The sequence below is a fragment of the Flagellimonas sp. 2504JD4-2 genome (assembly GCF_053642935.1).
The window spans coordinates 457,057-514,727 of the sequence record NZ_JBSIOV010000003.1 but is presented as its reverse complement, the minus strand read 5'-3'; the positions used below and the strand labels follow the sequence as shown (position 1 = coordinate 514,727).

At 40.6% G+C, this 57,671-nt stretch carries 44 protein-coding genes (2 of these 44 only partly in view); 24 read left to right on the top strand and 20 right to left on the bottom strand.

The annotated features are described in order from the left end of the window. From ACULLH_RS13625 to ACULLH_RS13605, 5 genes are all read left to right on the top strand, one after another. Positions 1-463 carry the 3' portion of a TonB-dependent receptor plug domain-containing protein gene (locus tag ACULLH_RS13625; RefSeq protein ID WP_454089306.1) on the top strand. The gene continues 155 nt to the left of window position 1, outside the view, so 463 of the gene's 618 nt are visible here — the last part of the coding sequence; its start codon lies off the left edge, out of view; its stop codon occupies positions 461-463. A gap of 13 nt (positions 464-476) precedes the next feature. Continuing rightward, on the top strand, positions 477-2,588 hold the full coding sequence (locus tag ACULLH_RS13620) for a YfbK domain-containing protein (RefSeq protein ID WP_454089305.1): 2,112 nt from the start codon (positions 477-479) through the stop codon (positions 2,586-2,588). A 51-nt stretch (positions 2,589-2,639) separates the two neighbouring features. Next, complete coding sequence (locus ACULLH_RS13615) at positions 2,640-3,986, top strand: M24 family metallopeptidase (RefSeq protein WP_454089304.1); 1,347 nt, start codon at positions 2,640-2,642, stop codon at positions 3,984-3,986. Positions 3,987-4,068: 82 nt separating this feature from the next. Continuing rightward, positions 4,069-5,871, top strand: coding sequence for a carboxypeptidase-like regulatory domain-containing protein (locus ACULLH_RS13610; protein WP_454089303.1), 1,803 nt, complete (start codon positions 4,069-4,071; stop codon positions 5,869-5,871). Between the two features lie 39 nt (positions 5,872-5,910). Next, positions 5,911-8,118 (top strand): TonB-dependent receptor plug domain-containing protein, encoded by a 2,208-nt coding sequence (locus tag ACULLH_RS13605; protein ID WP_454089302.1) that lies wholly within the window; start codon positions 5,911-5,913, stop codon positions 8,116-8,118. Here the strand turns inward: ACULLH_RS13605 and ACULLH_RS13600 are convergent, their stop codons facing one another. After that, complete coding sequence (locus ACULLH_RS13600; protein ID WP_454089301.1) at positions 8,119-9,747, bottom strand: acyl-CoA carboxylase subunit beta; 1,629 nt, start codon at positions 9,745-9,747, stop codon at positions 8,119-8,121. 66 nt (positions 9,748-9,813) lie between these two features. On the opposite strand from ACULLH_RS13600, the gene ACULLH_RS13595 reads away from it, so the two are divergent. From ACULLH_RS13595 to ettA, 3 genes are all read left to right on the top strand, one after another. Further along, entirely contained in the window at positions 9,814-10,797 is a 984-nt protein-coding gene (locus ACULLH_RS13595) for a Gfo/Idh/MocA family protein (protein ID WP_454089300.1), read from the top strand. Positions 10,798-10,871: 74 nt separating this feature from the next. Then, complete coding sequence (locus tag ACULLH_RS13590; protein WP_168796318.1) at positions 10,872-11,048, top strand: CAL67264 family membrane protein; 177 nt, start codon at positions 10,872-10,874, stop codon at positions 11,046-11,048. A 31-nt stretch (positions 11,049-11,079) separates the two neighbouring features. Beyond that, entirely contained in the window at positions 11,080-12,771 is a 1,692-nt protein-coding gene (ettA, locus tag ACULLH_RS13585) for an energy-dependent translational throttle protein EttA (RefSeq protein WP_454089299.1), read from the top strand. 6 nt (positions 12,772-12,777) lie between these two features. Here ettA and ACULLH_RS13580 read toward each other — a convergent pair whose 3' ends face one another. Together ACULLH_RS13580 and ACULLH_RS13575 are read right to left on the bottom strand one after the other, a co-directional pair. Then, complete coding sequence (locus ACULLH_RS13580; protein ID WP_454089298.1) at positions 12,778-13,461, bottom strand: hypothetical protein; 684 nt, start codon at positions 13,459-13,461, stop codon at positions 12,778-12,780. Positions 13,462-13,527: 66 nt separating this feature from the next. Then, a complete protein-coding gene (locus ACULLH_RS13575; protein ID WP_454089297.1) occupies positions 13,528-14,283 on the bottom strand; it encodes an MBL fold metallo-hydrolase in 756 nt (251 codons plus the stop codon). A 166-nt stretch (positions 14,284-14,449) separates the two neighbouring features. Here ACULLH_RS13575 and ACULLH_RS13570 point away from each other — a divergent pair, with 166 nt between their 5' ends. Continuing rightward, positions 14,450-15,337, top strand: coding sequence for a hypothetical protein (locus ACULLH_RS13570; RefSeq protein ID WP_454089296.1), 888 nt, complete (start codon positions 14,450-14,452; stop codon positions 15,335-15,337). A gap of 244 nt (positions 15,338-15,581) precedes the next feature. On the opposite strand, the gene fumC is transcribed toward ACULLH_RS13570, so the two are convergent. From fumC to prfB, 4 genes are all read right to left on the bottom strand, one after another. Next, complete coding sequence (gene fumC / locus ACULLH_RS13565; protein WP_454089295.1) at positions 15,582-16,979, bottom strand: class II fumarate hydratase; 1,398 nt, start codon at positions 16,977-16,979, stop codon at positions 15,582-15,584. Between the two features lie 345 nt (positions 16,980-17,324). Next, positions 17,325-17,798: a hypothetical protein gene (locus tag ACULLH_RS13560; protein ID WP_454089294.1), complete on the bottom strand. Its 474-nt coding sequence runs from the start codon at positions 17,796-17,798 to the stop codon at positions 17,325-17,327. A 102-nt stretch (positions 17,799-17,900) separates the two neighbouring features. After that, positions 17,901-18,242 (bottom strand): arsenate reductase (glutaredoxin), encoded by a 342-nt coding sequence (gene arsC / locus ACULLH_RS13555; protein WP_454089293.1) that lies wholly within the window; start codon positions 18,240-18,242, stop codon positions 17,901-17,903. 138 nt (positions 18,243-18,380) lie between these two features. After that, a protein-coding gene (gene prfB, locus ACULLH_RS13550; RefSeq protein ID WP_454089292.1) for a peptide chain release factor 2 occupies positions 18,381-19,476 on the bottom strand; the annotation gives its coding sequence in 2 pieces (ribosomal slippage) (positions 18,381-19,412 and positions 19,414-19,476; 1,095 coding nt in all). Between the two features lie 187 nt (positions 19,477-19,663). Here prfB and ACULLH_RS13545 point away from each other — a divergent pair. From ACULLH_RS13545 to ACULLH_RS13535, 3 genes are read left to right on the top strand one after another with little or no spacing between them, the layout of a single operon-like run. After that, a complete protein-coding gene (locus ACULLH_RS13545) occupies positions 19,664-22,066 on the top strand; it encodes a zinc-dependent metalloprotease (protein ID WP_454089291.1) in 2,403 nt (800 codons plus the stop codon). Positions 22,067-22,100: 34 nt separating this feature from the next. Continuing rightward, a complete protein-coding gene (locus tag ACULLH_RS13540) occupies positions 22,101-22,973 on the top strand; it encodes a glycoside hydrolase family 16 protein (protein ID WP_454089290.1) in 873 nt (290 codons plus the stop codon). 5 nt (positions 22,974-22,978) lie between these two features. Continuing rightward, positions 22,979-24,007, top strand: coding sequence for a threonine aldolase family protein (locus ACULLH_RS13535; RefSeq protein ID WP_454089289.1), 1,029 nt, complete (start codon positions 22,979-22,981; stop codon positions 24,005-24,007). Here the strand turns inward: ACULLH_RS13535 and ACULLH_RS13530 are convergent, their stop codons facing one another. After that, positions 24,008-24,334: a YbaB/EbfC family nucleoid-associated protein gene (locus ACULLH_RS13530; RefSeq protein WP_454089288.1), complete on the bottom strand. Its 327-nt coding sequence runs from the start codon at positions 24,332-24,334 to the stop codon at positions 24,008-24,010. It abuts the gene before it with no gap. A 144-nt stretch (positions 24,335-24,478) separates the two neighbouring features. On the opposite strand from ACULLH_RS13530, the gene ACULLH_RS13525 reads away from it, so the two are divergent. From ACULLH_RS13525 to ACULLH_RS13515, 3 genes are all read left to right on the top strand, one after another. Next, positions 24,479-26,533, top strand: a complete 2,055-nt coding sequence (locus ACULLH_RS13525) for a S9 family peptidase (protein WP_454089287.1) — start codon at positions 24,479-24,481, stop codon at positions 26,531-26,533. 72 nt (positions 26,534-26,605) lie between these two features. Continuing rightward, positions 26,606-27,646, top strand: coding sequence for a PLP-dependent cysteine synthase family protein (locus tag ACULLH_RS13520; protein ID WP_454089286.1), 1,041 nt, complete (start codon positions 26,606-26,608; stop codon positions 27,644-27,646). Positions 27,647-27,771: 125 nt separating this feature from the next. Further along, positions 27,772-29,031: an aminotransferase class I/II-fold pyridoxal phosphate-dependent enzyme gene (locus ACULLH_RS13515; RefSeq protein WP_454089285.1), complete on the top strand. Its 1,260-nt coding sequence runs from the start codon at positions 27,772-27,774 to the stop codon at positions 29,029-29,031. 18 nt (positions 29,032-29,049) lie between these two features. Here ACULLH_RS13515 and ACULLH_RS13510 read toward each other — a convergent pair whose 3' ends face one another. The 4 genes from ACULLH_RS13510 to ACULLH_RS13495 form a co-directional block, all read right to left on the bottom strand. After that, positions 29,050-30,147: a hypothetical protein gene (locus ACULLH_RS13510; protein WP_454089284.1), complete on the bottom strand. Its 1,098-nt coding sequence runs from the start codon at positions 30,145-30,147 to the stop codon at positions 29,050-29,052. A gap of 57 nt (positions 30,148-30,204) precedes the next feature. Beyond that, a complete protein-coding gene (locus ACULLH_RS13505) occupies positions 30,205-31,005 on the bottom strand; it encodes a helix-turn-helix domain-containing protein (protein WP_454089283.1) in 801 nt (266 codons plus the stop codon). A gap of 96 nt (positions 31,006-31,101) precedes the next feature. After that, positions 31,102-32,226, bottom strand: a complete 1,125-nt coding sequence (locus ACULLH_RS13500) for a GTP cyclohydrolase (protein WP_454089628.1) — start codon at positions 32,224-32,226, stop codon at positions 31,102-31,104. A gap of 159 nt (positions 32,227-32,385) precedes the next feature. Further along, positions 32,386-33,369, bottom strand: a complete 984-nt coding sequence (locus ACULLH_RS13495; RefSeq protein WP_454089282.1) for a transporter — start codon at positions 33,367-33,369, stop codon at positions 32,386-32,388. Between the two features lie 85 nt (positions 33,370-33,454). On the opposite strand from ACULLH_RS13495, the gene ACULLH_RS13490 reads away from it, so the two are divergent. The 4 genes from ACULLH_RS13490 to ACULLH_RS13475 are packed head-to-tail and all read left to right on the top strand — an operon-like array spanning position 33,455 to position 38,900. Beyond that, positions 33,455-33,715: a DUF4834 family protein gene (locus ACULLH_RS13490; RefSeq protein WP_454089281.1), complete on the top strand. Its 261-nt coding sequence runs from the start codon at positions 33,455-33,457 to the stop codon at positions 33,713-33,715. A 24-nt stretch (positions 33,716-33,739) separates the two neighbouring features. Further along, a complete protein-coding gene (locus ACULLH_RS13485) occupies positions 33,740-36,172 on the top strand; it encodes a YfhO family protein (protein WP_454089280.1) in 2,433 nt (810 codons plus the stop codon). Next, entirely contained in the window at positions 36,172-37,455 is a 1,284-nt protein-coding gene (locus ACULLH_RS13480) for a glycosyl transferase family 1 (protein ID WP_454089279.1), read from the top strand. Before ACULLH_RS13485 ends, ACULLH_RS13480 begins: the two co-directional genes overlap by 1 nt. After that, the gene (locus ACULLH_RS13475; protein WP_454089278.1) at positions 37,440-38,900 is read left to right on the top strand and encodes a lipopolysaccharide biosynthesis protein; all 1,461 of its coding nucleotides are present in this window, start codon (positions 37,440-37,442) and stop codon (positions 38,898-38,900) included. The genes ACULLH_RS13480 and ACULLH_RS13475 overlap by 16 nt, the downstream gene beginning before the upstream one ends. Positions 38,901-38,991: 91 nt before the next feature. On the opposite strand, the gene ACULLH_RS13470 is transcribed toward ACULLH_RS13475, so the two are convergent. From ACULLH_RS13470 to ACULLH_RS13455, 4 genes are all read right to left on the bottom strand, one after another. Then, positions 38,992-40,263, bottom strand: a complete 1,272-nt coding sequence (locus ACULLH_RS13470; RefSeq protein WP_454089277.1) for a hypothetical protein — start codon at positions 40,261-40,263, stop codon at positions 38,992-38,994. Positions 40,264-40,377: 114 nt separating this feature from the next. Further along, positions 40,378-42,333, bottom strand: coding sequence for an OmpA family protein (locus tag ACULLH_RS13465; RefSeq protein WP_454089276.1), 1,956 nt, complete (start codon positions 42,331-42,333; stop codon positions 40,378-40,380). A gap of 11 nt (positions 42,334-42,344) precedes the next feature. Beyond that, positions 42,345-43,316: a PorP/SprF family type IX secretion system membrane protein gene (locus ACULLH_RS13460; protein ID WP_454089275.1), complete on the bottom strand. Its 972-nt coding sequence runs from the start codon at positions 43,314-43,316 to the stop codon at positions 42,345-42,347. An 18-nt stretch (positions 43,317-43,334) separates the two neighbouring features. Then, positions 43,335-48,278: a gliding motility-associated C-terminal domain-containing protein gene (locus tag ACULLH_RS13455; RefSeq protein ID WP_454089274.1), complete on the bottom strand. Its 4,944-nt coding sequence runs from the start codon at positions 48,276-48,278 to the stop codon at positions 43,335-43,337. A gap of 522 nt (positions 48,279-48,800) precedes the next feature. On the opposite strand from ACULLH_RS13455, the gene ACULLH_RS13450 reads away from it, so the two are divergent. Beyond that, positions 48,801-49,589 (top strand): NIPSNAP family protein, encoded by a 789-nt coding sequence (locus tag ACULLH_RS13450; protein WP_454089273.1) that lies wholly within the window; start codon positions 48,801-48,803, stop codon positions 49,587-49,589. 72 nt (positions 49,590-49,661) lie between these two features. Here the strand turns inward: ACULLH_RS13450 and uvrA are convergent, their stop codons facing one another. Continuing rightward, positions 49,662-52,439: an excinuclease ABC subunit UvrA gene (gene uvrA / locus ACULLH_RS13445; protein WP_454089272.1), complete on the bottom strand. Its 2,778-nt coding sequence runs from the start codon at positions 52,437-52,439 to the stop codon at positions 49,662-49,664. A 247-nt stretch (positions 52,440-52,686) separates the two neighbouring features. Here uvrA and ACULLH_RS13440 point away from each other — a divergent pair, with 247 nt between their 5' ends. Further along, positions 52,687-53,268, top strand: a complete 582-nt coding sequence (locus ACULLH_RS13440) for an RNA polymerase sigma factor (protein WP_454089271.1) — start codon at positions 52,687-52,689, stop codon at positions 53,266-53,268. A 246-nt stretch (positions 53,269-53,514) separates the two neighbouring features. Here the strand turns inward: ACULLH_RS13440 and ACULLH_RS13435 are convergent, their stop codons facing one another. Then, the gene (locus ACULLH_RS13435) at positions 53,515-54,177 is read right to left on the bottom strand and encodes an endonuclease III domain-containing protein (RefSeq protein ID WP_454089270.1); all 663 of its coding nucleotides are present in this window, start codon (positions 54,175-54,177) and stop codon (positions 53,515-53,517) included. Positions 54,178-54,232: 55 nt separating this feature from the next. Here ACULLH_RS13435 and bcp point away from each other — a divergent pair, with 55 nt between their 5' ends. Continuing rightward, complete coding sequence (gene bcp / locus ACULLH_RS13430) at positions 54,233-54,691, top strand: thioredoxin-dependent thiol peroxidase (RefSeq protein WP_454089269.1); 459 nt, start codon at positions 54,233-54,235, stop codon at positions 54,689-54,691. Positions 54,692-54,743: 52 nt separating this feature from the next. On the opposite strand, the gene ACULLH_RS13425 is transcribed toward bcp, so the two are convergent. Further along, on the bottom strand, positions 54,744-56,204 hold the full coding sequence (locus tag ACULLH_RS13425) for a TonB-dependent receptor (protein WP_454089268.1): 1,461 nt from the start codon (positions 56,202-56,204) through the stop codon (positions 54,744-54,746). An 88-nt stretch (positions 56,205-56,292) separates the two neighbouring features. Between ACULLH_RS13425 and ACULLH_RS13420 the strand changes: the two genes are divergently transcribed. Together ACULLH_RS13420 and ACULLH_RS13415 are read left to right on the top strand one after the other, a co-directional pair. Then, positions 56,293-57,057: an MBL fold metallo-hydrolase gene (locus ACULLH_RS13420; RefSeq protein WP_454089627.1), complete on the top strand. Its 765-nt coding sequence runs from the start codon at positions 56,293-56,295 to the stop codon at positions 57,055-57,057. A 5-nt stretch (positions 57,058-57,062) separates the two neighbouring features. Then, entirely contained in the window at positions 57,063-57,557 is a 495-nt protein-coding gene (locus ACULLH_RS13415) for a hydrolase (RefSeq protein ID WP_454089267.1), read from the top strand. On the opposite strand, the gene ACULLH_RS13410 is transcribed toward ACULLH_RS13415, so the two are convergent. Beyond that, positions 57,554-57,671, bottom strand: the final stretch of a protein-coding gene (locus tag ACULLH_RS13410; RefSeq protein WP_454089266.1) for an alpha/beta hydrolase. Its footprint extends 542 nt past the window's final position; only the last 118 of its 660 coding nucleotides appear in the window; the start codon falls outside the window, past its right edge — the gene reads right to left on this strand; its stop codon occupies positions 57,554-57,556. The genes ACULLH_RS13415 and ACULLH_RS13410 overlap by 4 nt on opposite strands.

Here is a 57,671-nt window from a genome sequence, read left to right as displayed (position 1 = left end):
ACCATGGTCAAACAAAGAGGCATTAAAAGACATCAACCTCGATGATATTGTTTCAATCAATGTTTTAAAGAATACAGAGGTTGCATTCGGGTGCTACGGAAGAGCGGGTAAAAATGGAGTGGTCATCATTCAAACAAAAAGAAGTAAAAGTGAAAAATGTAAGGTAAAAACATATCCCTTCAAGGTGTATTGCATACCAAATACCAATTGGGTGTTACAACCTGACATCTATAACGCTTTGGAAGCTGGGGTCCCTTCATTACGTGTACAAAATAAGAATTTACTTTCTGGCATCCCTTCCATACGACTTAGAGGAACTAATGTTGATGAAGTAATTGTCGATGGTGTTCGCTACAACATTTCAATTCTTAACAGTTTGAATCCAAATGACATTGAATCCATCAGGGTCGTTCCTTCAGTAGCTGCAACCAGCTACTTCGCAAATATGAATGCATTTAACTAAAAACCATTCCGTCATGAAAAAATCAATAATAACTTTTATCCTATGCTTATTGGCTTTTGCCTCAAGTGCGCAATTATCTAAAATTAGCGGAAATGTATCTGATGCATCAGGACCTTTGCCTGGTGCCAGTGTGCTGGTTCAAGGAACAGCTAGGGGTATCCAAACCGACTTTGATGGCAATTTTGAGATAAGTGCTCAAAAAGGGGATACACTGATCATATCATACATTGGTTATAAAAATAAGTTTGTGACCATCGAAGATGTTGCGGTTGCTATAAAAATTGTTCTGGAAGAAGATGCTTCAAGTTTTAATGAAGTAGTGGTGGTGGGTTATGGTGCGCGAAGAGTGAAAAAATCCTTGGCATATTCAGTCTCAAGTGTGAGCTCCAATCAACCACAAAACACTCAAAAAATGGACATTGCAAGACTTCTACAAGGAAAAGTGGCCGGTGTCCATATTACTACAACGAATGGTTTACTTACCAAACAGCAACGGCTTTTAGTGAAAGAGGCACAAAAGAAGAAACCAGTTGCCGATATGATTTACATTGTGGATGGCAAGCCTATTGCACAAGCCAACAACAGTATCATTGAAAATTTACATCCTAATACCATACTGAAAAAGCATATTTACAAACCAACACGAGCCAAAAACACTTTTGGTATTACCGGACCGAAAGGCTGTATTGTTATAGAGACCAAAAGTGGGAATTACAAAGTTGAAGATGATGAGAGTTATGCGAGAATCAATGAAAACAAATTTGAACAGGTGCTTTTTAATCCATTGTCCACTTTTTCCATTGACATGGATAAGGCCTCCTATAGTAACATACGAAGGATGATCAACAATGGTCAGGAAGTGAAATCGGGAGCGGTGAAAATAGAAGAATTGGTCAATTACTTTGATTATGCCTATGAACAGCCACGAGGAGAACACCCTTTTAGCATACATGCCGAGGTTGCTACCACTCCTTGGAATACAACCACGAAGCTTGTTCGAATAGGACTTCAAGGCAAGGAATACGCTAGGAATCAATTGCCACCATCAAACCTCACTTTTTTGATTGACGTTTCAGGTTCCATGAGAGATCAAAATAAATTACCGCTTCTTAAAAAGACCTTTAAACTATTAGTGAATCAATTGAGGGCACAAGACAAAGTGGCTATTGTAGTTTATGCCGGTGCAGCGGGTTTGGTACTTGAACCAACCTCGGGAACAAATAAGAAAAAAATACTTGAGGCTTTGAACAATCTGGAAGCAGGTGGCTCCACTGCTGGAGGGGAAGGGATCGAACTCGCCTATCAGATAGCTTTAAAAAACTTTGTTAGAAAAGGAAATAATAGAGTTATCCTAGCTACTGATGGAGATTTTAATGTTGGGGCATCCAGTGATTTTGATATGGAACAACTAATAGAAAGAAAAAGAAAATCAGGCGTGTTTTTATCTGTTCTTGGTTTTGGAATGGGAAATTATAAAGATTCAAAATTGGAGATATTGGCCAATAAAGGTAATGGAAACCATGCCTATATCGATACCATGCAAGAGGCGCAAAAAGTGTTTGGAAAAGAATTTGGCGGCACCTTGCATACCATTGCGAAAGATGTGAAAATTCAAGTAGAATTTAACCCCGCCTTTGTAGGCTCCTATAGGTTGATTGGTTATGAAAACCGGATATTGGAAACAGAAGATTTTATTGATGATACAAAAGATGCTGGAGAGTTGGGAAGCGGCCATAAAGTAACGGCACTTTATGAAATTATTCCGGTCAATATTGAAAACGAGTTTACAAAGGACCATATTCCGTTAAAATACAGCGACTTAAAGATTAGGGACGAATTTTCAGATGAATTATTGACCGTTAAATTAAGATACAAGAAACCAAATGAAAATAAGAGTAATCAGATAGTCCATGTGGTATCAAATAGGGAAAAAATACTCTCGGGAGACTTTAGCTTTGCTAGTGCAGTAGCCCTATTTGGGATGCAGGTTAGAAAGTCAAGATATAGCAATGAAACTGATATCGATGATGTTATCGAACTGGCGGAAAATGGCAAGGGAATAGATATAAATGGATATCGATCTGAGTTTATCCGGCTGGTCAGAGCTTATGAAAGTAGCCAGTAATGATGCCCTGCAACTTGCCCAAATTTTGTACTTTAAGTCAAAATTTGGGTTATGCAAAAAATCATTGTTTTATGTTCTCTAATTTGTGTGCAATTTTCGTTTTCGCAGCAAATCCTTCCTGAAAAAGAACGAGCTAGAGTGGTTGACGAGATTCTGGAAGAACGTTTCAATACCCTATTGCCAAATTTAATGGATGATACGGGAATTGATATGTGGATTCTTATTTCCCGGGAATACAATGAAGACCCAGTTTTAAAGACAATGTTGCCTGCTACATGGCTAAACGCAAGGCGTCGGACTATTCTACTTTTTTATAGGAACAAGAAAGCGGGAAGTATTGATAAATTAGCGGTAGCCCGGTATGATGTAGGGAAAAGTATCAAATCTGCCTGGGACAAGGAGAAAGAACCCAATCAATGGAGACGGCTAATGGAACTTATCGAAGAACGAAATCCAAATAAAATAGGATTGAATTTTTCAAAGGACCACAACATAGCAGATGGACTCGATAAGACGGATTATGACGAGTTTATGGCCAATCTTCCCAAAAAGTATAAATCCAAAGTGGTCTCCGCAGAGCAACTGGCAGTGCGTTGGATAGAAACGCGCACAGAGAGGGAGATGATCATTTATGATCAATTAGTAGATATCACCCATGATATTATTGCTGAAGCCTTTTCTGAACAGGTAATTACTCCGGGAATCACCACAACCACAGAGGTGGAGTGGTGGATGCGCGAAAAAGTGACTAATTTGGGACTGGAAACTTGGTTTCATCCCACGGTCGATGTACAACGAACCAGCGAAGAGTTGGTAGGCCATTTATACTCATTTTCAGGAAGACCGGATGATATGGTAATTCAGCCAGGGGACTTGTTACATTGTGATTTTGGAATTACATATTTACGGTTGAATACTGATTGCCAAGAATTGGCCTATGTGCTAAAGCCTAATGAACTGGGGGCACCAAAATTTTTGGTGGATGCATTGAAAGCAGGGAATCGAGTCCAGGATTTTTTGACTTCCAATATGATAAAGGGACGTACCGGAAACGAAATTTTGGCCAAATCACTTCAAGAAGCGAAAGAAGCGGGACTTCGCCCAGCGATTTATACGCACCCTTTAGGGAGTTATGGGCATTCTGCCGGCACGACCATTGGAATGTGGGACGCTCAAGGCGGGGTAATGAAGGATGATGGGGAAAACTATCCTTTAAACCCAAATACGGTGTACGCCATTGAATTGAATACTACGGTCCATATCCCGGAATGGAAAAGGGATATCAGGGTGATGTTGGAAGAAGCTGGTTTTTATGGCGAAGAAGGATTTCGATATGTAAATGGAAGACAAACCGAACTTTTGCTTATTCCAAGACCAAAAAAGCATCTGGGTCACTGAAAATCTGATGTTTACCACTGATTTTTACATTTTTTAACTTTTAAATTTTCTAACTTATGGATGTTTCTTAAAAGTTATGGTCATGGTTAGAAAATTTTTACCCTATCTGTCTTTATTATTTAGCTCATTACTATTCGCCCAAACTTCTATAAAAAAAGTTAGTGGTTATGTCACTGATGGGACGGGTCCTTTGGAGAATGTCAGTATTCAAGTGAAGCATACAGATAAAGGCGTGAAGACTGAAAAAAATGGGAGATACGAGATTTATGTTGATGAAGGACAAACATTGGTCTACAGTTATCTGGGTAAACGCACCACGGAAATAATTATAGAAGATGTTACCACATTTCTGAATCTTACCATGTATGATGAAGTTGAAAAGTTGAATGAAGTTGTGGTCACTAGAAGGAACAAAAGAACCCAGAAAACACTTTTGGATGAATACCACACTAATAAAAATTTGGTGAAAACAGCATTTGGCATTGTAGACAAAGAGCGTTCAGGGTTTTCCATGAAAGTCATCGACGGTGATGGTCTCAGCTATGCGGGACAGGACTTTATTGATGCCCTTCAGTCATGGGTTCCAGGCATTCAGGTATTCAGACCAAATACTTTTAGACCTGGAGGGGGATCGCTGGGACGTCGAAGCAGAACCCCTACGGATTTAACAATTCCAATGGTGTTTTTGCCAAGATCGCTTCGTTCCATGATAAATCCGGTACCCGTTACTTTTGACGTGGATGGCGTTATTTATACTGATGCCCCAATTTTTATTCCAGTTCAAAATATTGAGCGTATAGCAGTGATTGAATCTCTGGGAGCTACCAATCGTTATGGTAACCTTGGGCTGGGTGGGGTAATTATAGTAAACACAAAATGGAGTGTTCCAAGCAGGAAAGAACCTGGAACAAATAAACCTTTTGACCAAGTAAAGCTGAGGGACAACTTTTTTGACGCCAACACATTGGATAATTGGTCTCAGATGCCCATTCCTAATTATTTGGAGTCATTTTATGGGGCCAAGACTTCGCGTGAGGCGGAAAGCATTTTTGAAGAGCTAGTTAATTCTTATCCGCAATCAGCGTATTTTTATTTGGATGCATATGCCTTTTTCGAAAATAACTTTGACAACAGGCAACTAAGACAAAAGATTGAGGGAATTATTGAAGATCGTTTTGGGACCAATCCAACGATTTTAAAAGCTTTGGCCTATCTGATGGAAGAAAAGGGCGAATTTGAAAAAGCACTCGAAATTTATAAAAAGGTCTTTATCCTGCGCCCCCATTACGTACAATCCTACATGGATTTAGCCAATGCTTATCAAAACTTGGGTAAAGCCGATAATGCGGCCACCCTGTATGCCCGCTATAATTACCTCATTGAAAAATCCCTATTTAGTAAATCAAAAACTTTTACACCTATCATACACAAAGATTTCAGAAGTGTATTAAGACAAAATAGAAATGTATTGGGCAGCAAGTACGCACTTGAGAATGATAATCATGAATTTAGGGGAACTAGGATTGTATTCGAATGGAACGATAGTGAAGCGGAGTTCGAATTAGAGTTTGTAGATCCAAACAATCAGTTTTTTACCACCCATCATTCCCTATTCCACAATCCTGACAGAATACGTGAAGAAAAGGAACAAGGATTTTCTTCTGAAGAATACTTGATTTATGAACCCATAGCAGGGGAATGGAGCGTAAATGTGAAATATTTGGGCAATAAGAGCGCGACCCCTACTTTTTTAAAGGCCACGCTATATCATAATTTTGGTCAACAAGAGTTGAAAAAAGAAATCAAACTCTTTAAATTAACCACCAAGAATGCAAAATTGGCACTTTTTAGAATAGCAAACGGTTCACATTCCGCAACAAACTGATTTTGCCTTTGCTTATATTTTATTTGGAAAACCAACGGTATGACTAGTAAAATTCAAAAAACTAAAGGAGTCCTTGTTATAATTTTTATGCTACTATCCTTAATAGTGGAGGCCCAAAATCAAAAAAAGGTCACTTTGCTGTGGGATGTCTCTTCTTCGATGAAAACCCGCTCAATTGAGAAGGAATTCTATTTTTTGGATGCCTACTTTAAAGATGCCTTGGATGCCGACGTAACCTTATTGACTTTTAGCAATCAAGTATTGTCAAAGGATGAATTCAGAATTAATGGTGGTGATTGGGTGGCCGTTAAGAACAAACTGAAGAATGTTGACTATGACGGAGCAACCTCCTTTGGATTGTTGGAAGATTATGTCCAAGGTGGAGATATCTTGATATTTACAGATGGAAACCAGACGATTGGCTCATCTACGCCTAATTTTGATGGCGAGGTATATGTGATAAACGGCAAAGATGACTTCGATAGGGCAAGCCTTAATTTACTGGCTATTGTGAACAACGGAAATTTGGTGAATCTGACCGAAAATAGAAGTTTGGAAAACAGCCCGAACAGTCAGATTTATTCAGGAAATATTTATAAGGGTACTTCGGGCTTACCAGATGCTGAAGTTTATGTGAAAGGAAATAAGGAAGAGGGTTCAAAATCCGATGAATCAGGCGCTTTCGAAATCAAAGCTGTTGCAGGAGACACTTTGGTTATTACGTATGGTACCACCAAGAAAGAAAAGGTTTTGGGAGAAGACCAATCGATTGATTTTTCATTTGAGGATAGCGGGATTCAGCTTCAGGAAGTTGTGGTTACGGATAATGCAAAAGTGGAAACGAGTGAAGCTACCACGGCTTATGGTAAACAGGGCAAGGAACAACTGGGTTACGCAGTGCAATCCATTTCTGACGAGGACATTTCCGATATCGCTACTTCCGGCAACAATGCAGTGCAAGGCAAATTTTCTGGTGTTCGCCTAGGTCAAAACGATGACCTGAGCCAAATCATCATGAGACCCAGTAACTCAATCCTAGGTAATAATTATGGATTGATTGTGATCGATGGGATTCCAACAAATAGATCTAATTCCGGAGTACCGCTGCGTACTCCAAATGATACTTCTCGATCAAACCCTGTGGGGAATACCGGGTTCATAGACCCAAGGAACATTGCAGAAATAACGGTTTTAAAGGGTTTGGCGGCAACCAACCGTTTTGGAAGCATGGGCGCTAACGGGGTGTTATTGATTACCACAAAGACCGCCCAAGTGAAAAAGGCAAAAGGAGAGAGGAAAGATCTGGCCCGATTGACCAATAATGTTTATGATGGCAAGATAAAAGTGAGTAACAAAGCGCTGGTGACCCCTTACCTTAAGGAACTAAAAAAAGGCAAGAACGTTCAGGAAGCCTATGATATTTATTTAGAGCAAAGGGATAAATATTCCAATACACCCGAGTATTATTTAGATATGTACTCTTTCTTTTATAGCTCAAACAAGGAAATAGCAGAAAGAATACTTACCAATGTTGTGGAGAAGCAACAACCAAGTTACAAGGAACTTAGAGGAATGTATTTGAAAGCTACAGAAAGCGGAAACTTTGGATTGGCCTTGTCCGCTGCCAATCGCATGTTGGAACAGTTTCCAAGTAAGATACAATCCTATTTTGATATAGCTATGTCGAACAAGCGGCTAGGAAACTTTCAGGAAGCACTTGATATGCTTAATAATATTGTGAATGGTTCGGCCAATATGGAATTAAACTTTGAGGGAATAAAAAAAGCTGTCGGAACGGAAATCAGGAATTTGGTCAATAAAGAAAGGAATCGAGTAAGTTTCGATAAAGTGGATGAGAAGTATCGAAACAATGTAACCTACAATGCCCGATTGTTCTTGGATTGGAACAACACCGATGCCGAATTTGTGGTGCAGGTGGTAAACCCACAAAAGCGTTTTTTTAATTGGGAACATACCGAAGCGGGTGACCGAACACGCATCTTGAACGAACTACAACATGGATTTAGCAACGAGCAATTTGAGATTGTTGGTGCCGAGACCATAGGAGATTGGATTTTGAACGTGACTTATTTAGGGAATAGGACCTCTGGGAGCAAGACCCCTACTTTTCTGAAATGCACTGTACAGTACAACTTTGGAAAACCCAACCAAACGAGTGAGGAATTCCTTGTTCGTCTTCAAGAACCCGGTGACGAACAGCAACTGGCAAAGTTTACGGTGCAATAACTACACTTGCAAAACGCCCATGTTGAATTGCTTTTCAATAGGGGAATGATTGGCAGCTTCAATACCCATCGAAATCCATTTTCGGGTCTCCAATGGATTTATGATAGCATCCGTCCATAAACGAGCGGCCGCATAATAAGGGGATATTTGATTGTCGTATCGTTGCTTTATTTTGTCAAATAGGGCCTTTTCCTTTTGTGAATCGAGAACCTCTCCATTTTTCTCCAAGGAAGCTTTTTCTATTTGCAACAACACCTTTGCCGCCGAATTCCCGCTCATCACGGCCAGTTCAGCACTGGGCCATGCCACAATAAGCCTTGGGTCATAAGCTTTGCCGCACATGGCGTAGTTTCCGGCTCCATAACTATTACCTATAACGACTGTAAACTTGGGCACTACTGAATTACTTACCGCATTTACCATTTTGGCACCATCCTTTATAATACCTCCGTGTTCACTTTTACTACCGACCATAAACCCGGTGACATCCTGTAAAAACACCAGTGGAATCTTTTTTTGGTTGCAATTGGCAATAAAACGTGTGGCTTTATCCGCGGAATCGGAATAAATGACGCCACCAAATTGCATTTCACCCTTTTTGGTCTTTACCACCTTTCTTTGATTGGCAACAATCCCAACTGCCCATCCATCAATACGGGCGTAACCTGTGAGAATGGTCTTTCCGTAGCCCTCTTTATATTGATCAAACTCCGAATCGTCGATCAATCGTTTGATGATTTCAAGCATATCATATTGATCTCCTCGAGATGCAGGTAAAATTCCATAGATATCCTCAGGATTTTCAATGGGAGCTTTAGCTTCAATCCTGTTGAAACCAGTTTTTTCAAATGCGCCGATCTTGCCCACAATACGTTTGATCTTATCCAAAGCATCTTTATCGTTCTTTGCCTTGTAATCGGTTACACCACTTATTTCGGAATGGGTGGTAGCTCCTCCTAACGTTTCATTGTCAATGCTTTCGCCAATGGCAGCTTTCACCAAATAACTTCCCGCCAAAAAGATGCTTCCGGTCTTATCTACAATCATAGCTTCATCGCTCATTATTGGTAGATATGCTCCTCCGGCAACGCAGCTTCCCATAACTGCTGAAATTTGGGTAATTCCCATACTGCTCATCACCGCGTTGTTCCTAAAAATCCTTCCAAAATGCTCTTTATCTGGGAAAATCTCATCCTGCATGGGTAGATAGACCCCCGCACTGTCCACCAAATAAATGATAGGCAATCGATTTTCAATGGAAATTTCCTGGGCTCTTAAATTTTTCTTTCCCGTAATTGGAAACCATGCACCTGCCTTTACCGTGGCATCATTGGCCACTACAACGCATTGCTTTCCCTGTATATATCCTACCTTCACCACAACTCCTGCAGACGGGCATCCACCGTGTTCTTCATACATTCCGTCTCCTGCAAAGGCTCCAATTTCAATGCACTGTGCGTCGGAATCCAACAGATAATCTATCCGTTCCCGAGCAGTCATTTTTCCTTTTGCAAGATGCTTTTCAATCCTTTTTTTGCCACCACCCAGCTTAATCTGGGCCAATTTTTTTCTTAAGTCGGCAAGCTTTAATTTATTGTGATCTTCGTTTTTATTGAAGTTGATATCCATAGTGTGTAAAGCAATTTCATCTTGTTGCTAAAGATAAGGAGTTATAATCATTACTTTTGGCTTCGTATGGAAAGTAAAATTAAATGGGGCATCATTGGTCCAGGTAACATTGCCAGAAAATTTGCATCAGACCTGAAATTGGTGGATGGAGCATCGATAATGGCTGTTGCATCTCGAAATTTGGAAAGAGCGCAAAGCTTTGCCAATGAATATGGAATTGCAAACGTATATGATAACTATGACGCTTTGTTCGCATCCGACACTTTGGATATTGTCTATATAGCTACACCCCATAATTTCCATAAGAATCTGGCCATAAGGGCCATGGAACATGGAAAACATGTACTTTGTGAAAAACCATTGGGGATAAATAGGTCGGAGGTTGAGGAAATCATTGAAGTGGCAAAGAAGCATAAGGTATTTATGATGGAAGGACTCTGGTCAAGGTTCAACCCATCCATCAAAAAATTAAAAACACTGGTTGATTCTAGAGAAATAGGCGATGTTTCCTATGTATATGCCGATTTTGCATTTTATGGATTGGACCGTGATGAGAAATCCCGGGTATTAAATCTTGATTTGGCCTCTGGTTCACTGCTCGATATTGGAATTTATCCAATTTTCTTGGCTTATTTGATTTTAGGAATGCCTAAAGAAATTCAGGCATCCTCAAATTTTCACCAGAATGGCACGGAGATACAAACGTCAATGATTTTTGAATACCCCAATGCCCAAGCTGTACTTTATAGCGGTTTGACATCCGATTCAAAAATGGAGGCCAAAATATCAGGAAGTAATGGAGAGATTATTGTTCCTCCACGGTGGCATGAAGCCGATGGGTATACACTGGTCAAGCAAAAAGAACCTCAAGAGGTTGAATTACCAAGAGAGGGCAACGGCTTTGTCCACGAAATACTGGAAGTGCATGAATGCTTGGAAAACAACAGATTGGAAAGTAGTCTTTGGACCCATCAAAACAGTCTAGATCTCGTGGAACTTATGGATACAGTAAGAAGAAAAACAGGAATCAGGTTCCCTTTCGAATCATAAACCTGTAAAGGACTTCTTTGATTATTTCTTTTTTTTACGATATTTGATTTTTACCAAACCAACAACATATGGGAATGAATAAAAACACAGTGCTAGCGTGGGCAACATGGATAATGATTTTTGTGGGATTGGGAATGATTGCCTTGGGTGCATTTAAATATGATGAGGTAGCGGGATACGGATTCGCTGCTGTCGGTATCGGTTTTTTTGCAATTGCATGGGTCTTCAATGCGCTAAAAGGCCGAGTATAAACTTCCATTTTACTTAACTTAAAACAACCAAATGTCAGACGATAAGAAAGTCATCTTTTCAATGGCTGGGGTTACCAAAACGTTTAAAACGGCAAATACCCCGGTTCTAAAAAATATCTACCTAAGCTTTTTCTACGGAGCCAAGATTGGAATCCTTGGTCTCAATGGTTCTGGTAAATCCACACTATTGAAGATTATTGCCGGGGTGGATAAGAACTATCAGGGTGATGTAGTTTTTTCTCCTGGATATACTGTGGGCTATTTGGAACAAGAACCTCAGTTGGATGAAGAAAAAACAGTTTTGGAGATTGTAAAGGAAGGAGTGGCTGAAACGGTTGCCATTTTGGATGAGTACAACAAGATCAACGATATGTTTGGCTTACCTGAGGTTTATGAGGATGCTGATAAGATGCAGAAGTTGATGGACAAGCAAGCTGAGCTTCAAGATAAGATTGATGCATCCAACGCATGGGAATTGGACACGAAGCTCGAAATTGCCATGGACGCTTTGCGCACACCGGAATCCGATAAAAAAATTAGTGTGCTGTCGGGAGGGGAGCGAAGAAGGGTAGCCTTATGCCGTTTATTACTTCAAGAGCCTGATGTATTGCTACTGGATGAACCTACCAACCATTTGGATGCGGAGTCCGTGCATTGGTTGGAACATCATTTGGCCCAGTACAAGGGAACTGTTATTGCGGTAACTCACGATCGCTACTTTTTGGACAATGTGGCTGGTTGGATTTTGGAACTGGATAGGGGAGAAGGCATACCATGGAAAGGAAACTATTCCGGTTGGTTAGATCAAAAGGCAAAGCGACTTGCACAGGAGAGCAAGCAGGCGTCCAAACGTCAAAAAACATTGGAACGTGAGCTGGAATGGGTCAGGCAGGGTGCCAAAGGAAGGCAGACCAAGCAAAAGGCCCGTCTTAAAAACTATGATAAACTCTTAAGCCAAGATCAAAAACAACTCGAAGAAAAGTTGGAAATCTATATTCCCAATGGACCGAGATTGGGTACCAACGTTATCGAAGCCTTGGGGGTAAGCAAAGCTTATGGGGATAAACTATTATATGAGGATTTGAACTTTAATCTCCCTCAAGCAGGAATTGTTGGAATTATAGGTCCTAACGGAGCCGGTAAGACCACCATTTTTAGGATGATTATGGGAGAAGAGAATCCGGACAAAGGAGAATTTTCCGTTGGTGATACAGCCAAACTTGCCTATGTGGATCAAAGTCATTCCAATATCGACCCCAATAAAACCATTTGGGAAAACTTTAGTGATGGACAAGAATTGGTGATGATGGGGGAAAAGCAGGTAAATTCCCGAGCTTATTTGAGCAGATTTAACTTTTCGGGAAGTGAGCAGAACAAACAAGTGAATATGCTCTCTGGGGGAGAGCGTAATAGACTTCACTTGGCCATGACCTTAAAAGAAGAAGGGAATGTGCTTCTGTTGGATGAGCCTACCAATGATTTGGATGTAAATACCCTTCGTGCCTTGGAAGAAGGATTGGAAAATTTCGCGGGCTGCGCTGTGATCATTTCCCACGACCGATGGTTCTTGGATAGGATTTGTACACATATCCTTGCCTTTGAAGGAGATTCCCAGGTGTATTTCTTCGAAGGTTCGTTCTCCGATTATGAGGAAAACAAAAAGAAACGCTTGGGAACCGATATCATGCCCAAGCGTATCAAATACAAGAAATTAATTCGGTAAGGAACGTTAATTCTCTTTTTCAAGTTCGGTAAGACCCTTTTCCAACAATTGTTTGGCCTCTAGTAAATAAGCCCTCTGGTGGGCTGATAAACTGTTGGGGTCATTTTCCTTTCCATCTGAATTCTGGGTGAACGATTTAGAAAACTGGATAAGTTGCTCAATGGCACTTTCGGTGGATTCTAACCTGTCCTTGGCGTGCTTGTCAAAGACTTTGATCATTTCCATTTCCATGGAAACCTGGTCAGTTTCTTCACTATCCACATAAGCCTCATTTTCTATAGTACTTTCAGCGCTGTCTTCAATTACCGTGGTCGATTTACCTAAAGTACATTCATCTAAAATTGTGATCAACTCATTGATTTGCCCTAATGCCTTTTTCGAAAAAAACCTTCCAGCATCCCAATCGTAAGGTTCAATCGCCTTATCTAAAGTCTCCAAGATGTCCAGAGTTTTATCCTCTGTCTTGGCACAACTACATTCGGCCAGGAATGATTTCGATTGCTCAAGAGCCGTCTTTGCCCTTTCAGCATAATACATTTGATGTTCAAAATTGGTAGCGCTCAATGCTTTTTTGGAATGACTTAGGCCGTAAGTGACCTTCGCATAATAATTGTCACATTGATTGGAGAAGGAATTGTTTATTGCAAATGCGAACGCAAGAGCAAACAACACATAGGATTTGGGAACCATGGTTAAGTCTTGATTTAGGTTAAGTCTCTTAGATTAACGCTAATAATGGCCCAATATTTTATACAATCAAAAATCGTCTTCAGGGTACCAATCCAATTGGATCACTTTTATTTCGGAATTTCCTTCATTTACAAGAGTCTTGAATTTTTTTACATCGCTTACGTTTGGACGTCCTCGATAGTGATAGGGATAGATTTCCTTGGGTGCAAATTCCAAAACCGCATCAGCTGCGCTTTCCACGGTCATCGTGTAGGGAAGGTTCATACATACAAAGGCTTTATCAATATTTTGCAAAGCTCTCATCTCAGGAATATCTTCTGTGTCACCTGAAAAATACAACCGTTTTCCACCCATATTTAGCACATAACCATTACCTCTTCCTTTGGTATGGAATTTCAGAGCTTCGGTTCTTAAGTTATACATGGGCACTGCTTCTACGGTAATACCATAGCGTTCTTTGGAATCCTCGTTGTTCAGCACATCAATTTGGGGTGTGAATTCATCAGGCATTTTATCAGCTACAGCCTGCGGGACCATGATTTTGGCTTTTCCGGTATCAAGTTCCTGAACAGTCTCTAAACTAAAATGATCACCATGTACATCCGTAATCAGGATCAAGTCGGGTAATTTCTGATTTTCAAATGCGTTCTTTCCACCAACGGGATCAATGTATATGGTAATATCGTTCCATTCCAAAACTGCCGTTGCATGTTCTATCGGAATGATTTTTAAGATATTGGAATCCTCAACTTGGCTATAGGCATACTCAACGTGGAAGGCAAAAAATAAGATCAAAACCAAGGATATAATTTTTTCTTTCATTTTTTGAAATCTGCTATTCCTACTAAAATTAAGGCATTAACAGGACAATGAATAGTTTTTTTAGCAAATTTTCGGGAATAAAAATCCAAACGAAAGACCTGAGCGTATATAAACCAAACACGATTGATTAAACGCTTTAAACTAAGGATCAATTAATTAAAAAGTTATGACTGAAACAAAAAGTAACAACGGATTAAAGGTAATAGCTGGCTTGCTTGGGGTGGTTCTTTTAGGAACTATAATTTATACAGTGAGCCTTTACCAAGATAAAAAGAAGACTACTACTGCACTTACTCAGGAAAAAGAGTTGGTTGTGGAAGATTTGAACAACCTGAAGTCTGAGTATGACAAGGCTATTTTGGAAAGTAATGCGACCAACGAAGAATTGGTAGCAGCTAGAGATAACATTGCAAAGTACATTGATTCGGTTCAGGCAATGAAAGCCGATATATCTACTTTGTCAAGATATAGAAGACAAGTAAGTGTACTTAAAGCTGAAAGAGAAAAACTATTGAAGCAGGTTGATTCCTTGACCACGTCCAATACTTTGTTGGCCATGGAAAGAGATAGCACATTTGCTGAATTGGAAGCACAAACTGTATTTAACGATTCATTGGTTGTTCAGAACACGCAATTGGCCGATGCTGTTGAAAGAGGTTCTGCACTTAGCCTTTCTAGTTTTACTGTTGATGCGGTAAGAGAGCGTAACAGTGGTAAATTGGTTTCTACTTCAAGAGCTAGATCTACTGACAAGTTCAAAGTTTGTTTTACAGTTGCTGACAATGTAATTGCAGAAGCTGGTGATAGAGAGTTCTTTATCGAAGTTTTGGATCCTCAAGGTAATGTAATGGGAGATAGTTTCTCAAAATCTACTGAAGAAGGTGCTTCAATTACATATAGCAAAGGAACCAACTTCTACTATGAAAACAGCACCTTGGATGTTTGTGATTACATCAACAAGCCTGCTTCAGATTTCCAAAAAGGAAACTACATGGTTAATGTTTATGACAACGGTTTAAAATTGTTGGGAACTTCTAAGTTCACTTTGAAATAGCATACACTATCCATATTTATAAAAAAGCCCGGTTGCATTAGCACCGGGCTTTTTTCTGTTTTTATGTCATGGAAGAGGATCTTGAGCTATACAGTTTTCATATAATTTTTTGATAGGTTTAGGATGATATGAGGTCAAGAATCAAAATCAATTCGTAATTCTTTTTACTTCTTCTGACTTCTGACTTCTGACTTCTGACTTCTGACTTCTGACTTCCGACCTCTGACCTCTGACCTCTGACTTCTTATTTTAAACTCCCTACCATATCTTCTGGTTTTACCCAGTCATCGTATTCTTCAGCTGTTACATAACCAAGATTAATGGCTTCCTCTCTTAGGGTTGTCCCATTCTTATGTGCCGTGTTTGCAATCTCAGCAGCTTTGTAATATCCTATTTTGGTATTCAACGCGGTGACCAGCATCAAGGAATTGTTCAATAAGGTTTTAATGACCTCATGATTCGGCTCAATTCCTGCTGCACAGTTTACATCAAAACTAACGCAGGCATCCCCGATCAGCTGGGCAGATTGAAGAATATTTGCCGCCATCATCGGTTTAAAAACGTTGAGCTCATAATGACCCTGGGTACCTCCAACGGTAACCGCAACGTCATTCCCCATTACTTGGGCGCATACCATGGTCATGGCCTCACATTGGGTCGGATTCACTTTTCCAGGCATAATGGAGCTTCCAGGCTCGTTGGCCGGAATAATAATTTCACCAATTCCTGAACGTGGACCAGAAGCCATCATTCTAATATCGTTGGCAATTTTGTTCAAGGAAACCGCTATTTGCTTCAAGGCGCCATGACTCTCAACGATGGCGTCATGGGCTGCCAATGCTTCAAATTTGTTTTTTGCAGTTACAAAAGGAAGTCCCGTGAACTCTGCAATATATTTGGCCACTAAAACATCGTATCCCTTTGGGGTATTCAATCCGGTTCCTACGGCAGTTCCTCCCAAAGCCAACTCGCTTAAATGATCCAAGGTGTTTTTTAGAGCCTTTAATCCATGGTCAAGTTGGGATACATAACCTGAAAATTCTTGGCCGAGGGTTAGGGGAGTGGCATCCATTAAATGAGTTCGACCAATCTTGACAACATCTTTAAATTCTTTAGATTTTTTGTCCAAGGTGTTTCTCAATTGCTCCACCCCGGGAATGGTTACTTCTACAATTTTTTTGTAGGCTGCGATATGCATTCCCGTAGGAAAGGTGTCATTGGAAGATTGACTTTTATTGACATCATCATTGGGTTGAATGGTTTTTTCGCCCTCTCCAATTTTTTTGCCAGCAATTTCATGAGCTCTATTGGCAATTACCTCGTTGACGTTCATGTTGCTCTGTGTTCCAGAGCCGGTCTGCCAAATCACCAAAGGAAATTGGGTATCATGCTGCCCAGAAAGAACTTCATCGCATACCTGTCCAATTAAATCCCTTTTATCCTGCGGTAAAACACCTAATTCATGGTTGGTATAGGCTGCGGCCTTTTTTAAATAAGCAAAACCGTAAACTACATCGAGAGGCATTGAGGCGGGGGTACCGATTTTAAAATTGTTCCTGGATCGCTCTGTTTGTGCTCCCCAATATTTATCGGCAGGTACTTTGACCTCCCCCATGGTATCTTTTTCTATTCTAAAGCTCATTGTCCGTATTTTTGAATATGCAAATTTAGGTGTTCAAACAGTGATATGCATAAAACATATTTACAATTGAACATTTTTTTAAGACAGATTTGTTTTTTTTATATAAATGAGGGTATCTTTGCTGAACAAAAGGAAAAAACAATGTTCGATTTTGACCAGTACTTAGGCTTTTTAGCTTTTTTAACCATCTTGACCATCGGTTTTTGGCTGATGATTTTCTTGTTGACTTTTGTAGTGCCATACTGGTTGTTTGGCAACCTTATGGAAATGTATAAAGAAAGACGCGACGCGAAACGCGCCAAGCGAAACGAATAAAATAAAAAAGAGGCTTAAAGCCTCTTTTTTTTATTCCTTTGATTTCTTCTTTTTCTTCTTCTTTTTCTTTCTTTTGGCCTTGAATTGATTTTCTTGAAGCTCGACAAAGGCTAGATATTTGTCTTCTGGGAGACCGGCTTTTAATTCCGCGTCCTGGGTATCCCTGATTTTCTCAATTTCTTCCTTTATTTTGTTGGGTTCCAACTTTAATATGCTCAATTCAATCCGTTGTTGTACCGATTTCACCAAGGTAGTACGTACAACTGCTTCCTCAAAAGGGTTCAACTCCAATGCCTCTGTTATGGAAGGCATCTGTTGGTCCACAATTTCCTCTGCGGTAAGGGGTTCCTCTTCTTTTGGTGGATTTGGAGTCTGGGGAACTGCGCTAACTCGACGTCCATATCTGTTTCCATATGGGTTGCCATATCCATATTGCGCAATTAAGGAATCCGAGAATAAAATTCCCAGTAATGTAAAAAGGATGAGAGCCTGTTTATTTCTCATAATGTTTCAATTCAGTGTCCCATACAAATGGGGTAAAAGTCTATTAAATAGCTTGTTACCGTAACAAAGATGTCTAAAATCTTTTAAAAATGCGATAATTCGCTATAATAATGTATCTATTTTATCAGCAGGGCGACCTATAACAGCCTTTTTTCCTTTGATAATGATTGGACGCTCTATCAACTTTGGGTTTTCAATCATCGCATCGACAATAGCCTCATCAGATAACGTTTTTCCCTTAAAACTTTCCTTCCAAACCGCCTCATTCTTTCGAACAAGCTCTTCCGGAGAAATGCCCAGATAGCTGATAACTTCTTTGAGTTCTTCTTTCGTGGGAACATTTTCCAAATATCGTACCACTTCGAAGTTTTCTCCGGTTTTTTCTAAATATTCCAATCCCTCTCTCGATTTTCTACATCTCGGATTGTGGTAAATCTTTATCATTTCTTTAATCAATTAACAATGTTTAGCAAGCAATTTTCAATCAATGCCCATTCTTAAGCTTATATATTTCTAACCTCTAACCTCTAACCTCTAACCTCTAACCTCTGACCTCTGACCTCTGACCTCTGACCTCTGATTCTATTCCTCCTTTTGCCCCATCATCATCAAAAAGGCTTTTAAGAATGCATTGATCTCACCATCCATTACGGCATCAACATTACCGGTTTCTTCAGCTGTTCTAACATCTTTAACCAGTTTATAAGGATGCATCACATAATTTCTGATCTGGGAACCCCACTCAATTTTCATTTTGGAAGATTCAATCTCCTCCCTTGCCTCTTGTTTTTTCCGAAGCTCAATTTCGTACAATTGGGACTTGAGCATTTTCATTGCCGTGGCCCTGTTATCATGCTGGGATCTCGAATCTGAACATGAAATCTGGATTCCAGTAGGCTTATGGACTAGCTGTACCTTGGTCTCTACCTTGTTCACATTTTGTCCACCCGCACCGCTAGAACGGGCTGTAGATATTTCGATATCGGCCGGATTGACCTCAATTTCAATGGTATCATCAACAAGAGGATACACATAGACCGAAGCAAAAGAAGTATGACGCTTGGCGTTGCTGTCAAAGGGAGAAATACGAACCAATCTGTGGACCCCATTTTCACCCTTTAGCCATCCAAAAGCAAACTCTCCATCAATTTGGAGTGTTACAGTCTTGATTCCCGCAACATCACCTTCTTGGTAATTGAGTTCTTTGACCTTATAGCCATTTTTTTCACTCCACATCAAGTACATGCGCATAAGCATGGAAGCCCAGTCACAGCTTTCCGTACCACCAGCGCCAGCCGTGATTTGAAGGACTGCGTTAAGTTCATCGCCCTCATCGGACAGCATATTTTTGAACTCCAAGTTTTCTATGGCCAGCTTGGAATGCTCAAAATGGGTATTCACTTCGGCCTCTGGGACTTCACCAGCCTGCTGAAATTCCAACAAAACCTCCAGATCCCCAATAAGGGCCTCAGCAGCGTTGAAATCCTCAACCCATTTTTTCTTGGATTTTAGAGCTTGCATTTGAACTTGGGCCTTTTGGGGATCGTCCCAAAAACCTGGAGCAGCGGTTTTCTCCTCTTCGTTCTCTATTTCAATAAGTTTGGCATCAATGTCAAAGATACCTCCTTAACGCACCAAGGCGTTCAATAAGATCTTTATGCTGATCTGTGCTAACCATACAAATTATTTCAGGCAAAAATAGTATTTCGACATAGTCAAGCAACGAAATTTATATAATTTTAGCAAGAACTCTTTTTGATATGAAACCGACATGAATAAAATAATCCTTATATCCCGATAATTAAGGATTATTTTATTCATCAAAGGTTACATGTGACCATCAAAGGAACAATAAAAAGGAACACATGAAAAAATACTTCGTCTGCCTGCTTGTGGTATTATTTGCCAACAATTTTATGAACAGCCAGAATTTTGAAAAAACCAAGGACTACCAAAAATTCAATGGATACTTTAATTTCTACTATGACGACGCTTCCGACAAGATTTTTTTGCAGGTCGGCGAACTGGAAAAGGAGTTTTTATATGTGTATTCCCTGAGCAGTGGAATAGGTAGTAACGATATTGGATTGGACCGGGGACAGCTTGGGAACGAACAGGTGGTATTTTTCAGAAAAGCGGGGAACAAATTATTACTGGTGCAACCCAATATGACGTTTAGGGCGATTACGCAAAATGAACTCGAAAGGAAGTCTGTGGAACAAGCCTTTGCCAAATCCGTTTTGCATGGCTTTAGTATTGAAGAGGAATCCAAAGGAAGCTATCTTATCGATATTACGGATTTTTTGATGCGCGATGCCCACGGAGTCTCCTCTAGACTTAAAAATACCAAACAGGGATCTTACAGTCTGGATGCGTCCAAGAGTGCATTGGCTTTTGAACGTACCAAAGCCTTTCCAAAGAATGTTGAATTTGATGTGACCCTTACTTTTAAAGGTAACCCCGAAGGAGCTTGGATACGTTCTGTTACCCCAAATCCTTCGCTGGTCACCGTGGCACAACACCACTCCCTAATTGAATTGCCAGATGATAATTATGAAAAGCGTGTTTTTGACCCTCGATGCGGTTCGTACCCATTTTCGTATTACGATTATGCCACACCCGTTCAAGAACCTATTTTGAAGCGTTATGTGACGCGACATCGTTTAAAAAAGAAAAACCCGAATGCAGAAGTAAGCGAAGCTGTAGAGCCCATTGTTTACTATTTGGATAACGGAACACCAGAACCTGTCCGTTCTGCCCTGTTGGATGGTGGTAGATGGTGGAACCAAGCCTTTGAGGCCATTGGTTACAAAGATGCATTTCAATTGAAGATTTTACCGGATGATGCAGATCCCTTGGATGTACGGTACAATGTGATCCAATGGGTGCATCGGTCCACTAGGGGTTGGAGTTATGGTAGCAGTGTTACCGATCCAAGAACAGGAGAAATCATAAAGGGTCATGTAAGTTTGGGCAGCTTGCGCATACGACAGGATTTTTTGATTGCCCAGGCACTGATGAACAAACCGTTTGCGGAACGTGACGATAATTATCAACCCATGTTGGAAATGGCATTGGCCAGAATCCGACAGTTGTCCGCCCATGAAATTGGACATACCCTTGGATTTGCGCACAATTTCGCGGCAAGCACCAACAACAGGGCTTCCGTTATGGACTATCCACACCCGCAATTTACTTTGGATGGAGATAATATCGATTTCAGCAATGCCTATGATACTAAAATAGGAGCATGGGATAAAGTAACTGTGGCCTATTCTTATTCAGATTTTCCAAACAGCGCTAACGAGAAGGGTGAATTGAATGCTATTTTGCAGAAAGCACAGAATGATGGACTTAGATATATTTCTGACCAAGATGCAAGACCAAGGGGAGGAGCCCATGCTTTGGCGCACCTTTGGGACAATGGGAGAAATGCTTCCCAAGAATTGGAAAACGTGTTGAAAATCAGAAAAGCGGCAATTGCTAATTTCTCTATGGACAATATTCGCTTGGGAGAACCTAATTCCGTGCTTGAAGACGTATTTGCACCACTATACTTTTTTCATCGATACCAAACAGAAGCAGTTTCCAAATTGATAGGAGGATTGGACTATAATTATGCCGTAAAAGGAGATGGTCAACGTACCGTGTATCCAATTAGCCAGACTAGCCAAGAAAATGCACTAAAAATTATCCTGAAAACCCTTGATGCTTCGGAAATTGCAATTCCCAAAGAAAAATTGGAACTTTTCCCACCCAGAGCTATCGGCTATGGAAGATCGAGGGAATCATTTAACGGGAGAATCGGAGTGGCTTTTGATGCATTATCGGCTGCGGAAACGGCTTCAGACATGACCCTGGGACTTTTACTTCATCCTGAGCGGGCCTCCAGATTGGTGCAACAAAAGAGTTTGGACAAGGACCAACTCGACCTGACCCAGCTATTGGAAGCACTGATAGAAAATACTATCGAAGAAGGCCATAAGGACACCTATTTGAATGAAGTGCAACAAACCGTCAATTTTAGGATATTGTACCATATCATGAATCTTGCTGCCCACAAAGAGGTTCACCCGCAGGTAAATGCCATTGCTTACGAAACTTTGAGAGCGCTTAAGGTTTCACTTTTGAATAATGGCAGAAATCCAATTGCTGTGGAAATGGTCAGAAGAATAGATGCGTTCACCAAAGCTCCTCACAACTTTAAGATTATATCTGTCCCTAAAATTCCAGATGGATCCCCGATTGGAATGGATTGTATGCACTAAACGATTTTAGATTCTAGCTTTTAACCCATAAACAATGATACGTAAAGTAGTTTATTCGATATTGACCATTGGTTTGATTTTGCTTGTCTATGTGGTTTTCAAAGGAAAAACGACATTGGATGAAAACGCACAAAATGAAACTGCTAAAGCTCAAGATCTAGACTTCGATAAACTGATTTGGTCCGATGAGTTTGATGGACAGGGAGCGATTGATTCAAAAAAGTGGTTTCTCCAAACCCAACTTCCTCCTGGGGGAAGCTGGTGGGGTGGCTTGGTGCAACATTACACCAATCGTGAGGATAACACTTTTTTGGAGGATGGATTTCTAAATCTTGTTGCCAAAAAAGAAGAATTTGAAGATCAAGGGGAGATCAAACAATATACCGCCGCCAGACTTAATTCCAAATTCGCTTTCACTTACGGAAAGGTTGAGGTTAGGGCCAAACTACCCAAGGGAACAGGCACTTGGCCTGCGATTTGGATGCTTAGCAAGAAAATAAATGAAGATGGTGCTTATTGGGACAATGAGGGTTATGGCGTTATAAACTGGCCAAACTGCGGTGAAATCGATATTCTTGAACATTGGGGGAAGAATCAAGACTATGTGTCCAGTGCGGTCCATAATGGATCCAGTTACGGTTACAATGTTAAAAATGTAGGGGGTCAACAAATAAAGAATGCTTCAGATGAATTTCATATCTATACTTTGGAATGGACGAATGAGAAAATGATCTTTAGTGTTGATGGAGTCGAACATTTCAGATATAATCCACCTGAAAAAAATGATGATACCTGGCCATACGATTCCGATTATTATTTCATTTTCAATATTGCAATCGAACCCGATATTGATTCTGAATTTACTGAAAGTGCAATGATTGTCGATTACATTAGAGTGTACCAATAAAACCTATGGAAATAAACTTGATCAGCGATACCGTTACCAAACCTACTCCTGGAATGATGGAGGCTATAATGACGGCGAAGGTAGGTGACGATGTATTTAAAAATGACCCGAGCGTAAATGCCCTGGAAGAAAAGGCGGCCAATTATTTTGGAATGGAGGCGGCCTTATTTTTCCCAAGCGGTACTATGGCAAACCAAACAGCTATAAAATTACATACCCACCCTGGCGAGCAATTAATATGTGACAAATATGCCCATGTGTACAATTATGAAGGGGGAGGAGTCAGTTTCAATAGTGGGGTGTCTTGTAAATTGGTGGATGGACAGAGAGGTATGATGACCGCCGAACAGGTAGAGCAATCCATAAATCCACCAGATTTTTATCATAGCCCCTTGACTTCTTTGGTTTGTATAGAAAACACCACCAACAAAGGGGGTGGAGCCTGTTGGGATTTTGGGGAACTCAAAAAAATCAAAAAGATTTGTGCCGAGAATAGCCTAAACTATCACTTGGATGGGGCGCGACTATGGAATGCCTTGGTCGCAAAGCAAGAGGACCCAAAGGATTACGGAAATTTATTTGATTCGATAAGCGTATGTCTGAGCAAAGGATTGGGTTGTCCCGTGGGTTCTGTTTTAGTGGGGAGTAAAAGATTGATTGATGATGCACTCCGAGTACGCAAAGTATTGGGTGGTGGAATGCGTCAATCCGGATTTCTTGCCGCTGCTGGAATCTATGCCATGGACCATCATATCGATCGACTTGCAGAAGACCACCAACGTGCCAAAGAGATTGGGGATGTATTGACGGGGATGGAAATCATCCAAAAAGTTGAACCCATTGAGACCAACATTATCATTTTTGAATTGGACGAGTCCAAAATATCTTCGGAAAACTTCTTGGCTAAACTTGAAGTAAATAACATTTCCATTATCGGCATGGGCCAAGGAAAATTGCGCATTGTCACCCATTTGGACTATACACAAGAAATGCATTCACATTTTTTAAAGGTGCTGAAAGAAATCGGCAGCTAATTACTTGAACAACGAGTCCATCCCAGGGATGTTGGGCATGCCTTCCTTGGCTACCGCAGCCAATTCGGTTTCGTTTACATGGGTTGCCTTTTCAATCGCCTTGTTCAAGGTTAGGATCAAGTAGTCTTCCAATTGCTCTTTGTCTTGTAAAAGACCATCATCAATACTAACGGATTTTATCTCTCTATTTGCTGTAAGCGTAATTTTTAAGAGTCCGTCAGAAGAACTCTCATCTATAAGAACGGTATTCAAACGTTCTTTGGTGGCCTTTACTTTTTCTTGGGTTTCTTTGAGTTTACCCATCATTCCCATAAAATCTCCAAACATAATCTTGAATTTGGTGTAAAATTGAACCCAAAAGTAATAATTTGGCACAAATCAAAATCCATGAAACATCGCGTTCTGAAATGCAGTTTTTTCATATTAAGCCTTATTTTTGCAGGCTCTTGTAAGAATACTAAAGAAAAATCAATGCAGGTAACACCTCCAATTGCCAAGAAGAAGCCTACAAAACTCGAAAAACATGGCGATGTTAGGATAGATGATTACTATTGGATGAACGATAGGGAAGACCAGGAGGTTTTGGATTATTTGAATGCTGAGAACGCCTATTACGGTGAAATGACCTCGCATACAAAGCAGTTTCAAGAGGACCTCTTCCAAGAAATGAAATCCCGGATTAAGGAAGATGATACCTCTGTCCCCTATAAATACAATGGTTTCTGGTATATCACCAAATATGAGATGGGGCAAGAATATCCCATCTATCTGAGACGTGAAAACAGCATGGAATCGGCTGACGAATTAATGTTCGATTGCAATGAGATGGCAAAAGATCATGAATTCTTCAATTTAAGGGGGATTTCCATCAGTCCGGACAATAAGTTGGCATCTTTTGCCACGGATACAGTTTCCCGAAGACAGTATACCATCCAAATAAAAAATCTGGAGACAGGTGATATCTATAAGGACAAAGTGGAAAATACCACCGGAAGCTCTGTTTGGGGCAATGATGGAAAAACTTTGTTTTATGCCAAAAAGGACCCGGTCACTTTGCGCTCAGATAAGATTTACAGACATACTTTAGGAACATCGGAAGCCGATGATGTTTTGGTCTTTCATGAACAGGATTCAACCTTCAATACTTTTGTATACAAGACCAAATCCAGAAAATATTTAGTAATCGGTTCTGTAAGCACCTTGACATCGGAGTATCGCATTTTGGATGCTGACAATCCTGAAGGTGATTTTAAGGTGTTCTCCGCAAGGAAGCGGGGAGTAGAATATTCGATTTCCCACTACAATGGTAACTTTTTTGTGCTTACAAATAAAGATGGTGCCACCAACTTTAAACTGATGAAGGCCACGGATGAGCAAACAGCATCTGAATTTTGGGAAGAGTTTATTCCACATCGTGAAAATGTACTTTTAGAGGATGTTGACATCTTTAAGGACTATTATGTGCTTTCTGAACGTGAAAATGGCTTGAATAAGCTCAAAATAGTTCGTTGGGATGGTGCTAAAAGCTATTATTTGCCATTTGAGAGTGAAACTTATGTAGCCGGGACTTCTGTTAATCTTGATTTTGATACCCAAGAACTTCGCTATTATTATAATGAAATGGGTTCTCCATATGCGATTGTTGACTTCCATATGGAGAAGAAAACCAAAAATGTACTCAAAGAACAGCAAGTGTTGGGCGGGAAGTTCGATAAATCAAACTATAGAACAGAGCGTTTATGGGCAACAGCCCGGGATGGTGTAAAGGTTCCTATTTCCTTGGTCTATCATAAAGATGTAAAGTTTGATGGAACCAGTCCATTACTGCAATACGCGTATGGTTCATACGGAAGCACCATAGATCCCTATTTCTCATCAGTTCGATTGAGTTTGTTGGACAGAGGTTTTATTTATGCGATTGCCCATATACGGGGAGGGGAATATTTGGGAAGATCTTGGTACGAAGATGGTAAGCTTTTCCAAAAGAAAAACACATTTACCGATTTTGTTGACTGCTCCAAGTATCTAATTGCCGAAAAATATACTTCTCCAGACCATTTATTCGCTAGCGGGGGGTCTGCAGGTGGACTTTTAATGGGTGCGGTGGTCAATATGGCTCCAGAACTCTATAAAGGGGTGATTGCCGCTGTTCCTTTTGTCGATGTGGTCACCACTATGCTGGACTCCTCCATACCGCTGACCACAGGAGAATATGATGAATGGGGAGACCCCAATAAAAAAGAATATTACGAGTACATGAAATCTTATTCACCTTATGACAATGTGGAGTCCAAAAACTATCCAAATATGTATGTTTCCACAGGTTTGCACGATTCCCAAGTACAATATTGGGAGCCCGCTAAATGGGTGGCAAAGCTTAGGGAGTATAAAACAGATGAAAACCTCTTATTTTTGGATACAAACATGGATGCCGGGCATGGTGGGGCCTCAGGCCGATTTGAATCTTTAAAGGAAACCGCGAAGGAATATGCTTTTATCCTTGATTTGGAGGGAAAAACGCCTTAAAATAAAAAATACTATTTTTGTCCCTGATAAATCGGGACGAAGTTCAAATTTATCCCTTACCTAAACCCAGTTATGAGAAAACAGATAAATGCGCATAGCAATATCCTTGATTTAATTGGAAATACACCCCTAGTAAAGCTTAACCAGATTGCCGAGCCCCTTACAGGAAACTTTTATGCCAAGGTTGAAGCCTTTAACCCTGGTCATTCCTCAAAAGACAGGATAGCCGTTTACATTATTGAGGAGGCGGAACGCAAAGGAATACTTAAACCTGGAAGTACCATTATTGAGACAACTTCTGGAAATACAGGTTTTAGCTTGGCTATGGTGAGTATTGTAAAAGGATACAAATGCATTTTGGCGGTAAGCTCAAAATCATCTCCAGATAAAATCGATATGCTTCGTTCCATGGGTGCCAAGGTATATGTATGCCCGGCACACGTAAGTGCGGACGACCCAAGGTCCTATTACGAGGTCGCAAAGCGCTTGCATAAGGAAACGAAGAACTCCATTTATATCAACCAATATTTTAACGAGTTAAATATTGAGGCTCATTACAGTACTACTGGTCCGGAAATATGGAAACAGACCAACGGTGCTATAACGCATTTGGTAGCTTGTAGCGGAACTGGTGGCACTATTTCTGGTATTGCAAGATATTTGAAGGAGCAAAACCCTGATGTTAAGGTTTTGGGAGTGGATGCTTATGGCTCTGTGCTTAAAAAATACCATGAAACCGGGGAATTTGACCATAATGAAGTGTATCCGTACAGAATTGAAGGTTTAGGAAAGAATCTAATTCCGGATGCGACTGATTTTAACTGTATTGACCGCTATATCAAGGTTACAGATGGTGAGAGTGCTCATATGGCACGAAAAATAGCGCATACTGAGGGTATGTTTGTAGGTTATACTAGTGGTGCGGCCATGCAGGCGTTATATCAATTGAACACCGAAGGGGAATTTTCTGAAGATAGCAATGTAGTTGTTATTTTCCCGGATCACGGATCTAGGTATATGAGTAAAGTTTACAGCAATGAATGGATGGAAAATCAAGGATTTTTTGATATTCAAAACGCTGAAAGCCCTGAAAAGATAGAATACATCAAGTAAACTACTAGCTTATCATATATATTGGAACGACAATGTAAATCATTGTCGTTTTTTTATATAGAAATATTAGTTATGTGAGCTTGGTAAAAATATATATTTTTGCAGTTGAATCAATTTTAAGGTAGATGAGAGATTTATTTGATAGAATCATTGAGAATAAGGGGCCTTTGGGAAAATGGGCGTCTCAGGCGGAAGGATATTTTGTGTTCCCAAAATTGGAAGGACCTATCTCTAACAGGATGAAATTCCAAGGAAAGGATGTCATTACATGGAGTATCAATGATTATTTGGGGTTGGCAAATCTACCTGAAATCAAAAAAGTTGATGGAGATGCTGCGTACGAGCACGGAGCAGCCTTTCCTATGGGAGCTCGAATGATGAGTGGCCATACCGACTATCATGAGCAACTGGAGCAAGAACTGGCAGCTTTTGTAAACAAAGAAGCCTCGTATTTATTGAATTTTGGCTATCAAGGATTTATGTCCGTAATAGATGCCTTGGTATCAAAAGATGACATTATTGTTTATGATGTGGATTGCCACGCCTGTATTATCGACGGGGTTCGCTTGCATATGGGGAAACGTTTCACATTTAAGCACAATGATCCAAAAAGTTTGGAAAAAAACTTGGAGAGAGCTACCAAGTTGGCAACAGAGAACGGAGGCGGAATTTTGGTCATTTCTGAAGGAGTGTTCGGAATGCGCGGTGAACAAGGTATCCTAAAGGAAATCGTTGCGTTAAAGCAAAAATATAAGTTCAGATTACTGGTTGATGATGCCCATGGCTTTGGTACTTTAGGTAAAACCGGTGCTGGAGCTGGAGAGGAGCAAGGCGTGCAGGATGAGATTGATGTGTACTTGGCCACATTTGCCAAGTCCATGGCGAGTATTGGTGCTTTCGTAGCGGCAGATCAAGAAATCATAGAGTATTTAAAGTACAACCTGAGATCTCAGATGTTTGCCAAGTCGCTACCAATGGTCTATGTAAAGGGAGCATTGAAGCGTTTGGACATGCTTCGCACCATGCCAGAACTCAAAGCTAAACTTTGGGAGAACGTAAATGCGCTTCAGAACGGACTTAAAGAAAGAGGGTTCGACATTGGAACCACTTCAAGTTGTGTTACTCCTGTTTATTTGAATGGAAGTATTCCAGAAGCGATGGCGTTGGTCAAAGACCTTCGTGAAAATTACGGAATCTTCTGCTCCATAGTTGTTTATCCTGTTATACCCAAAGGATTAATTCTACTTCGAATGATTCCAACGGCTACGCATACAATGCAGGATATTGAGGAAACATTGGACGCGTTCTCCGCAATTAGGGAACGTTTGGAAAATGGGACCTACAAAAGACTATCTGCAGCGGTTGCCGCAGCCATGGGCGAATAGTCAAATTTCCTTATAAACTTAATTGGATTTACCACGGATACTAGTGTCTGCGGAAACACCATGCTTTTGCAACATTCTGGTGTTGTGCTTAAGAAGCCTATAAGCGGCTTTGCTAAGCTTTTTCAGTGGCATTTGTTTCCATTGGGTGATATCCTTCTCGAAATTGTTATCAAATAGGGAGTCGGAAAGATTCTTTATGACATGGTAATTTGCCAAGGGATGCGGATTTTCACTTTGATCATTGGCGTTGGAGATAAATCCTTCAATGATATCGTAAAGCGTCGTTTTTGCTAAACTCAATTCGGAAAGCTTAGCACGATATTCCAAATCTGCGTTATCCAAACCGGGAAAAGCAGCGTTGTCCAAAAAATGTCTTCCTTCATGGGCCAAATAACTGATTTGAAAGTTCTCACTTTCGAGATCATAAGCATCCTCAACACAGAAAATGGTTCCATTTGCCGTCCATCCCCCTGGGTAATATTTACCTAAGGTGGCATATTCTTCCCAACCCAGCGTCACAAAATCCGTCATAAAAACCACCTTGGTTTGGATCTTTTCCTTTTTTAGGGAAAAAGCATAGGTGGTATCTCTCTGGGAGCGCCATACCAAAAGATCGTATAGCCCACCTGTCTTATTTACGGATGATGTAGTCATATACCCTTTACCCTTGATATATTGACTCAAGAAATAACCAAGACTATCACGGGTAATATTCTTATCCCTTACCTCAGCGAAATGGGTTTTCAGAAAACCAATAGTGTTCATTCCGAGGCTGCGTTCGTGTTTGGGATTCGGATCTAACAAGTATTGCCTCCAATAATCCCTGAAGATTAGGTGTAATTCATGAATTTTTGATTTTCCATCTTTCAAATATTTTGATGCATCAACAGTTCCCTTAAACCTTTCCTCAAAATCTGTTTTGAATTTGAGGTCTTTTTCGCTAAGACCGGAAACTGGAACATCGAGAAGGGGCAGGGCCGCTTTTACATCCCCATCGAGGCAATGTGCATATATTTTGGCATAGTCAAGATTGGATTGCTGCTGGCTCCATAGCCCACTTGAAGGAGCTAACAAAATCAATAGAACTAGATAACCTTTGTGGAAAATCTTTAGCATAGGTCTGTTTTTAAAATTCAAAAATAGACCCTCAAAACCAGATAAAATTGTACCGGATTAACCTTTTAAGGTATTACGAAACCTGTGTGGAGAGACCCCATAAACCGACTTAAAGGACCTAATAAAGTGGGGGTCATCGTAAAATCCGGTTTCAAAAGAGATTGTACTTATACATTTAGAAGAATTCAAAAGTAGATATAACGCTCTATCTATTTTGAGTCGTATTTGAAATTCACTTAGGGTACAGCCTCGAAATTTTTTAAATGCCCTGGACAAATAAACCGGATGAACCTTTACTCGACTGGCCAAATTTTCTAGCGAGTGGAATTGATCTAATTCATCATTTAGCAGGGCGACCACCTCCTTGATCCATTGCTTGTCCTGTTTGACAGCTTTTGGCGCAATAAAATCTAAATACCAATCATACACCTGTTCAAAGACCAAATCAGTTTCCTCGCCATTTTTCAGACCCAATATCAATTGATATAATGAAGGGTAATTGGAGGCTTTGAACTTTTGCAAGTTTTGGTTTTGGCGCTGCATTTGAGCATGCTCTAGCTCATACCAACCAGATTTGAACTCCACATTAAAACAACTGCCCTCGGTTTCCTGAAAATAGTTTTGGTGCTCATAACCCCTTGGTCTTAAGAGCGCTTCTCCCGCCGTTATATGTTGGGTGATCCCGTTCCCTTCTTCAATATAGCTACCTGAAAACAGTATACTCAAATAGGTATTCTCGTGGTGGTGCTTTTCAATGGTGGTTTCCTTGCCATGTTTGGTGATACAAAGCTTCAGCAGGTCGTTTTCCACCATATTGAAGCTGCTTCCGAAGTATTGTCCAGATGGTAAATTGACCATAACTTGTTTAAACCTTTTATTGTTTAGTCTTGCAAAAAGGGTTTTGTTACAAGATGAACGGATAATGCAACGACGAACAAGTTGCTCACTTAAGCATTAACTGCTCAAATTTCTGCGATACGTTCTTCTCCTTTTATGGGTAACAGGGTCAAAATGTTTCCACATTTGTCGTATGGCCACGTTCTCTTCCAGTTCTGGAGTTCTAATACAGTTGACGATACCCTTCTCCTGAAAAGTCTTATAGTATTCGTTAAAAATAATAGCGGTAACACCCTTGTTCTGATATTCCGGGTGGATGCCTATCAAGTAAAATATTACATCCTTGCTGTGCTTTTTTGCCTTCAAAAGATGAAACACACCTGTGGGGAACAGCTTGCCATTGGCTTTTTGCAGCGCTTTGGAAAAGGAGGGCATTACTATAGCAAAGGCTACTAAGTCATTTTCGGAATCGACAACAAACTTGATATACTCAGGATTAATAAAACTGATGTACTTCTTTTTAAAATATTCCTTTTGTACATCCGTAATCTTCACAAAGGAAGAAAGTACCGAATAAGTGTTGTTGAACAAATCGAACATTTTGTCCACCCACGGCATTATCTCCTTGCTGTTGGTAAAGTTGAGTTCTTTGAGCCCGTATCTCTTTTTAATGAGAATATTGGCTTTATAGAAGATTTTCGGGTCGGCATTGGCAAACAAAAATTTGTTTTCCAGATATTCCTTTTCCTTTACAAACCCTAACTGCTCATAGTGCGATTGGTAATATGGATGGTTGTACCAAGTAATCATGTTGCCAATATGGTCAAAACCTTCGGTAAGCACCCCCACCTTGTCCAGATTGGAAAAGCCCACTGGACCTTCCATATATTCCAAATTATTGTTGCGTCCAATTTCGGCTACTTTATCAAGCAAGGCCTTTGAAACATTATCATCATCCACAAAATCAAACCATCCAAATCGCATTTTTTTGATTCGCTGCTCATTTACCTCCAGCCAATTGATGATGGCAGCAACCCTTCCAACAAGTTTCCCATCTTTGAAGGCCAAAAAGAAAGTGGCTTCCGCATTTTTAAAGACAGGGTTCTTATCAGGATTGAAAGATTCGAGCTCATCCTTTACAATAGGAGGGACCCAATAGGGAGAACCTTTATATATTTTGAAAGGAAATTTTACGAATTTTTTTAAATCGTTTTTAGAAGCTACCTGCTTTATGGTGACCATACCCATAACTTTTGGGGATGTCTGGTCGAGCGCAGTCGAGACCTGATTCTGTTGCAAAAAAATTAGTGTCATTCTCGACTGCGCTCGAATTGACACTTAATGTTACTTCTTACAATATTAGGAATATTATCAGCAGAAGAAAAATGATACCGTCAAAACTTAAAAATCAAGTTTGTTCTTTTTCTTTTTAGTTTTCTTGCGACGATTCTTTTTGACATCCTTTTTGCGAATTTTTCCGCTTTGTCTGGATTTTTGGCTATCTATAGGTACCAAGGAATCCTTATGGAAGTCTAATCGATACGAGAAACCAAGAACCGCAAAAATTCTGGACGGTGAATTTTGGAAACCAGAGCCCATATGCAGATCAGCCTGAAAATTCTCGTTGATCAAATAAGCCACACCTGTTCGCAGTAGAATGTCTTTATAGCGATCACTTGTAATACCTTGGTTTTCCAGAAAGGCACTCCATTTTGGGTTTCTAAATGCATGTGTAATCGAAACCGCATAACTCAATTCAGGAAAATCAGTTCCAATACGGTCGTAAGCAAAATTGGAAATCAACACAAATCGCGGTGAAAGTCGACTTTGGGTAGCTATGGCTCCTCGGTATGAAATATTGGGGTCACCAGGATAAAATGGATTGTCACCCAAAGTAAAAGTTGCTCCACCATATAGAGATACAGCCGGGATAAGATTTTTCCACTGGAAAACATTATTCGCTCTCCAACTGTATAAATTCGGTTTGTTGCTTTCAGGATCTTTATAAGGATCGAAAATCAAGAACTTGAGACCTAATCTATTTCTGGAAAAATCGGTTAAACGATCACTGGTGTTTGCATTGATATCAGTTAAATTTTGGGATATGAAAGATCCCTCATAATTGATTTCTAGGGATTCAAATAGTAACCCATAACGAAGCGAAACATCGGTTCCCAATATGTTGGAGTCCGTTCCCAAGGATGCATTGTCCTGTTGCTCGTAGACCAAACCCATTTCAAACTGGACCACATTTTTCCCAACAGCGTAGGCACTAACTGCCCTACCAGGCCTATTGGAATTGATCACATCCGTGTATTGCGCGTTCAAAATAAACGGAATTGTACAAAGAAATAATGGGGTCTTTTTTAAAAGGGAGAGATCCATATAACTGATTTTAATACTATTTTATGATACTTTCAAGTAATTTAAAGGACTAACAATGTAATTTTGATCCAATAGTTATTGTTATATGGTTTTACTACAAACGATTTTAGTAGTCATATTAGTATACTACGCAGTTAAATTGCTGGCAAAATGGTTGGCTCCGAAACTGCTCAATTATGCTGTAAAGAAAACCCAACAGCGGTTTGGGGAGCAATTTGGCAATTACCAAGATTTTGGAAACAATACGCCAAATGAAGGAGAAACGACCGTTTCCAAAAAACCTTTTAAAAAATCCAATCCTTCAAAAAAAGTTGGAGAATATATAGATTTTGAAGAAATTGACTAATATTTGTCCATTCAAAATCCATCCATGAATCTTTCTCCAAAAGCCATTATCACCAGTGTTTGTGTTATAGCTTTCTTTATACTGGCCTCCTTGCTCTACTTTTATCCTGTGCTTCAGGGTAAGGCTATTTTTCAATCCGATATTGCCCAATACAAGGGCATGGCCAAGGAGCGAAATGATTATAAAGAACTTACTGGAGACGAATCCTATTGGACCAATAGTGCATTCGGTGGAATGCCCACATACCAGCTAGGGGCAAATTATCCCCACGATTATGTAAAGAAATTGGACCGATTGATTCGGTTTTTACCCAGACCGGCAGATTATCTTTTCCTGTATTTTATCGGGTTTTATATTTTGATGTTATGCCTCAAGGTGGAATATCGTTTGGCAATTCTGGGATCACTGGCCTTTGGTTTTTCCACCTACCTTATCATAATTCTTGGGGTGGGGCATAACGCTAAAGCACATGCGTTAGGTTATATTCCGATGGTCTTGGGTGGGATTGTCCTGGTATTCCGGAAAAAATACCTGCTTGGGTTTATTCTGACCGCCTTGGCGATGGCACTGGAAATTAGTGCCAACCACTATCAGATGACCTATTACTTTATGCTCTTGGTGCTCATTTTGGGATTGGTGCGCTTTATTTATGCCATAAAGGACAAAGAGCTAAAGCATTTTTTTACTGGTGTTGGAATTTTGATTTTGGCCGTAGCGCTTTCCATTGCAACCAATGCAACGGGACTTCTTGCGACCAAGCAATATGCCGATTGGAGTACTAGGGGTAAATCGGAATTGACCATAAATCCGGATGGAAGTCCAAAGATTGCCACAAGTGGTTTGGATTATGACTACATAACCCAGTACAGTTACGGTATAGCAGAGTCCCTTAACTTATTTGCTCCTCGATTGTTCGGTGGTTCAGGTAATGAGGATTTGGGAAAAGATTCTGAGGTTTATGAATACCTTACAGGCCAAGGACTGTCTCCGACCAGAGCATTGGAGCTATCAACCGGCTTGCCTTTGTATTGGGGAAATCAACCTATTGTAGCGGCTCCAGCCTACGTCGGTGCTATTATTGTCTTTCTGTTTTTTCTGGGCATGTTTGTAGTGAATGGGAAAAAGAAATGGTGGTTGTTTACAGGTGCATTGTTGGCCCTGTTATTGTCATGGGGTAAAAATTTTCCTGCCCTGACGAATTTTATGATTGATTATTTCCCGCTTTACAACAAGTTTCGTGCAGTATCATCAATCCAAGTCGTGCTAGAACTTTGCCTGCCAGTTTTGGGTATTTTAGGGATACGAGAACTTTTTAGAACCAAACTGAAACAAGCTCAAAAGTTACAGGCGCTTAAATTAAGTTTCTTTGTGACACTTGGCCTTGGTGTTTTTATCTTTTTGATGAAGGCCTTTTTCGATTTCGAAGGATTGCGCGATGAAACATATAGAGGTTATTTTGGAGACGAGCTCATGACGATGATTCAACGCGACCGTGAGGCGGTTTACATAAGTGATACGATTCGTTCTTTAATTTATGTTGCCTTGGCCGCAACGGCGCTTTGGTTTTTTATCAAAGATAAAATTGGGAAAAACCTGCTTGCCTTGGCCTTGGGAGCGTTGATTTTGTTTGATTTGGTAGGGGTAGACCGGAGGTATGTGAACAAAGATGATTTTGTTCGTCAACGAAACGTGAATTCTCCGTTTCAGGCCAGTCAACTGGATAATTTAATTCAGAAGGACGATGCCAATTACAGGGTATTCGATCCGCAAGAAGGGTTGAACGGAGCAAGAACGTCCTATTTTCATAAATCCATTGGCGGGTATCACGCCGCCAAACCTAGGCAGCTTCAGGACTTGTTCGAACATCATCTATATCAGAACAATTTAGAGGTGTTGAACATGTTAAATGTGAAATACATCATTCAACAAGATGAAGATGGCAATAGCATTCCTGCCGTAAACGACAATGCCAATGGAAGTGCTTGGTTTGTAGACAAGATAATACCGGTAAAATTGGCAAATGAGGAGATTCAGTCTTTAAAAGAATTTGATTCGAAATCTGAAGCCGTAGTAAACACCAAAGTTTATCCAACGGTAACCAAGCTGGGTTATGAAGTGGATTCTTTGGCTTCCATTAGTTTGGTTGACCATAGGCCCAATTACATAAAGTATCAATCCGAGAACAATAGTGCTGGATTCGCGGTATTTTCGGAAATGCACTACCCCTTTGACTGGCAAGCTTATGTAGATGGAAAACCTACCCCGCATTACAAGGTCAATTATGCACTTAGGGGAATGAAGGTTCCAGCCGGAAGCCATGAAATCGAATTCAAGTTTGAACCGGAAATCGTAAAAACCGGCAGCCAGATTACCTTGGGCAGTTGCATTCTATTGGGATTGATCATACTTGGAGGCGTGGGATATTCGTTGCGCCCTAAAAAGTCCAAAAAGGAATAATGAACAAAGTTTTGGTCATAGCGTACTATTGGCCTCCAGCTGGAGGACCTGGTGTGCAGCGATGGTTAAAATTTGTAAAGTATTTGCCAGCTTTTGACATTCAACCGACTGTTTACGTTCCTGAAAATCCTACCTATCCCATCATTGATGAGGATTTAATCAAAGAGGTACCCACCGGAATCACAATTTTAAGACAACCCATCAAGGAACCTTATGTCTGGGCAGGCCTCCTGTCCAAAAAAAGGACAAAGACCATCAGTTCTGGTATTATCAAAGAAAAGAATCCTTCGATTTTGGAGAAATTGCTACTGTGGATTAGAGGCAATCTTTTTATCCCCGATGCTCGAAAATTATGGGTTAAACCGTCCATAAAATTTTTATCCAAATATATTGCGGACAATGCTATAGAAACCATAATTACCACTGGTCCTCCCCATAGTGTACACCTTATTGGCTTGGGATTGAAGGCGCAACATTCCGTACAATGGATTGCCGATTTTCGCGATCCATGGACGTCAATTGGGTATCATAAAAAATTACGGCTGACTTCTACCTCCCAGAAAAAACACAAAGCTTTGGAGAGTGAAGTGTTGAACAGAGCTGATAAGATTGTTGTGACTAGCAAGACAACCCAGGAAGAGTTTAAAAGCCTGACACAAAAACCCATTAGGGTCATAACCAATGGATATGAGGACCAAGCGAATGTAAATCATTTGGATTCTGATTTCACCATTTCCCATATAGGATCTTTACTTACTGGTAGAAACCCAATTGATTTGTGGGAAACATTGAAAGAGTTGTGCACTGAGAACGATGCTTTTGGTAAGGCGTTGAAAATCCAGTTGGCCGGAGTAGTGGGGGAAGAGGTGTTGGAATCGATTAGTGCAAATGGGTTAGGGGATTATGTCTCGAAGTTGGGATATCTTTCCCATGACGAAGTGGTTAAGACCCAGCAGAAATCACAAGTATTACTGTTATTGGAAATTGATGCAAAGGAGACCAAGGGGATTATACCAGGAAAATTGTTTGAATATTTGAATGCCAAAAGACCGATTCTGGCTTTGGGTCCGGAAGGATGGGAGGCAGGTGATATTGTAAAATCTATCAATGCCGGAGTTTTTTATGGAAAAAAACAGAAGGAGGAACTAAAAACTGTACTTTTAAACTGGTTTGAAGCCTATCAGAGCGGTGAGTTGCACTGTGATTCCAAAGGAATTGAGCAATATCATCGTAAAGCGCTGACCGACCAACTGGCAAATTTCATTCAATGGGAATCGTCTTAAAGCAGTCCTTCAAAAATACCATAGTCACTTTTATTGGGTTTGCATTTGGCGCAGTCAACACCTTATTTCTATACACCAATATACTTGAATCCAAATACTATGGATTGGTCACCTTTATTTTGGCCACTGGAGCTATTTTAATGCCGATTATGGCATCTGGAGCACACAATGGGTTGGTGAAATATTATAGTGTACAGACAGAGCAATCACGGAACGGTTTTTTAACCCTGATCGTATTGTCACCTTTATTGATTATTCTACCGCTTACAGTGCTGATTTGGTTGGGATACGACACCATTGGTGATTTTTTATCGGTAAAAAATGCCTTGGTAAAGGATTATTTATGGTATTTATTTTTGGTCGGACTTGCCATGGCCTACTTTGAGGTGTTCTACGCTTGGAGCAAAGTCCATCTAAAATCCGTTTTTGGTAATTTTCTAAAAGAGGTCTTTGCCAGAATATGTGTATCGGTTTTACTGGTATTATTGTATTCAGATATTATTTCGTTGGATTTCTTTTTGAAGGGAATCGTAGGCATCTACCTGTTGCGGACCCTTTTGATGAAGTTGTATGCTTATAGCTTACGGAGACCTGCTCTGGATTTTAAATTTCCGAAGGAAACAAAAACCATCATTGGTTATGGTTTGTTAATGGTTGTTGGAGGTTCGGTTGCACTCATACTTTTGGAGATAGATAAATTTATGATCAACCAATTTAAGGCGCTGGAAAATGTGGCTTATTATGGAGTAGCAGTGTATATCGCCACCAGTATTATTGTTCCCGCAAGAGCGATGAATCAAATCACCTATCCTCTTACCGCCAATTATTTGAACGAGGGCAATTTCTTTGAGCTTGAAAATCTATATCGGAAAACATCACTAACCTCTTTTATAGCCGCTGGGATATTGTTCGTGTTGATTGTATTGAACATAAACGACTTATTTCTGATGTTACCTGAGGAATATCGCGGGGGTTTTGTCATCATCACCTTGATAGGAGTGGCCAAGGTGCTTGATTCCCTATTGGGGAACGTAAACGCGATTTTATATTATTCGGAATACTACAAATGGGTATTGGTCATGGGCGCATGTTTTGCCGCAATTACCATCCTGCTCAACCTTTGGTTGATTCCAATCTACGGTATAGAAGGTGCAGCATTGGCCAGCTTTATCTCCATTTTTATGTTTAACCTGTCCAAACTGGTTTTTGTAAAACTTAAGTTCGGATTTCTACCTTTCTCAAAAGCTACCTTTAAGGTATTTGCAACATTGTTATTGTTACTGGTTTTGTTTTACATGCTGCAATTTCCATTTCACCCCATTGTAAATATCATTTTAAAATCAGCCTTTGTTGTTGCAATGTATTTGGGAATATTATTTCGTTTTGAGATTTCTGAGGATGTTTCTGGAATCTTATCTAATTGGTTGAAGAGGAGGGAAGATTAAGAAACCTATTTTGGCTTGTACCAAAATAAAGAACCCCGTAGCGGATAAATCCAACTACGGGGTAAACAACTAACCAACCTAAAAACTATCTTTATTGCACGCTTCTTGTACTTCTTGATCGTGTACCTGTGGTGCTGTTTCTTTTATAATTTGTGTTTCCAGAACTTCTCTTTACTGTTGTCTTCGTACTTCTAGAAACCGTTTTTCTCGGAAGACTGCTTTTCTTCGTTACCGATCTACTCGTACTTTTTCTGCTCTGTGGCTTTCTGTACGTATTTGTAGTACTTCGGGTAACTGTTCTTTTTCGCGGGGTAGTAGTAACCTCTCTTTTGGTGACCGTTCTACTATTTGGCTTCCTTGTTACCTGTCTTTGGGTAACCGTTCTTCCATTGTTGTTTCGCGATACAGTATTTCCTCTTCTATAATCACTCTGTTTTACACTTCTGTTCGAACCAGAACTTCTTGTTACTTTGTTATTTGAACGACTTACAGTATTGTTTCCTCTTCTATAATCACTCTGTCTTACACTTCTGTTCGAATCAGAACTTCTTGTTACTTTGTTATTTGAACGACTTACAGCATTTCCTTTTCTATAATCATAGTCATTACGACCAACTCTTTGATTACTTCTTCCATAATCAGCACCATCTCTTCTAATATGATTACCACGACGGGTCACTCTTTTGTCATTTCTGTAAATTCTATCTCTTCTATAATGTCTATCATTTCTATAGGTCTTTCCAATTGAAGCATAAGCTCTTCTGTGGTTGTACCTATAAGGTCTGTAGTACGTATATCGTACTGGTCTATAGTACCTTCTGTACGGTCTGTAATACACGTTACAAAAGTTTACCGCAGGACGTGCAAAATATCTATGGAATGGTCTATATACATAGTGTCTATTGTATATGTTGATGAAACCGGTATAGTGACTGAACACTCCTCCATTGTAGAATACATTCAATCCTCCAACCCTACGTACGCGACCATTTCGGTACCATACATCCACATTTCCAATTTGGGAAACACGCCCATAATAATCATAATAAATTGGAACGTTCTCCACTTGGATCACCGCGCCATAGTCATCATACTGAACAAATGGGTTGTAATTGAATCCTGAGTTGAATGTGACACCAACATTACCTATTCTGGCACCAACACCTACATTTACTTGATTACCGATATAAAAATCGAACTCTCCATCTGGGTATACTGAAAAAGTTACCCCATCTTCGACAAAGATGAATGAGTTCCCGTATCGGTAAGTACTTGCAATTAACGTCTTACCTTCCATTGTGGCTGCTGAAGAGCTTGGAACTCCCAGCAAGACCGCTGCTATAGTGAGTACTAACTTTTTCATACTATTCGATTTTAAATTCTGAATGCAACTATTTACATTCGAAATGTAGATACCAAACAGCGTGCCAAAAAAAGTTATAAGATTGTAACTATCTGAAAATTAATGTATTAAAACCTAATTTTGAATAACAAAAACTGATCTTCGATTAAGCTGATGTTTTTGTTCGGAACATTTCACCCCATTCGAACACTCGTTCAACAATTGGGTTTCCCCATATCCTTTGGAAGAAAGTCTATTCCTTTCAATTCCATGTTTTACCAGCCATTCCATGGTGTACCAGGCACGTCTTGAAGATAGTCGCTTGTTGAACTCTGAGCTAGATCTGGAATCGGTATGGGATTCTATATGGATTTTTAATTGTGGATACTCCTTCATTGCCTGGAGAATCTTGGCTAACTCCACCTCGGCATCCTTTCGTATGGTGTATTTGCCGTAATCAAAGTATATCGGCTGAAGGTTTAATCGACATCCTAGATCATGAGCAGGACAGTCAGCGGAGGTAAGCGCTATGTTCATGTCCAGGGTATGGGTTCCCCTTGGCGTGACAATACTTTTTTCCATCGGATTATAGGCTCTGGTATCATGCTCCGCCCGTATGGCATATCTTTTACCACATTCTATTAAATCTTTAAATGCATAAAAACCGTTGTCATCCGAGGTGATTTTGGATACTTGGTCGTTATTTTCATCTAGCAAAACAACAACCGATGAAGCCAAAGGCTTATTGTTCCTGGCATCGGAAACAGTGCCTTGGATGGTGATTACCCCACATTTTTCCCAAACCCTATAGATATCGTCAGAAACACTACCCGCATTTCCGTCGCGGTTGGAGGAAAGGTAACCGATTTGAGTTTTTTCATCCATAATGAACCCAAAATCATCCTTATTGGTATTTATGGGCTGTTTGAGGTTTGTGACCTTGGAAAAAGGGCCATCATCATACAGGGAAACGGCAAAAATGTCAAGTCCACCCAGACCGAGATGCCCATCACTTGAAAAATAAAGGTTTTGGTTTGCGCTTATGTAAGGAAAGGTTTCCCGTGCCTCTGTATTTATTTGTGGTCCAAGGTTGATTGGTTTGGAGTAGGAATTGGAAGCGTTGTAGATTTCTACATACCAAATATCGGATTCCCCATATGTTCCCTCCATATCTGAGGAAAAATACAATCTGGTCTCCTCAGGATTCAATGCCGGATGGGCAACAGAATAGGAATCATTATTGAAGGGCAACTCTTTTACATTTTTCCAAGACCCATCAGAACTCCGCTGTGCGGTGTAAATTTTTAGGGTTACAAGTTTTTCCGAATTGGTTTTCTTCTTTCCATCGATATAGTTGTTTCGGGTAAAATAGATGGTGTTTCCGTCTTTGGTAATTATCGCGGAGGATTCATGATAAGGGGTGTTGATATCACCCTTAAGGGGTACAGGTTTTGATAATTTCCAATCTTCACCAATTCTAGCTTCGTATAAATCCAAGTAGGGGAGGCCATTCCAATCATGAATTTTATTTCCTTTGGGATTGCCCGAGGAAGAAGCATAGATGATTTTATTTTCAAACAACGATGGACCGAAATCGGAACCAGATTGTTTGTTCGTAATGTTTTCTACAACAAACTTATTGGATCGAAAGTCGACAAGACTGTCCAAGTAGGGATAACTTTCCACAAAGTTCTTGGCGATGTTGGAGCTTGCGGTCAACGAAGTATACGTGCCCATCATCTTTTTGGATTCATGGTACAGTCCTACACTTTTGTAGGTCTGGGCGGCCCGGTAATAGTATTCGGGTTCAAGTCCAGTTGGATATTTCTGAATCAGTTTTTGATACCATTTAATGGCTTCCACATATTCGCTATTAAAGTAATAGGTGTCGCCAAGCTTTTTATATAGCTGTGGAGATTCATACCCAGATTCAGCCACCTTCAAATAGATTTTTCTAGCGTCGATGTATGCGTGCTGGTCGAATTCCTCATTGGCCCTTTTTAGTTTTGATTTTTGGGCGAGCATGCTGTGCCCAGTCAATAAGAGAATTGAAAGAATGAAAATGTTGAGTATGGGAAATCTTTTTTTCATGAAATCTATGCTTAGAAAAATCTGGGAATCAAAACCTTATCGGATCTATTAAAAATGTCAAACCTTAAAAACACTTCGTAGGAACCATCACTATAGGCTTCCAAACTGGTCGATTGGTAATCGTACGCTATTCCTGCGAAGAATGATCGTGAAACATGAAAACCGGCCAGTGCACTGATGGAGGCATCCCATCTGTATGAAGCGCCCAACACAAATTTTTCATTGAACATGAAATTCGCCGATAGATCCAATTGTAAGGGTGAACCGCTTACCGTCTTTAGCAAAGTGGCTGGTTTGAACTTTATGTTTCTTTTCAAATCGAAAACATACCCCAAAATCAAAAAATAGTGCAAACGCTCCATGGCTATACTTGCTGCATCGGCATTATCGAGCGAATTCTCATCAAAGTGTTCAGTATTCAAGAAATTGGGTACTGATAATCCAGCATAAAATCTATCATTGGTGAAGTAAAGACCTGCACCGGCCTGGGGCTGAAGCTTTTGGTCAATATTATTCTGAAAATTAGGATCATTGGGGTTAATCAGGTTCAAGGTGTTGAAATTGACATCCAAAAGGTCCACACCTCCCTTGAGTCCAAAGGACAATCGACTCGTTTTGGATACATCAATGGTATAGGAATAGTCGATGGTGATATTGGATTCCGTTGCAGGACCAATTTGGTCATGCACAATTGATAACCCAAGCCCCATACTGTTGTACAATCCCACCGGTGCATTTGCGGTGAATGTTAAGGTCTGGGGGGATCCGTCGAAACCCACCCACTGGGTGCGGCCCAGCAAACCAAAACTTAGTGTTTCCCTCGAACCAGCATAAGCCGGATTGATTACTTGGGTGTTGTACATATATTGGGTGTACTGGGCATCTTGTTGACCTATACTCCTGAAAAAACAAATCATCAGTAGGGTAGTGGTTAAAAATTTGGCCTTGTTTTTTATCCTGTTTAAGGTTAGTAGGTGGTTCATGGTTTTGATTGGATAACTTTATTCACGGTTGATATACAAGTAACCGGTATAACTTTCTTGACCTGGGTTTTCTTCTGGAAAGGATAGGATATAGAAATAGGTACCGCTTGGTAATTCCTTTTCAAAAGCAATAGTAGCTCTACCGGATGAAGAACCGTCAAATAGATTTCCATCCATTCCATAGGGTTCAGCATCATAAACTAATACACCCCATCTGTTGAAAACTTGTAAGCGGTTATTGGGATAATTTTCAATATCGTCGATTCTGAAGTAATCGTTAAAGCCATCCCCATTTGGAGTCAGCCCATTGTAAATTTGAAAGTCACCAGAAGGTGTTGGGGTTATGGGTGGTTCTGTTGGATTGAAACAATCATTATCCAGCAATGTTATGGTAGGTCTGTCCTCATCCCTGGATTGAAAATCAGAAAGATCGGAAACACTGTTGGTTGTCCCTAGTTCAAATGCTGTTACCGTTGCTTGGTTCTCAACTTGTCCTTGGTTTATATCCTCCTGGGAAATGGGATAGAACAGTACATAAACCCAATATTCACCATTGGCGGAAAGAATGTTGTCATCGTTTTCATCCACCGCTGGTACAGGCCCATCGATAGCTACATTTCCTGATACAACTGCGTCCAGAATTTCGATGCTGTCCAAATCCCTGGTTCCCGTATTGGTCACTACGAAGGTATATTGAATGGTATCTGGACAGTTATCATCATCCAGATCTACCAATTCACTTCCTTTCACAAGACTTATGGAAGGTCCAGCATCGCATGCTCCAGCAGTTGATGTTATGGTAAAGTCATCCTCTGTAAAGGAATTGTCATCAGATAAATCGAAGATGATATTGTTTGTTGAACTATCAACAGCCCTAACTTCTGCACGGTTTTGAACTTGCCCGGCATCAATGTCCACTTGGGAAATGGGATAGAAAGCTTCATACCTCCACGTCTCTCCCACGGATAGCGTACCAATTTCATTAATATCATCTCCTGGGATGGGACCATTGATGGGCTGGCCTCCAAACAATGCCGCATCCGATAAAGAAATTTGAACTAAATCTGTTGCACCGATATTACGGACTTCAAAGGTATAGAGTATGGTTTCAAAGCAATTGTCACCGTCTTGATCCAGGATTTGAGCCGTTTTGATCAATCCGATTGAAGGGCCTGCTACACATGTGCCTACAGTCGAAGTGGTGGTATTGCCATCCAAGGTCTGATCGGTGGGATGTGACAGATCAAGTACTGCATTGTTACTACCATCAATCGCAGTTACCGTTGCTTGGTTGACAACCTGGGTTGCTGTAATATCATTTTGGGTAATGGGGTATTGGACCACGTAGACCCAATCCTCACCAACCGAAAGAACGCCATCGTTATTGTCGTCCTGTCCCGACGGAAGGCTTATGGGGTCATTGCTTATCACTGGATCGATCAGCGAAACTAGGGCAAGGTCTTCTACTCCGGTATTTATGACTGTGAACTGGTATTCGATGGTCTCATCACAGCCATCACTGTTTAGATCGAGCAGTTGAGAATCCTTTAGCAGTGCTATCGCTGGCCCGGCCACACAGGTACCTACTGTTGAAGTGGTGGTGTTTCCATCCAAGGTCTGGTCCGTAGGGTGGGACAGATCCTGTATGGGATTGTTTTCGCCATCGACCGCTGTCACCGTTGCCTGGTTGACGACCTGGGTCGCGGTGATATTGGCCTGTGTAATGGGGTATAGGGCCTGGTAGACCCAGTCCTCACCAACCGACAGGACTGCGTCGTTATTGTCATCCTGTCCTGCGGGCAGTGCGATGGGATTGTTGCCTATCAATACATCTGTCAGGGATACCTGTCGGAGATCTTGGGTGCCGGTATTGGTCACTGTGAACAGGTATTCAATGGTATCATCGCAGCCATCGGTATTTGTATCGAGCAATTGAAAATCCTTGACAAGCGCTATGGTAGCGGCGGACACGCAAGTGCCTACCGTCGATGTAGTGGTATCGCCATCCAAGGTCTGATCAGTGGGATGTGACAGGTCAAGCACCGCGTTATTGCCGCTATCAAAAGCAGTCACGGTAGCTTGATTGACAACCTGGGTCGCAGTGATGTCAGCTTGGGTAATCGGATATTGGACCACGTAAACCCAATCCTCACCGACCGAAAGCACACCATCGACAAGGTCATCTTCCGATGGGTCCAGTGCGATGGGGTCATTGCTTACAACCAAATCAATTAATGAGACCAGAGTAAGGTCTTCTGCTCCGGTATTTATCACCGTAAACTGGTATTCAATGGTCTCATCACAGCCATCACTGTTTAGATCGAGCAGTTGAGAATCCTTTAGCAGCGCTATCGCTGGTCCGGCCACACAGGTACCGACGGTTGAAGTAGTGGTGTTTCCATCCAAGGTCTGGTCCGTAGCGTGGGACAGGTCCTGTAAAGCATTGTTGTCGCCGTCGACCGCTGTCACCGTTGCCTGGTTGACCACCTGGGTCGCGGTGATATCGGCCTGTGTAATGGGGTATAGGGCCTGATAGACCCAGTCCTCACCAACCGACAGGACTGCGTCGTTATTGTCATCCTGTCCTGCGGGCAGTGCGATGGGATTGTTGCCTATCAATACATCTGTCAGGGATACCTGTCGGAGATCTTGGGTACCGGTATTGGTCACTGTGAACAGGTATTCAATGGTATCATCGCAGCCGTCGGTATTTGTATCGAGCAATTGGAAATCCTTGACAAGCGCTATGGTAGCCGCGGACACACAGGTACCTACAGTCGATGTAGTGGTATCGCCATCCAAGGTCTGGTCGGTGGGATGTGACAGGTCAAGCACAGCATTATTGCCGCTATCAAAAGCGGTCACGGTAGCTTGGTTGACAACCTGGGTCGCAGTGATGTCAGCTTGGGTAATCGGATATTGGACCACGTAAACCCAATCCTCACCGACCGAAAGCACACCATCGACAAGGTCATCTTCCGATGGGTCCAGTGCGATGGGGTCATTACCCACCAATGGATCGATCAAGGAAACCAGATTAAGGTCCTCTGCTCCGGTGTTTATAACCGTGAACTGGTATTCAATGGTCTCATCACAGCCATCACTGTTTAGATCGAGCAATTGAGAATCCTTGAGAAGCGAAATTGCCGATTCGGACACACAGGTGCCGGCAATCGAAGTCGTCGTATCGCCATCCAATGTCGGATCCGTTGGGTGGGACAGATCCTGTATTGGAATGTTATCTGGATCTAAGGCGGTTACCGTTGCTTGGTTGACCACCTGTCCGGCATCGATATCAGCTTGGGTAATGGGGTATTCTATCCGGTAAATCCAGGTCTCGCCGACATCAAGAACGCCATCATTATTGTCATCTCCTGACTCGGGTGATCCAATGGGGTCGCTTATTAATGGATCTGTTAAGGACACTGAGGATAGATCCACTGTGCCCGTATTGTCAACGGTGAACTCATATTCAATGGTCTCAAAGCAGCCGTCATTGTTTAAATCCAACAGCTGAAAATCCTTTAGAAGGCTTATTCCTGGAACGCAGGCATTTTCCACTCCAGTGGTCACGGTAATCCGGTCGTCGTTGGGATCTGAAGGATCTGAGTAATCAAATACGGGAAAATCGAATCCCACGGGTTCTCCAGAGACCCATGCTTGGTTACTTACCTGAGTGGCAGCTATATCGTCCAAAGTGATTGTATAAGTGGCATGGAAGGTCCATACCTCACCAACATCAAGGACTCCGGGAATACCGACGTCGACAGTTGGACCTGTAATCGGATTAAGGGAAAGAGCTTCATCCATCAATGTGATTTCGTCCAAGTCCACATCCCCTTCGTTACGAACTATAAAAGTGTAGAGTATGGACTCCGAGCAGCCATTGATATCTAAATCTGCTAAACTCCCTGTTTTTAATAGACTAATATTTGATATTCCAGTAGCACCTGGTAAACAGCTGGGATCATCAACAGGTGTAGGGGAATCATCATCCAAAGTAAAATCTGAATCATGGGAAAGATCGGAAATTTGTGCGCCAGTATTGACAACCTCTGCCATTACTGTAGCTTGGTTGTAAATAGTTCCTGCAACAATCAAGGTATCATCTATTGGCCATAGGATGCGATACTCCCATTCTTCACCGGGTGATAAAATGCCATCATCGCCAATATCATCGCCAGCTAGAGGTCCGGGAATATTGCCTTGTAAAATTTGCGTATCCGTTACCTCAATTTCATTTAGATCAAGGTGTCCTGTATTTCTTACGATAATGACATACTCGATACTTTCATCACAAAAATCCCCATCTATATCTATGGTAGTTCCACCTTTGATCATACCTATCGAAGGAATTTGGCAATGGGTAAGGTCGATAATGGTGGCTCCATCGTCCAAAACATCCGTAGGGTGTGAAAGGTCACTTACTTGTAGTGCCTGTCCCTGAACATTTGCAACAACGGTAGCCGGGTTGAGTCCAAATTGACCGTCAATGCGGTTTTGCTCGGTAATAGTATGGAATATAACAACTAGCCATGTTTCCCCAGGTTCAAGCAAGAAGTTTGCATTATCGTCCCCCGTAATAGGAAATGGTTGGGAATCAGCATCATAAACCAATCCCAGATCGATATCGTTGATCACGACATTGCTAAGTATCTCACCGGAGGTGCTCTCATTGGTTACGGTGTAGGTGTATTCAATGTAGTCGCAGCCTCCTGGGGCAGGGGGAAAACCCCAATCAAAAGTCGCCCCTGATTTGATAATGGCAATGGCTGGAACAAAGAGTTCAACGTTTGAAGTCATATGGGATGGACCATTTACATTCATCGAGATTAGGCCATCAAAACTCGGTCGGGGATTATGTGGCGCCAAGACTTGAATGGCAACCGCAAATAGCGCGAAGAGCAGTAGTACGCTATATAACTTTCTCTTTTTTTGAGTTAAATGGGACCTATGATACATGACGATTTGGGTTTTAACCTGTTTTTGGTTGGTTGGTGTTGGAAATACAGGGATTCCAAAGCCCGGCAGGATGCCGTGCACCTGTAGGTTGGGTACAACTTTGGCTAAAACTTGGTTGGGCTATTGGAGCAGCAAATGACAAATTGGAAGTACATACGAATGTTGTAGTACTTGAAACCACTATAGTAAAGACCAGTATGATAGCGCGTAAAAATATTGTCAAATGAAACCTGTATTTATTAGCAATTCATTTTTAAATCTATAAGCGTATGCTGTAGATATTTAAAAACGACCTACAGTCTCTTGCAAAAATTTGATTTTCAATAGGATTTCTTTAAGCTATATTTACCAAAGGGGAGTATGACTTGATAAACCATGCTTTTGGATTGATGGAAAATCTTGATAAATTGGAGTTTTTTACAGAATGACATGAAATTAATGTTCCTCTACAATGCGCTTAGGTGATATACGCCCCTTTTAGGGGAGAACGGTTTTATATATCTTAAAATCAAATCTTTAACAATGAAAAGAATACTAGTGTTTTTTACCATCCTCAGTATGGTTGCGTGCAAGCAAACCGAGAAAAAGGAGGAACCTTCAGCAGTTGTTGCTACGGATGCGGCACCTGCTACACCACAGTTTTTTGAAATGCGGACATACTATTGTCATCCAGATAAATTGAACAATCTTTTAGATCGATTTAATGATCACACCATGGATTTGTTTAAAAAACATGGTATGGTCAATTTGGGATATTGGCTACCCTTGGATAACCATGAAAACAAATTGGTCTATCTATTGGGATATCAAAACAAGGAAGATCGTGACAAATCGTGGGAAGCTTTTATTAATGATCCAGAGTGGAAGAAGGTAAGGAAGGCTTCCATAGCGGATGGCGCCATCATCGATTCAATAGCCAATAGATTTTTGACCTATACCGATTATTCTCCCGAACTCAAAGTTGAAAAAAAGGAGCCCAGGATATTTTCCCTCCGTACCTATTATACCTTTGAAGACAAGTTGGACAGTCTGCACAGTAGGTTCCAAGATCATACGCTCAAGATTTTTGAAAACAACGGAATCAACAACCTAGTTTATTTTGATTTGGAAGAGGGTGAGGAAGGTGCAGATAATACCTTGCTATATTTTGTAACATTTTCAGATACGACAGCGCGTAGGCAAAGCTGGGAAAATTTCGGTAATGATCCTGCTTGGAAAACCGCTTATGAGAACTCCATCAAGGACGGTAGACTTGTTGATTCCCTTACCGCAGAACTATTGGTTCCAACAGCTTTTTCACCAATCAAATAGATATGGGTTGACAGGAATTGCGCTTCGACTTCGCTCAGCGCCCCTGCTCGGATGATATACGATAGCCCGAGGTTATATTTTGTCCTTTAGGTATCTCGCGGTGTGTGATTCTTTACTTTGGATAAGCTCTTCCGGAGTACCTTCGGCTATTAGGTGACCTCCATTTTCTCCACCTTCAGGCCCCAAATCGACAATATAATCGGCACATTTGATCAGTTCGATATTATGCTCGATAACGATAACGGAATGCCCTTTGGATATCAATTCATCAAAAGATTTTAGCAACTTTTTGATATCATGAAAATGAAGTCCGGTAGTAGGTTCATCAAAGATGAATAGGGCCTTTTCCTTGGTGTTTCCCTTAACCAAGAAGGAAGCCAACTTAATCCGTTGTGCTTCACCACCAGAAAGAGTAGAGGAGGACTGACCTAAGGTCACATAACCTAAACCAACATCCTGCAAGGGTTGTAACTTATTTACAATTTTGTCCTGTTGATGGGTTTTGAAATGATGAATGGCATCATCAATGGTCAGACTAAGGATATCGTGGATACTTTTCCCTTCAAATTGAACTTCCAGGATTTCCTTTTTAAAACGTTTCCCTCCGCAGGCATCACATTCCAAATGCACATCGGCCATAAATTGCATTTCCACCGTGATCTCTCCTTCTCCCTTACATTTTTCGCAGCGTCCTCCATCAACATTAAAAGAAAAATGCTTTGCCTGGTATCCACGGAGCTTACTCAATTTTTGGGAAGCAAAAAGCGCTCGGATGTCATCATAAGCCTTTATGTAGGTCACGGGATTTGAACGTGAAGAACGGCCTATTGGATTTTGATCTACAAACTCCACATGTTTGATATGGGAATATTTACCTTCAACCTTGCTAAATTGACCGGCCTTTTCACCATAGCCGCCTACTTCTTTTAAAATAGTGGGATATAAAATCTTTTTGACCAATGTACTTTTTCCGCTACCGGATACTCCCGTCACCACGGTAAGCATGTTCAACGGAAAGGTGACATTGATATTTTTAAGGTTATTTTCACGGGCACCTATGATTTGTACATAATGTTTGGAATTTCGACGTTCCTTGGGCACCTCAATCTCTTTAGTACCATTTAAATAATCTGCAGTCAAGGAGTTGGCCTTTAAGATGGCATCCAAACTTCCGGTAGCCACGACCTCGCCTCCCAGGGTTCCAGCTTCGGGGCCAATATCGATGACTTCATCAGCAGCTTTCATAATATCCTCATCATGTTCCACCACAATTACCGTATTGCCCAAATCCCGAAGGGATAGGAGAACCTCAATAAGATTTTCCGTGTCCTTGGGATGGAGCCCTATGCTTGGCTCATCCAAAATATACATCGACCCAACCAAACTACTGCCCAAAGAAGTTGCCAGATTGATTCGTTGACTTTCTCCTCCCGATAGTGTATTGGATTTCCGGTTGAGGGTTAGATAGCTGAGTCCAACCTTGCTCAAAAAATCAAGCCTCGTAGTGATTTCCTTCAACAGTCGCTTTGCAATGGTATTATCATGTTCCGATAGTTGCAATTCTTCAAAAAATGGGATTAACTTCTTGATAGGCAGTTCAATCAAATCAGAAATGGAGTGTCCTCCTACTTTTACATAATTGGCCTCTTTCCGTAGGCGTTTGCCTTTACAAACTGTACATTTTGTCTTTCCGCGGTAACGGGAAAGCATTACCCTGTTCTGGATCTTATAGCTTTTCTCCTCCAATTGCTGAAAAAAGGCATGGATCCCCACAAAATGTTCGTTGCCATCCCAAACCAATTGTTTTTGTTCTTCCGTCAGTTCAAACCAGGGTTTGTGAATGGGAAAATCAAACTTATAAGCAGCATTGACCAATTGATCCCTATACCAGCTCATACTTTCTCCCCGCCAAGGAAAAACTGCATTTTCAAAAACGGATAAAGCGGTGTTGGGAATAACCAAATCCTCATCGATACCAATAACATCGCCATAGCCTTCACATTTTGGGCAGGCTCCGTAAGGGTTATTGAAACTGAACAGGTGTACGTTGGGTTCCAAAAACTTCAATCCGTCCAATTCAAACTGGTTACTAAAGGTTTTGGTCTCCCCATTTTCCAAATTTTCAATGGCACATTGCCCTTTCCCTTCAAAAAAAGCATTGTCCACAGCATTCGCCAGACGGTTATAAAAATCCTCATCATCTTTTACAATGACCCTATCCACAACCAAATCGAACTTTCTACCTATATCATTGGGAACATTATCAATTCGTATGACCTCTCCTTTATATTTGATTCGAGCGTAACCTTGTTTGGAAAACAATTCCAAGGATTTTAAAGGATCCCTTTCATCCTTTATGGTGATGGGGGCAAGCAATAATAGTTTGGTTCCCTCGGATAGCGGTTTTATATAGTTGATGACATCCGTGACGGTATTTTTTTTGACCTCATTGCCAGAAACCGGTGAAATTGTTTTGCCAATGCGGGCATACAGCAACTTTAAATAATCATATATTTCGGTCGTGGTACCTACTGTTGACCTGGGATTTGTTGAGTTTACTTTTTGTTCGATGGCAATGGCAGGGGCAATACCTTTTATATAATCAACCTTTGGTTTGTCCAATTTTCCCAAAAACTGTCGTGCATAGGACGACAGACTTTCTACATAACGTCTCTGGCCTTCAGCATATAACGTATCAAAGGCCAGACTGGATTTTCCCGAACCGGAGAGTCCGGTAATGACCACAAGCTTGTTCCTAGGAATAACAACATCGATATTCTTAAGGTTATGCAGTTTGGCACCTTTTATGATGATATTTTTCTTAGGATCTATGTTTTGGATCGTGGACATATGTTAAAATTAGGGTTCCAAAGATACAATACCCCACACTTAATACGTATATTGTATGAGTTAACATCGAAAAATGCCCAAATCACAACATAGTTTTTCTGCGAGCACACTGTTTTTCTATATTTGATGTGTAATTAAAAAGCTGATAGGCCTATACAGAAATAATTACTTTTTTAAAATTAAGCTAATAACTCCAAGTCCTTCTTGTAAAAGGGAGGGCCCTAGTTTTAACCAAAAAGTAATTTGTATGGAACTACAGATTGATGACTCGATATTAGTTAAGAATTACATTGCCGGAGACGAAAAGGCACTTGAAAGTCTTATCAACCGCCATAACCAGAGAATTTCCAGTTTTATTTATTCCAAAGTATTGGATAGGGATGTTGCAGAGGACATCTTCCAAGATACCTTCATTAAAGTGATCAAAACCCTTAAAAGGGGAACTTATAGTGAAGAGGGTAAGTTTTTACCTTGGGTGATGCGAATAGCCCATAACTTGATCATTGATCATTTCCGTAAGAACAAGAGGATGCCCAAATTTGAAGGTAATGACGATTTCAACATCTTCTCTGTAATCAAGGATGAAAAGCTAAATGCTGAAAAACAAATCATCAAAGATCAAATTGATAGCGATTTGACCCTTTTGATAGAAGAATTACCTGAAGATCAGAAAGAAGTACTGATCATGCGTATCTATAAGGACATGAGTTTTAAGGAGATATCCGAAAACACTGGTGTCAGCATCAATACAGCTCTGGGAAGAATGCGATACGCCCTTATCAACCTAAGAAAGATCGTAAATAGGAATAATATCGTTTTAACGAATTAATCTGCATTCTATCGAACACAGCAATATTTCCATATTAGCGGCGTTATCTAATTGTAACATTAATGCTAGAATATGGAAAATATTTACTCTGAAGAACAAAAAACCGTTAAATCGGTAAAAGCTAGAAGAGAAACTATTGATTTCTTGCTTAGCTATTCAAAATCGATTCAAGTAGTTGATTACAAAAAACACAAATTTGAAGTAACCTTGAATTAGGACTTCAAAACTGAACAAAAAGAGCCGCAATTAGCGGCTCTTTTTGTTTTTATGGTATTCATTAAGTACGGTCTTCCGACCAATGGTCTTGGTAATAATGTCCTTTTCCAGATCCCATCCACGTGCTGGAGAGTATTCGCGACCATACCATATAATCTGAAGGTGCAGTTTGTTCCAAATTTCTTCAGGAAACAATCTTTTGGCATCTTTTTCGGTCTGCACCACATTTTTACCATTGCTGAATCCCCAGCGGTACATAAGCCTATGAATATGGGTGTCTACGGGAAATGCTGGGATACCAAAAGCCTGTGACACCACGACACTGGCGGTTTTATGCCCCACGGCCGGTAACTCTTCAAGCAGTTCCATTTCTTTCGGAACCTCACCATTGTATTTTTCAATCAATATTTTGGATAACCCATGGATTCCCTTTGATTTCATTGGGGAAAGTCCTACCGGTTTTATAATTTCCCGAATCTGATCCACAGTAAGTTTGACCATATCATAAGGATTGTCCGCTCTTGCAAATAGGAGAGGGGTAATCTGATTTACCCTTACATCCGTGCTTTGGGCCGACAGGAGTACGGCAATTAATAAAGTATAAGGATCATTATGGTCCAAAGGGATAGGAATGGTCGGATAAAGTTCATCCAAGGTCCGAATTGTGAAAGCTATTTTATCTTGTTTTGTCATTTTTGTTTAACTTTGATAAAAATAAATTAAACAATTGATTTAAAGTTGAATACATATGAATACCTTAAAAGCGGGTGATAAAGTACCTGAATTTTCAGCAAAAGACCAAGATGGAAACACTGTAAATCTTTCAGATTTTAAAGGAAAGAAATTGGTGGTCTTTTTCTATCCAAGAGCGAATACACCAACATGTACCGTTGAAGCCTGTAATATAAGGGATCATTATGGAGAACTGCAGCAGCATGGATTTGAAATTTTGGGAGTTAGTGAGGATACAGAGCGCAAGCAAACCAATTTTCGCAATAAGTTTAAGTTTCCGTATCCTTTATTGGCAGACACTGACCATGCCGTAATCGATGCTTTTGGAGTATGGGGACCCAAAAAGTTTATGGGGCGGGTATTTGATGGTATCCATAGAATCACATTTGTCGTTGATGAAAATGGTGTTGTCGAAAAAGTAATAGATAAAGTGAAGGCAAAGAACCATGCAGCCCAAATTTTGGAAGAAGCATAATACACAAAAAGGCCCACAAGTGGGCCTTTTTAACATCTATTACTGGAATTTCTTAAGCTTTTTCCTTTTCAGGGAGTTGCTTCTTTTTGGCGAACAGCTGTTTCTCCTTGATCATTTCAGAAATCCCTTCAGGCAGCATTTCTTCCCAACCTTCTTCGTCATTTGTGATTCGTTTTAGCACCTCTCTTGAGAATATGTGCATGATATCAGGATCATAATCGATTATGTCCATCACCTTACCATTGTACTTAAAGAATTTGTACAATTCCTTCATCCTTGGATGCACCTTTACGTTGTTACTGGTCATGATTTGGCCGGTAGTCGCATCTTTCATCGGATATAGGTATACCTTCAAATCTTTAAAGAACAGTTTTCCAAATGCCTCCAAGATTCCACCGCTCAGGTCACGATAATATTTTTCATCGAATACATCCACCAAATTATTGACTCCCATGGTCAATCCTATTTTGGCTTTGGTATAATTGTTAAAGTACTCAACCAGTCTATAATATTCTTGGAATTTGGAAATCAACACGGTATGACCTAGGGAGCACAGTAATTCTGCGCGGTCCATAAAATCTTGCTCATCAATCTCACCCGCTGCCTTAAGGTTGGATAGGGTAATCTCGAACACAACAATGGTATTTTCGTATTCCACGGTTTGTTCCCGTATAAAAATGTCGTACGACTTTTGGAACATATCCATATTGACCTTGGTCACGGGACGGAAACTTCCGCGAAGTGCCAAAATGTTCTTTTTGTATAATACCGCGGCCGGTAATAAGTTATTCCCATCTGGACCAAACATAACCGCATCGGTCATATCGTTTCTAATAAGCTGCAGACTCATTAATCTATTATCCACATCTTTGAAATTAGGACCTGTAAAATTGACCATGTCAAGTTCTATGGTATCATGGTCAATATGATCATAAAGGTATTTGAGTAATTTTTTTGGCTTGTGATATTTGAAGAAAGCGCCATAAATCAAGTTTACACCCAACGTACCCAAAGTTTCTTGCTGCAGTCTTGCCTCATTTTGCTTGAAACGTACATGGAGCACGATTTCGTCATATTCCTTTTGTTTGGGATCCAGTTGAAAGCGGATACCGATCCAACCATGTCCTTTGTATCTTTTCGAAAAATCGATCGTGGCCACGGTGTTGGCGTAGGTAAAAAACAAATAATCAGGATTGTTCTCCCGGCTAATTCGCTCCTCAACCAAATTCATTTCATGAGCCAACATTCGCTTTAACCTAGCTTGGGTTACGTATCTGCCATCTTCTTCAGAGCCATAGATGGCATCACTAAAAGCTTTGTCATAGGCGCTCATTGCTTTTGCTATGGTTCCTGAAGCCCCACCAGCCCTGAAAAATTGCCTAGCGGTTTCCTGACCTGCGCCAATTTCCGCAAAGGTTCCATAAATGTTAGGGTTGAGATTTATTCTAAGCGTTTTCGCCTTAATGGACGGAATATTTTCAAACGCATTTTGATTGTTAGGTGCAGTGGCCATAACCTGGATTTTAATAAAAACAAAGTTACACTCTTAATCAAATCTATTAAATAAATAAGTTATAATTTTGATTTTAATGGATGACGTGATGACCATTACTTTTTTGGGCACGGGAACCTCCCAAGGAATACCCATTATTGGAAGCAATCATCCAGTTTGTCTAAGTTCAGATCCGAAAGACAAAAGGCTTCGTGTTTCGGTGTTGATCTCATGGAATGACTTTCACTACGTAATAGATTGTGGACCCGATTTCAGACAACAAATGCTAGCCAATCCCATCCCCAAATTGGATGGAATATTATTCACCCATGAACATGCAGATCACACCGCTGGTATTGATGATATCCGACCTTTCTTTTTTAGACAGGGAGATATTCCAATCTATGCGCATGAAAGGGTGGCGCAATCCCTAAAAAGACGCTTTGATTATATTTTTGCCGATGAAGACCGATATCCTGGGGCCCCCGCCGTCAAAGTCAATCTGGTTGAGAAGAATTCACCGTTAAAATTGGAAGGATTGGAGGTAATCCCCATTGAAGCTTACCATAACAGGCTTCCTGTTTTTGGTTATCGTTTTGGTGATTTTGTTTACCTGACCGATGTGAAACGTGTTGAAGAAGATCAAATGGAAAAAATCGCCAATGCAAAGGTCTTGGTAATCAATGCACTGCGCAAAGAACCCCATCATTCACATTTTAATTTGGACGAAGCCCTCGTTTTTGCTGAAAAAATGGGTGCTGAAAGGACTTATTTTACACATATTAGCCATTTACTGGGATTCCATGCAGAGGTGCAGCGCGAACTCCCTGAAAATGTTTGTTTAGCCTACGATAATTTGAAACTAAAGATTTAAAACCCATGAAGAATAAAATCTTCCTTTATTTATTTGTATTTGCCGCATTGATTGCATTGTACCAATTCATTAGTGCTAACAACCTGCAGAAGAGCATGAGTTCTGATGTTGAAAAATTGCGGACCGAAGTTGCCGGTCTTAAGGATTCACTTCAGCAATCGCAACTGAGAATAATGGATATGCAATACTTTTCTTTGGAAAACAATGATGATGCCTTGGCCTATTACGACCATTTGAACTTGAAAAATCCATCCAGATATATTGAGGACAAGCTGTTGGAGACCAACGAGAAAAAAGGAAATAACCCACTAGTTCCTTATGAGGGAATGGAGAGTGATTTCAAAATCAATAAAATCAAAATTCTAAATCACAGATGGTTGTTGGCCGATTTTTCCGACGGAAAGTACTGGGGTGATTTGGTCATCAAATATGAACTCAAGGATGACCTTGGTGTTGATTTTACCTTGATGGATCATTTATTGTATACGAGAAGCAACTAAATATGTTGCTTTAGCCAATCCCTGAACGAATAGAAGTTTTGTTGGGAAACCCCATGTCCAATTGGAAATTCCTCATATTTGTGTGACACTCCCAATGCGGTTAAAAAATCGGGC

Excerpts from the sequence above, each read along its gene's own strand:
- ACULLH_RS13600 (WP_454089301.1), bottom strand. The coding sequence starts at position 9,747 with ATGGATATCAACTTCAATAAAAACGAAGATCACAATAAATTAAAGCTT.
- ACULLH_RS13620 (WP_454089305.1), top strand. The coding sequence starts at position 477 with ATGAAAAAATCAATAATAACTTTTATCCTATGCTTATTGGCTTTTGCC.
- ACULLH_RS13510 (WP_454089284.1), bottom strand. The coding sequence starts at position 30,147 with ATGCTAAAGATTTTCCACAAAGGTTATCTAGTTCTATTGATTTTGTTA.
- ACULLH_RS13580 (WP_454089298.1), bottom strand. The coding sequence starts at position 13,461 with ATGGTTCCCAAATCCTATGTGTTGTTTGCTCTTGCGTTCGCATTTGCA.
- bcp (WP_454089269.1), top strand. The coding sequence starts at position 54,233 with ATGAATACCTTAAAAGCGGGTGATAAAGTACCTGAATTTTCAGCAAAA.
- ACULLH_RS13575 (WP_454089297.1), bottom strand. The coding sequence starts at position 14,283 with ATGAAAGAAAAAATTATATCCTTGGTTTTGATCTTATTTTTTGCCTTC.
- ACULLH_RS13415 (WP_454089267.1), top strand. The coding sequence starts at position 57,063 with ATGAAGAATAAAATCTTCCTTTATTTATTTGTATTTGCCGCATTGATT.
- arsC (WP_454089293.1), bottom strand. The coding sequence starts at position 18,242 with ATGATAAAGATTTACCACAATCCGAGATGTAGAAAATCGAGAGAGGGA.
- ACULLH_RS13535 (WP_454089289.1), top strand. The coding sequence starts at position 22,979 with ATGGAAATAAACTTGATCAGCGATACCGTTACCAAACCTACTCCTGGA.
- uvrA (WP_454089272.1), bottom strand. The coding sequence starts at position 52,439 with ATGTCCACGATCCAAAACATAGATCCTAAGAAAAATATCATCATAAAA.
- ACULLH_RS13425 (WP_454089268.1), bottom strand. The coding sequence starts at position 56,204 with ATGGCCACTGCACCTAACAATCAAAATGCGTTTGAAAATATTCCGTCC.
- ACULLH_RS13480 (WP_454089279.1), top strand. The coding sequence starts at position 36,172 with ATGAACAAAGTTTTGGTCATAGCGTACTATTGGCCTCCAGCTGGAGGA.
- ACULLH_RS13560 (WP_454089294.1), bottom strand. The coding sequence starts at position 17,798 with ATGAGAAATAAACAGGCTCTCATCCTTTTTACATTACTGGGAATTTTA.
- ACULLH_RS13440 (WP_454089271.1), top strand. The coding sequence starts at position 52,687 with ATGGAACTACAGATTGATGACTCGATATTAGTTAAGAATTACATTGCC.
- ACULLH_RS13490 (WP_454089281.1), top strand. The coding sequence starts at position 33,455 with ATGGTTTTACTACAAACGATTTTAGTAGTCATATTAGTATACTACGCA.
- ACULLH_RS13500 (WP_454089628.1), bottom strand. The coding sequence starts at position 32,226 with ATGGTCACCATAAAGCAGGTAGCTTCTAAAAACGATTTAAAAAAATTC.
- ACULLH_RS13475 (WP_454089278.1), top strand. The coding sequence starts at position 37,440 with ATGGGAATCGTCTTAAAGCAGTCCTTCAAAAATACCATAGTCACTTTT.
- ACULLH_RS13605 (WP_454089302.1), top strand. The coding sequence starts at position 5,911 with ATGACTAGTAAAATTCAAAAAACTAAAGGAGTCCTTGTTATAATTTTT.
- ACULLH_RS13540 (WP_454089290.1), top strand. The coding sequence starts at position 22,101 with ATGATACGTAAAGTAGTTTATTCGATATTGACCATTGGTTTGATTTTG.
- ACULLH_RS13460 (WP_454089275.1), bottom strand. The coding sequence starts at position 43,316 with ATGAACCACCTACTAACCTTAAACAGGATAAAAAACAAGGCCAAATTT.
- ACULLH_RS13465 (WP_454089276.1), bottom strand. The coding sequence starts at position 42,333 with ATGAAAAAAAGATTTCCCATACTCAACATTTTCATTCTTTCAATTCTC.
- ACULLH_RS13595 (WP_454089300.1), top strand. The coding sequence starts at position 9,814 with ATGGAAAGTAAAATTAAATGGGGCATCATTGGTCCAGGTAACATTGCC.
- ettA (WP_454089299.1), top strand. The coding sequence starts at position 11,080 with ATGTCAGACGATAAGAAAGTCATCTTTTCAATGGCTGGGGTTACCAAA.
- ACULLH_RS13545 (WP_454089291.1), top strand. The coding sequence starts at position 19,664 with ATGAAAAAATACTTCGTCTGCCTGCTTGTGGTATTATTTGCCAACAAT.
- ACULLH_RS13455 (WP_454089274.1), bottom strand. The coding sequence starts at position 48,278 with ATGTATCATAGGTCCCATTTAACTCAAAAAAAGAGAAAGTTATATAGC.
- ACULLH_RS13570 (WP_454089296.1), top strand. The coding sequence starts at position 14,450 with ATGACTGAAACAAAAAGTAACAACGGATTAAAGGTAATAGCTGGCTTG.
- ACULLH_RS13505 (WP_454089283.1), bottom strand. The coding sequence starts at position 31,005 with ATGGTCAATTTACCATCTGGACAATACTTCGGAAGCAGCTTCAATATG.
- ACULLH_RS13495 (WP_454089282.1), bottom strand. The coding sequence starts at position 33,369 with ATGGATCTCTCCCTTTTAAAAAAGACCCCATTATTTCTTTGTACAATT.
- ACULLH_RS13525 (WP_454089287.1), top strand. The coding sequence starts at position 24,479 with ATGCAGGTAACACCTCCAATTGCCAAGAAGAAGCCTACAAAACTCGAA.
- ACULLH_RS13450 (WP_454089273.1), top strand. The coding sequence starts at position 48,801 with ATGAAAAGAATACTAGTGTTTTTTACCATCCTCAGTATGGTTGCGTGC.
- ACULLH_RS13520 (WP_454089286.1), top strand. The coding sequence starts at position 26,606 with ATGAGAAAACAGATAAATGCGCATAGCAATATCCTTGATTTAATTGGA.
- ACULLH_RS13530 (WP_454089288.1), bottom strand. The coding sequence starts at position 24,334 with ATGTTTGGAGATTTTATGGGAATGATGGGTAAACTCAAAGAAACCCAA.
- ACULLH_RS13435 (WP_454089270.1), bottom strand. The coding sequence starts at position 54,177 with ATGACAAAACAAGATAAAATAGCTTTCACAATTCGGACCTTGGATGAA.
- ACULLH_RS13615 (WP_454089304.1), top strand. The coding sequence starts at position 2,640 with ATGCAAAAAATCATTGTTTTATGTTCTCTAATTTGTGTGCAATTTTCG.
- fumC (WP_454089295.1), bottom strand. The coding sequence starts at position 16,979 with ATGAGCTTTAGAATAGAAAAAGATACCATGGGGGAGGTCAAAGTACCT.
- ACULLH_RS13485 (WP_454089280.1), top strand. The coding sequence starts at position 33,740 with ATGAATCTTTCTCCAAAAGCCATTATCACCAGTGTTTGTGTTATAGCT.
- ACULLH_RS13610 (WP_454089303.1), top strand. The coding sequence starts at position 4,069 with ATGGTTAGAAAATTTTTACCCTATCTGTCTTTATTATTTAGCTCATTA.
- ACULLH_RS13515 (WP_454089285.1), top strand. The coding sequence starts at position 27,772 with ATGAGAGATTTATTTGATAGAATCATTGAGAATAAGGGGCCTTTGGGA.
- ACULLH_RS13470 (WP_454089277.1), bottom strand. The coding sequence starts at position 40,263 with ATGAAAAAGTTAGTACTCACTATAGCAGCGGTCTTGCTGGGAGTTCCA.
- ACULLH_RS13420 (WP_454089627.1), top strand. The coding sequence starts at position 56,293 with ATGACCATTACTTTTTTGGGCACGGGAACCTCCCAAGGAATACCCATT.
- ACULLH_RS13590 (WP_168796318.1), top strand. The coding sequence starts at position 10,872 with ATGAATAAAAACACAGTGCTAGCGTGGGCAACATGGATAATGATTTTT.